The sequence below is a fragment of the Pseudomonas auratipiscis genome (genome assembly GCF_036324085.1).
Lineage (GTDB): Bacteria > Pseudomonadota > Gammaproteobacteria > Pseudomonadales > Pseudomonadaceae > Aquipseudomonas > Aquipseudomonas auratipiscis.
In genome coordinates, this window is the sequence record NZ_JAZDCU010000008.1 from 1 (window position 1) to 56,977 (window position 56,977).

At 58.5% G+C, this 56,977-nt stretch carries 50 protein-coding genes, 1 tRNA gene and 2 pseudogenes (1 of these 53 cut by a window edge); 25 read left to right on the forward strand and 28 right to left on the reverse strand.

The features are described from left to right. Nucleotides 1-126: 126 nt before the first annotated feature. Nucleotides 127-1,251, reverse strand: coding sequence for a methyltransferase (locus V0R60_RS12865; protein ID WP_330079828.1), 1,125 nt, complete (start codon nt 1,249-1,251; stop codon nt 127-129). A gap of 87 nt (nt 1,252-1,338) precedes the next feature. Further along, nucleotides 1,339-2,046, reverse strand: a complete 708-nt coding sequence (locus V0R60_RS12870; RefSeq protein WP_330079829.1) for an autoinducer binding domain-containing protein — start codon at nt 2,044-2,046, stop codon at nt 1,339-1,341. A 239-nt stretch (nt 2,047-2,285) separates the two neighbouring features. On the opposite strand from V0R60_RS12870, the gene V0R60_RS12875 reads away from it, so the two are divergent. After that, a complete protein-coding gene (locus V0R60_RS12875; RefSeq protein ID WP_330079830.1) occupies nt 2,286-3,062 on the forward strand; it encodes a ferredoxin--NADP reductase in 777 nt (258 codons plus the stop codon). A 49-nt stretch (nt 3,063-3,111) separates the two neighbouring features. Here the strand turns inward: V0R60_RS12875 and mscL are convergent, their stop codons facing one another. Next, nucleotides 3,112-3,525, reverse strand: a complete 414-nt coding sequence (mscL, locus tag V0R60_RS12880; RefSeq protein WP_136478234.1) for a large-conductance mechanosensitive channel protein MscL — start codon at nt 3,523-3,525, stop codon at nt 3,112-3,114. Nucleotides 3,526-3,701: 176 nt separating this feature from the next. Between mscL and radA the strand changes: the two genes are divergently transcribed. Further along, nucleotides 3,702-5,069 (forward strand): DNA repair protein RadA, encoded by a 1,368-nt coding sequence (gene radA, locus V0R60_RS12885; protein WP_330079907.1) that lies wholly within the window; start codon nt 3,702-3,704, stop codon nt 5,067-5,069. A gap of 71 nt (nt 5,070-5,140) precedes the next feature. On the opposite strand, the gene V0R60_RS12890 is transcribed toward radA, so the two are convergent. Both V0R60_RS12890 and V0R60_RS12895 read right to left on the reverse strand, forming a co-directional pair. Further along, entirely contained in the window at nt 5,141-6,661 is a 1,521-nt protein-coding gene (locus tag V0R60_RS12890) for a nucleobase:cation symporter-2 family protein (RefSeq protein ID WP_330079831.1), read from the reverse strand. A 260-nt stretch (nt 6,662-6,921) separates the two neighbouring features. Continuing rightward, the gene (locus V0R60_RS12895; RefSeq protein ID WP_136478231.1) at nt 6,922-7,287 is read right to left on the reverse strand and encodes a PilZ domain-containing protein; all 366 of its coding nucleotides are present in this window, start codon (nt 7,285-7,287) and stop codon (nt 6,922-6,924) included. Between the two features lie 182 nt (nt 7,288-7,469). On the opposite strand from V0R60_RS12895, the gene V0R60_RS12900 reads away from it, so the two are divergent. The 3 genes from V0R60_RS12900 (at nt 7,470) to yjiA (ending at nt 10,808) form a co-directional block, all read left to right on the forward strand. Next, nucleotides 7,470-9,536, forward strand: coding sequence for a carbon starvation CstA family protein (locus tag V0R60_RS12900; protein ID WP_136478230.1), 2,067 nt, complete (start codon nt 7,470-7,472; stop codon nt 9,534-9,536). An 18-nt stretch (nt 9,537-9,554) separates the two neighbouring features. Then, nucleotides 9,555-9,752, forward strand: a complete 198-nt coding sequence (locus V0R60_RS12905; protein WP_136478229.1) for a YbdD/YjiX family protein — start codon at nt 9,555-9,557, stop codon at nt 9,750-9,752. Between the two features lie 84 nt (nt 9,753-9,836). Next, nucleotides 9,837-10,808, forward strand: a complete 972-nt coding sequence (gene yjiA, locus V0R60_RS12910; RefSeq protein ID WP_330079832.1) for a GTPase — start codon at nt 9,837-9,839, stop codon at nt 10,806-10,808. Between the two features lie 65 nt (nt 10,809-10,873). Here yjiA and glyA read toward each other — a convergent pair whose 3' ends face one another. Together glyA and V0R60_RS12920 are read right to left on the reverse strand one after the other, a co-directional pair. Continuing rightward, the gene (glyA, locus tag V0R60_RS12915) at nt 10,874-12,127 is read right to left on the reverse strand and encodes a serine hydroxymethyltransferase (protein ID WP_136478227.1); all 1,254 of its coding nucleotides are present in this window, start codon (nt 12,125-12,127) and stop codon (nt 10,874-10,876) included. A gap of 132 nt (nt 12,128-12,259) precedes the next feature. Continuing rightward, nucleotides 12,260-16,087, reverse strand: coding sequence for a sensor domain-containing protein (locus V0R60_RS12920; protein WP_330079833.1), 3,828 nt, complete (start codon nt 16,085-16,087; stop codon nt 12,260-12,262). Between the two features lie 267 nt (nt 16,088-16,354). Here V0R60_RS12920 and ettA point away from each other — a divergent pair, with 267 nt between their 5' ends. Further along, entirely contained in the window at nt 16,355-18,019 is a 1,665-nt protein-coding gene (ettA, locus tag V0R60_RS12925) for an energy-dependent translational throttle protein EttA (protein ID WP_330079834.1), read from the forward strand. Nucleotides 18,020-18,274: 255 nt separating this feature from the next. Continuing rightward, a complete protein-coding gene (gene gdhA / locus V0R60_RS12930; RefSeq protein ID WP_136478225.1) occupies nt 18,275-19,612 on the forward strand; it encodes an NADP-specific glutamate dehydrogenase in 1,338 nt (445 codons plus the stop codon). Here the strand turns inward: gdhA and V0R60_RS12935 are convergent. The 4 genes from V0R60_RS12935 to V0R60_RS12950 form a co-directional block, all read right to left on the reverse strand. Beyond that, a complete protein-coding gene (locus V0R60_RS12935) occupies nt 19,609-20,106 on the reverse strand; it encodes a GreA/GreB family elongation factor (RefSeq protein ID WP_330079835.1) in 498 nt (165 codons plus the stop codon). The two genes, gdhA and V0R60_RS12935, sit on opposite strands and share 4 nt — an antisense overlap. Before the next feature lie 67 nt (nt 20,107-20,173). Next, nucleotides 20,174-20,530, reverse strand: coding sequence for a hypothetical protein (locus V0R60_RS12940; RefSeq protein ID WP_330079836.1), 357 nt, complete (start codon nt 20,528-20,530; stop codon nt 20,174-20,176). Between the two features lie 92 nt (nt 20,531-20,622). After that, the gene (locus V0R60_RS12945; RefSeq protein ID WP_330079837.1) at nt 20,623-22,476 is read right to left on the reverse strand and encodes a DUF7840 domain-containing protein; all 1,854 of its coding nucleotides are present in this window, start codon (nt 22,474-22,476) and stop codon (nt 20,623-20,625) included. A 76-nt stretch (nt 22,477-22,552) separates the two neighbouring features. After that, nucleotides 22,553-23,041 carry a DUF3015 domain-containing protein gene (locus V0R60_RS12950; protein ID WP_136478223.1) on the reverse strand — a complete coding sequence of 163 codons (489 nt, stop codon included), beginning with the start codon at nt 23,039-23,041 and terminating at the stop codon, nt 22,553-22,555. Between the two features lie 277 nt (nt 23,042-23,318). On the opposite strand from V0R60_RS12950, the gene V0R60_RS12955 reads away from it, so the two are divergent. The 5 genes from V0R60_RS12955 (at nt 23,319) to V0R60_RS12975 (ending at nt 28,029) form a co-directional block, all read left to right on the forward strand. Next, the gene (locus V0R60_RS12955; RefSeq protein ID WP_136478222.1) at nt 23,319-25,757 is read left to right on the forward strand and encodes a Lon protease family protein; all 2,439 of its coding nucleotides are present in this window, start codon (nt 23,319-23,321) and stop codon (nt 25,755-25,757) included. A gap of 160 nt (nt 25,758-25,917) precedes the next feature. Further along, nucleotides 25,918-26,259: a PA4575 family protein gene (locus V0R60_RS12960; RefSeq protein ID WP_136478221.1), complete on the forward strand. Its 342-nt coding sequence runs from the start codon at nt 25,918-25,920 to the stop codon at nt 26,257-26,259. A 123-nt stretch (nt 26,260-26,382) separates the two neighbouring features. Continuing rightward, complete coding sequence (locus tag V0R60_RS12965; protein ID WP_038614811.1) at nt 26,383-26,871, forward strand: TIGR00645 family protein; 489 nt, start codon at nt 26,383-26,385, stop codon at nt 26,869-26,871. Between the two features lie 148 nt (nt 26,872-27,019). After that, nucleotides 27,020-27,325: a DUF6482 family protein gene (locus tag V0R60_RS12970; RefSeq protein ID WP_136478220.1), complete on the forward strand. Its 306-nt coding sequence runs from the start codon at nt 27,020-27,022 to the stop codon at nt 27,323-27,325. A gap of 86 nt (nt 27,326-27,411) precedes the next feature. Continuing rightward, on the forward strand, nt 27,412-28,029 hold the full coding sequence (locus tag V0R60_RS12975) for an FKBP-type peptidyl-prolyl cis-trans isomerase (protein WP_136478219.1): 618 nt from the start codon (nt 27,412-27,414) through the stop codon (nt 28,027-28,029). Between the two features lie 73 nt (nt 28,030-28,102). Here V0R60_RS12975 and V0R60_RS12980 read toward each other — a convergent pair whose 3' ends face one another. The 3 genes from V0R60_RS12980 to V0R60_RS12990 form a co-directional block, all read right to left on the reverse strand. Continuing rightward, nucleotides 28,103-28,351 carry a PA4570 family protein gene (locus V0R60_RS12980; RefSeq protein ID WP_136478218.1) on the reverse strand — a complete coding sequence of 83 codons (249 nt, stop codon included), beginning with the start codon at nt 28,349-28,351 and terminating at the stop codon, nt 28,103-28,105. Nucleotides 28,352-28,483: 132 nt separating this feature from the next. Further along, nucleotides 28,484-28,825, reverse strand: coding sequence for a zinc ribbon domain-containing protein YjdM (locus tag V0R60_RS12985; RefSeq protein WP_136478217.1), 342 nt, complete (start codon nt 28,823-28,825; stop codon nt 28,484-28,486). Between the two features lie 134 nt (nt 28,826-28,959). After that, nucleotides 28,960-29,928 carry a polyprenyl synthetase family protein gene (locus tag V0R60_RS12990; RefSeq protein WP_136478216.1) on the reverse strand — a complete coding sequence of 323 codons (969 nt, stop codon included), beginning with the start codon at nt 29,926-29,928 and terminating at the stop codon, nt 28,960-28,962. 252 nt (nt 29,929-30,180) lie between these two features. On the opposite strand from V0R60_RS12990, the gene rplU reads away from it, so the two are divergent. The 5 genes from rplU (at nt 30,181) to V0R60_RS13015 (ending at nt 33,860) form a co-directional block, all read left to right on the forward strand. Continuing rightward, nucleotides 30,181-30,492 carry a 50S ribosomal protein L21 gene (gene rplU / locus V0R60_RS12995; protein WP_010225695.1) on the forward strand — a complete coding sequence of 104 codons (312 nt, stop codon included), beginning with the start codon at nt 30,181-30,183 and terminating at the stop codon, nt 30,490-30,492. A 33-nt stretch (nt 30,493-30,525) separates the two neighbouring features. Next, nucleotides 30,526-30,783: a 50S ribosomal protein L27 gene (gene rpmA / locus V0R60_RS13000; RefSeq protein ID WP_045187979.1), complete on the forward strand. Its 258-nt coding sequence runs from the start codon at nt 30,526-30,528 to the stop codon at nt 30,781-30,783. A gap of 193 nt (nt 30,784-30,976) precedes the next feature. Continuing rightward, nucleotides 30,977-32,200, forward strand: a complete 1,224-nt coding sequence (gene cgtA / locus V0R60_RS13005; protein ID WP_136478215.1) for an Obg family GTPase CgtA — start codon at nt 30,977-30,979, stop codon at nt 32,198-32,200. Nucleotides 32,201-32,275: 75 nt separating this feature from the next. Continuing rightward, nucleotides 32,276-33,394: a glutamate 5-kinase gene (gene proB / locus V0R60_RS13010; RefSeq protein WP_136478214.1), complete on the forward strand. Its 1,119-nt coding sequence runs from the start codon at nt 32,276-32,278 to the stop codon at nt 33,392-33,394. Nucleotides 33,395-33,401: 7 nt separating this feature from the next. Then, a complete protein-coding gene (locus V0R60_RS13015; RefSeq protein WP_330079908.1) occupies nt 33,402-33,860 on the forward strand; it encodes a CreA family protein in 459 nt (152 codons plus the stop codon). A 65-nt stretch (nt 33,861-33,925) separates the two neighbouring features. On the opposite strand, the gene mksF is transcribed toward V0R60_RS13015, so the two are convergent. The 3 genes from mksF to mksB are packed head-to-tail and all read right to left on the reverse strand — an operon-like array spanning nt 33,926 to nt 38,725. After that, nucleotides 33,926-36,760: an Mks condensin complex protein MksF gene (gene mksF / locus V0R60_RS13020; RefSeq protein WP_136478212.1), complete on the reverse strand. Its 2,835-nt coding sequence runs from the start codon at nt 36,758-36,760 to the stop codon at nt 33,926-33,928. Beyond that, complete coding sequence (gene mksE / locus V0R60_RS13025; protein WP_136478211.1) at nt 36,757-37,458, reverse strand: Mks condensin complex protein MksE; 702 nt, start codon at nt 37,456-37,458, stop codon at nt 36,757-36,759. The genes mksF and mksE overlap by 4 nt, the downstream gene beginning before the upstream one ends. Next, nucleotides 37,448-38,725, reverse strand: a complete 1,278-nt coding sequence (gene mksB, locus V0R60_RS13030; protein ID WP_136478210.1) for an Mks condensin complex protein MksB — start codon at nt 38,723-38,725, stop codon at nt 37,448-37,450. The genes mksE and mksB overlap by 11 nt, the downstream gene beginning before the upstream one ends. 179 nt (nt 38,726-38,904) lie before the next feature. On the opposite strand from mksB, the gene V0R60_RS13035 reads away from it, so the two are divergent. Next, complete coding sequence (locus tag V0R60_RS13035; RefSeq protein ID WP_330079838.1) at nt 38,905-39,696, forward strand: energy transducer TonB; 792 nt, start codon at nt 38,905-38,907, stop codon at nt 39,694-39,696. After that, nucleotides 39,689-40,141 (forward strand): ribosomal protein S18-alanine N-acetyltransferase, encoded by a 453-nt coding sequence (gene rimI, locus V0R60_RS13040; protein ID WP_136478208.1) that lies wholly within the window; start codon nt 39,689-39,691, stop codon nt 40,139-40,141. Before V0R60_RS13035 ends, rimI begins: the two co-directional genes overlap by 8 nt. Before the next feature lie 5 nt (nt 40,142-40,146). Here the strand turns inward: rimI and V0R60_RS13045 are convergent, their stop codons facing one another. Then, nucleotides 40,147-40,470 (reverse strand): serine kinase/phosphatase, encoded by a 324-nt coding sequence (locus V0R60_RS13045; RefSeq protein WP_136478207.1) that lies wholly within the window; start codon nt 40,468-40,470, stop codon nt 40,147-40,149. A gap of 118 nt (nt 40,471-40,588) precedes the next feature. On the opposite strand from V0R60_RS13045, the gene can reads away from it, so the two are divergent. Next, on the forward strand, nt 40,589-41,227 hold the full coding sequence (gene can / locus V0R60_RS13050) for a carbonate dehydratase (RefSeq protein ID WP_136478206.1): 639 nt from the start codon (nt 40,589-40,591) through the stop codon (nt 41,225-41,227). Nucleotides 41,228-41,294: 67 nt separating this feature from the next. Here can and V0R60_RS13055 read toward each other — a convergent pair whose 3' ends face one another. Then, nucleotides 41,295-42,434 carry a hypothetical protein gene (locus V0R60_RS13055; RefSeq protein WP_136478205.1) on the reverse strand — a complete coding sequence of 380 codons (1,140 nt, stop codon included), beginning with the start codon at nt 42,432-42,434 and terminating at the stop codon, nt 41,295-41,297. An 87-nt stretch (nt 42,435-42,521) separates the two neighbouring features. Here V0R60_RS13055 and V0R60_RS13060 point away from each other — a divergent pair, with 87 nt between their 5' ends. Further along, nucleotides 42,522-43,139, forward strand: coding sequence for a D-Ala-D-Ala carboxypeptidase family metallohydrolase (locus tag V0R60_RS13060; protein ID WP_136478204.1), 618 nt, complete (start codon nt 42,522-42,524; stop codon nt 43,137-43,139). On the opposite strand, the gene V0R60_RS13065 is transcribed toward V0R60_RS13060, so the two are convergent. Continuing rightward, the gene (locus V0R60_RS13065) at nt 43,127-44,005 is read right to left on the reverse strand and encodes a LysR substrate-binding domain-containing protein (protein WP_330079839.1); all 879 of its coding nucleotides are present in this window, start codon (nt 44,003-44,005) and stop codon (nt 43,127-43,129) included. The two genes, V0R60_RS13060 and V0R60_RS13065, sit on opposite strands and share 13 nt — an antisense overlap. A 123-nt stretch (nt 44,006-44,128) precedes the next feature. Between V0R60_RS13065 and V0R60_RS13070 the strand changes: the two genes are divergently transcribed. Beyond that, nucleotides 44,129-44,746 carry a LysE family translocator gene (locus V0R60_RS13070; RefSeq protein WP_136478202.1) on the forward strand — a complete coding sequence of 206 codons (618 nt, stop codon included), beginning with the start codon at nt 44,129-44,131 and terminating at the stop codon, nt 44,744-44,746. A 51-nt stretch (nt 44,747-44,797) separates the two neighbouring features. Continuing rightward, nucleotides 44,798-45,751, forward strand: coding sequence for a FecR family protein (locus V0R60_RS13075; protein ID WP_330079840.1), 954 nt, complete (start codon nt 44,798-44,800; stop codon nt 45,749-45,751). Nucleotides 45,752-45,761: 10 nt separating this feature from the next. Here the strand turns inward: V0R60_RS13075 and V0R60_RS13080 are convergent, their stop codons facing one another. The 7 genes and pseudogenes from V0R60_RS13080 to V0R60_RS13110 form a co-directional block, all read right to left on the reverse strand. Further along, the gene (locus V0R60_RS13080; protein ID WP_330079841.1) at nt 45,762-47,258 is read right to left on the reverse strand and encodes a surface lipoprotein assembly modifier; all 1,497 of its coding nucleotides are present in this window, start codon (nt 47,256-47,258) and stop codon (nt 45,762-45,764) included. A 93-nt stretch (nt 47,259-47,351) separates the two neighbouring features. After that, nucleotides 47,352-48,113, reverse strand: a complete 762-nt coding sequence (locus tag V0R60_RS13085; protein WP_330079842.1) for a Slam-dependent surface lipoprotein — start codon at nt 48,111-48,113, stop codon at nt 47,352-47,354. Nucleotides 48,114-48,200: 87 nt separating this feature from the next. Continuing rightward, the gene (locus V0R60_RS13090; protein WP_330079843.1) at nt 48,201-51,140 is read right to left on the reverse strand and encodes a TonB-dependent receptor domain-containing protein; all 2,940 of its coding nucleotides are present in this window, start codon (nt 51,138-51,140) and stop codon (nt 48,201-48,203) included. A 336-nt stretch (nt 51,141-51,476) separates the two neighbouring features. Further along, on the reverse strand, nt 51,477-52,457 hold the full coding sequence (locus tag V0R60_RS13095; protein ID WP_256658275.1) for a FecR family protein: 981 nt from the start codon (nt 52,455-52,457) through the stop codon (nt 51,477-51,479). Between the two features lie 43 nt (nt 52,458-52,500). After that, nucleotides 52,501-52,998: an RNA polymerase sigma factor gene (locus tag V0R60_RS13100; RefSeq protein ID WP_330079844.1), complete on the reverse strand. Its 498-nt coding sequence runs from the start codon at nt 52,996-52,998 to the stop codon at nt 52,501-52,503. A gap of 334 nt (nt 52,999-53,332) precedes the next feature. Beyond that, nucleotides 53,333-53,409, reverse strand: a tRNA-Met gene (locus V0R60_RS13105). Nucleotides 53,410-53,502: 93 nt separating this feature from the next. After that, nucleotides 53,503-55,109 (reverse strand): annotated as a pseudogene (locus V0R60_RS13110) (TonB-dependent siderophore receptor); the annotation flags it as partial. A gap of 91 nt (nt 55,110-55,200) precedes the next feature. On the opposite strand from V0R60_RS13110, the pseudogene V0R60_RS13115 reads away from it, so the two are divergent. Next, a pseudogene (locus tag V0R60_RS13115) lies at nt 55,201-55,473 on the forward strand (TonB-dependent receptor plug domain-containing protein); the annotation flags it as partial. Nucleotides 55,474-55,604: 131 nt separating this feature from the next. On the opposite strand, the gene V0R60_RS13120 reads toward V0R60_RS13115, so the two are convergent. After that, the gene (locus V0R60_RS13120; RefSeq protein WP_330079845.1) at nt 55,605-56,549 is read right to left on the reverse strand and encodes a FecR family protein; all 945 of its coding nucleotides are present in this window, start codon (nt 56,547-56,549) and stop codon (nt 55,605-55,607) included. A gap of 343 nt (nt 56,550-56,892) precedes the next feature. Here V0R60_RS13120 and V0R60_RS13125 point away from each other — a divergent pair, with 343 nt between their 5' ends. Then, nucleotides 56,893-56,977, forward strand: the beginning of a protein-coding gene (locus V0R60_RS13125; RefSeq protein ID WP_136478196.1) for an MFS transporter. Its footprint extends 1,133 nt past the window's final position; the window shows 85 of its 1,218 coding nt (coding positions 1-85); its start codon is at nt 56,893-56,895; its stop codon lies beyond the right edge, outside the window.

Here is a 56,977-nt window from a genome sequence, read left to right on the forward strand (position 1 = left end):
CAAACGGATATGTCCATCGCCATTCGAGCCACATTCCGGTGCTCACTCGCTAGCAGGCCCCGGTGCGTAGTTCCCGGAATTCCGTGAACAACCTTTTTTTGTCCGGGTGAAATTGTCTGCACTGACTTACTTGCGCGCTTTAAGCACCACGAACTTGGGGGTCGCTGCCACCTGTTCGACGCCACGGAACAAGCGCGCCAGTTTGCTGTGATAGCCCAGGTGGCGGTTGCCGACAATGTACAGCGCCCCCCCGACCACCAATGCTTCGCGCGCTTGCTGAAACATGCGCCAGGCGAGGAAGTCGCCGACTACCTGTTGTTGGTGGAAAGGCGGGTTGCACAGTACGACGTCCAATGACTGGGCTGGCTGACTGGCCAGGCCATCATCGGCGCGTATCACGACCTCACGCTTGCCCAGGGCCGCTTGCCAGTTTTCCAATGCTGATTGAGTGGCCATGTAGGACTCATCGACCAAGGTGTAATGTGCCTGCGGATTGTTCAGCGCACTGGCGATGGCTAACACACCATTGCCGCATCCAAGGTCGGCGACCCGGGCAGAGCCAAGATCATTGGGCAGGTGGGGCAGAAACGCCCGGGTACCGATGTCCAGGCCTTCGCGGCAGAACACATTGGCATGGTTGAGCAGGTGCAGGCGTGGTGTATCGAGTTGATAGCTCGATGGGTAGGGAGAGGTAAAAGGGCCCTTCGTCTGAGCGGTAGCGATCAACAGGCGGGCTTTTTTGCGTGCCAGCGAAGCCTGTACCGGACCGATGTACTTTTCCAGTAGGTCACCGGCAGCGCGAGGCAGGTGCTTGATCATTGCCCCGGCAATCACCTGCGCTCCCGGCGCCAGTTGCGCCTGCAGGCGAATCAGCTGCTCTTCGAGCAATGCCAGGGTCTTGGGGACGCGCACCAGCACTCGCTCGAACGGACCTTGCCAGTGGGTACTGGCGGGCGTGAACGGCACTGCGTCGAATGGCTGGCCGTTGCGCACCAGGTTTTTCTCCAGCGCCAGTCTGGCCAAGTACGAGTCACCACTGCTGGTCACCTGCGCATGGCGGCACAGGCTGATGGCCAAGGCACCAAAGCTGTCGTTGAGCACCAATACTCGCGCATTTGCAGCGGATGGCTGTTCGGCGAGATGTTCCAAAAGGTACTCATCGGCAGCATCGAAGGCTTGCAAAGGGTCATTGGCTTGCTCGGGCTGACGAAGCAGGTCGAGTTCGGCGAAAGGGCTGGTCAACAAGGGCATGGCGTAAGGCTCTGAGGCAAGATCACACCGCCAGTTCGGCGGAGCGTTACAGGGCCGTGATTCTACAGCGCTTTGCCGCGCAAGGGGTCAGTCCAGTAGACCGTCCACGCCAGCCTTCCCAATCGCGCCCGCTTTGTTGGTGCAGTCCATCTTGGTGATAAAGTTGCGGATATGGAAATGTACGGTGCTCTGGGAAAGGGTCAAAATGCAGGCGATGTCTCCCGCCGTCTTGCCGGCAGCTGACCATTTCAGCACTTCCAGTTCGCGGTCTGAGAGCTGGTAGGCTGGCGGATTCATTTTCAGCTGTCGAGCCAGCATCAGCTCGTGCATCAAGTTACACATCCAGAGGGTATGTCCGGCGTTGTTGTGGAACTCTTCCATGCTCACCGGCGTATGGCTGCGGGCTACGCTCAGAATGCTGTGGTTTTTGTGCACGTCGTGGTGGGATTGACTCCAACCGAAGCGTAAACCGTGACAGCAGCAGGCGTCGCGGAATTCAGGGGTCGACTGAAAAACCTCTTCGTGCCACAGAATGGGCAGCGCGGATGCTTGGCAATGGGCGAAAACCGGATCGATGTCAGCATAGGCGCACTGCCAGTACCGATCATTCCAGGCTTTAGGGTAATTGTTGAAGGTCTCGACGGGCGGGTGCAGGGCTTGGGAATGCCGGCATGCGGTAAATGAAAAATATTCCATATTCAGTGATTTCGCCAAGGCTGAAGTGAGCTCGAACCTTTTAATTTCATCTGTTTCGTTCAGCAGAATCTTTAGCTGCCGCTCCCTCCACTGGTTCATGGCGATAATCTCCCTAATTTTAGAACTTGATTCCGTTATCTGGAAGGAGTGTAGGAAATGTCTGGCTTGCGTGCTGCGGTTTTGACCTCTAGCGCCGAAAATTACGGGTGAGGTAAATTTCGGACTCCGGGGGGTTACAGGGGTTCAAAGGATTTTTGCAACGATGTCATTACAATCCGACGGTGTTTATCCTGCTAGGTTTGCGCGACACTGGGCGCATCTGTTTTTTGGAGTAAGCCATGACTGCCAGCGCTGAAAAGTTCACCCGACAGACGTTGCTCGACGTCCAGCCGCTGACCCCCAGCCTGTTCAGCCTGCGGACCAGTCGCGATCCGGGCTTTCGCTTTCGCTCCGGCCAGTTTGCCCGGCTGGGAGTCACCAAGGCGGACGGCAGTGTGGTCTGGCGTGCCTATTCGATGGTTTCGGCGCCGCATGACGAGCACCTGGATTTCTTCTCTATTGTCGTTCCGGGTGGTGAATTCACCAGCGAACTGAGTCGCCTGAAGGAGGGTGACAGTTTGCTCATCGATCGCCAGGCCTACGGTTTTCTCACCCTGGATCGTTTCGTCGATGGTCGTGACCTTTGGTTGCTGGCTACAGGGACCGGCATCGCGCCGTTCGTGTCGATTCTTCAGGACTTCGAAGCCTGGGAGCGTTTCGACTCGATCAAGCTGGTGTATTCGGTGCGGGAGGCGAAGGAGCTGGCCTATCAGGATTTGATCGCCGGCCTTGAGCAGCGCGATTACCTGGCCGAATACGCTGGTAAACTGCAATTCATTCCGGTGGTTACCCGAGAGCAGCATCCAGGTGCGTTGAACGATCGTATTACTACCCTGATCGAGAATGGCGAGCTTGAGCGTGCGGCAGGATTGGCACTTACGCCGGAGCATTCGCGGGTCATGCTCTGCGGTAATCCGCAGATGATCGATGACACTCGCCAGGCGCTCAAGCAGCGGGGCCTGCAACTGAGTTTGAGTCGCCGCCCCGGCCAAGTGGCGGTGGAGAACTATTGGTAAATCGACCACCAACAAAAAACGGCGCCTGGGGGCGCCGTTTTTTGTTGTGTCAGGGTTGGCGATTCTGGGTCTTGAGCAGGTCGCGGATCTCGGCCAGCAGCTCTTCTTCCTTGGTCGGTACTGGAGGCAGTGTTGGCGCCGCAGCTTCTTCGCGCTTGAGGCGGTTGATGGCCTTTACGCCCATGAAAATCGCAAACGCGACGATGACGAAATCAAGGACGGTCTGAATGAACTTGCCATAAGCCAGCACCACTGCGGGTATGTCACCCTCAGCAGCTTTTAGGGTGATGGCCAGGTCACTGAAATCCACCCCACCGATCAGCAGACCAATGGGTGGCATGACCACATCGCCTACAAAGGAGGAAACGATTTTGCCGAAGGCTGCGCCGATGATGATACCGACGGCCATGTCGACCACATTCCCTTTGACCGCGAAGGCCTTGAATTCACTGAGCACGCCCATGGTTTATTCCTTGTAACAGATGAGGTTGGTAAACGCAGTGTAAATCAGCTATCCGCTTCATGCGCCGCGCTGCTGCAACAGACTGCAGTTATATCGAATAGTTTTGTCGGTTTCTGAAGCGGTCCAGGTCACCCAGGTCGGCTATCATGGTCCCTTTTTTCCGAGGGCTGTCCCCCATGGCCAAGGCCAAGCGCATGTATGGCTGCACCGAGTGCGGCGCGACCTTTCCTAAATGGGCAGGGCAGTGCGGCGAGTGCGGTGCCTGGAACACTCTGATCGAGACCGTACTGGAGAGCGGCGCTGGCGCAGCGCCCAGTGGCCGTACCGGCTGGGCGGGGCAGCAAGCCCAGATCAAGACCCTGGCCGAAGTCAGTATCGAAGAAATTCCACGGTTCAGTACCGCCAGCGCAGAACTGGACCGTGTGCTGGGCGGTGGTTTGGTCGACGGTTCGGTGGTGCTGATCGGTGGTGATCCGGGTATCGGCAAGTCCACTATCCTCCTGCAAACCCTATGTGCCATTGCTACCCGTATGCCGGCACTGTACGTCACGGGGGAAGAGTCACAACAACAAGTCGCGATGCGAGCGCGGCGCCTGGGCTTGCCCCAGGACCAGTTGCGAGTGATGACCGAGACCTGCATCGAGACCATCATCGCCACTGCCCGATTGGAAAAGCCCAAGGTCATGGTGATCGACTCGATCCAGACCATCTTTACCGAACAGTTGCAGTCGGCACCCGGCGGTGTATCCCAGGTGCGCGAGAGTGCAGCCTTGTTGGTGCGTTACGCCAAGCAGAGTGGCACGGCCATCTTCCTCGTGGGTCACGTTACCAAGGAGGGTGCACTGGCTGGGCCGCGCGTACTGGAACACATGGTCGATACGGTGTTGTATTTCGAGGGCGAGTCCGATGGACGCCTGCGATTGTTGCGAGCGGTGAAAAACCGTTTCGGCGCAGTCAACGAACTGGGTGTATTCGGTATGACTGACCGTGGTTTGAAGGAGGTTTCCAACCCTTCGGCGATCTTCCTGACCCGAGCCCAGGAAGAGGTGCCCGGCAGCGTCGTGATGGCGACGTGGGAGGGCACTCGGCCAATGCTGGTGGAAGTCCAGGCACTGGTTGACGACAGCCACCTGTCCAACCCGCGGCGGGTCACCTTGGGTCTGGACCAGAATCGCCTGGCCATGCTCTTGGCGGTCCTGCACCGGCATGGTGGTATTCCCACCCATGATCAGGATGTCTTTCTCAACGTGGTCGGTGGGGTCAAGGTGCTGGAAACGGCATCCGATCTGGCGCTGATGGCGGCGATCATGTCCAGTTTGCGCAATCGTCCGCTGGACAACGGCCTGCTGGTTTTTGGTGAAGTGGGGCTGTCTGGGGAGGTACGCCCCGTGCCCAGTGGGCAGGAGCGCCTGAAGGAAGCGGCCAAGCATGGTTTCAAGCGCGCCATCGTACCCAAGGGCAATGCACCGAAGGAGTCACCACCAGGGTTGCAGGTAATTGCGGTAACCCGGCTGGAACAGGCGCTGGATGCGCTGTTCGAATAACGATCAGGTGCCAATAAAACCAAAGGGCCGGTGCATGTGCACCGGCCCTTTTATTTTTTCAGCCTGTCGGATCAATGCTCCGACACGGCCTCTCGTCGCGCTGGCGGCTCTCCATGCTCGCCTTCCCCCCTGACTGGAACTTCTATCCCATCAGCGTTGAACAGCTTGCCGTCCTCGAAGTAGTCACCGTCACGAAGGGCGGAGATATCCGAGTAGTGGATGGTGCGTTCATAGGCGGCAGCGAATACAGACTGCTGGTCGGAGTTGCCTGCGGTGAAGTGGTTGAACACCAGGTTCAGGACAATGGCCATGATCGCTGCCGAGCTGATGCCGGAGTGGAAGATGGTCTCGAACCAGTTAGGGAATTGTGCGTAGAAGTTGGGAGCAGCGATCGGGATCATGCCAAAGCCCAGCGAGGCTGCGACGATGATCAGGTTGACGTTGTTCTTGTAGCTGACTTTGGAGAGCGTACGGATACCGCTGGCTGCTACGGTGCCGAACAACACGATGCCGGCGCCACCGAGGACTGAAGTCGGTACGGCGGCAATCACCCGGCCCATGATGGGCAGCAGGCCCAGTACCACCAGGATCACTCCACCGGTTGCCACCACATATCGACTCTTCACACCGGTGACCGCCACCAGCCCGACGTTCTGAGCGAAGGCGCTTTGGGTGAACGAGCCGAATATCGGCGCCAGGATGCTCGATGCCATGTCGGCGCGCAGACCATTACCCAGGCGCTTGGAGTCGACCTTGGTGTCGATGATTTCACCGACAGCGAGGATGTCTGCCGAGGTTTCCACCAAGGTAACCATGATCACGATGCACATCGACAGGATGGCGGCGATGTGGAAGGTCGGCATGCCGAAGTGGAAAGGTGTTGGCATGGCGACCAGCGGGCCGTCCAGAACCTTGCTGAAATCGGCCATGCCCAGCGACCAGGCAATCAGGGTGCCGATGACCATGGCCAGCAGAATGGACAAGCGCGAGATGGTTGCGCTGCCCAGTTTGCTCAAGATCAGAACGATGGCGAAGGTCAGTGCTGCCAGGCCGATATTCGCCATGCTGCCGAAATCGGGAGCTTTGCTGTTGCCACCCATGACCCAGCGTGCTGCAACTGGCATCAGCGTCAGGCCGATGGTGGTGATGACGATACCGGTCACCAGTGGCGGAAAGTACTTGGTGATCCGCGAGAACACTGGTGTGATCAGAAACCCGATCAAGGATGCCGCCATGACAGCGCCAAGGACGCCAGGCAAGCCGCCGCCACCTTCACTGCTGAGGATCGCACCCATGGTCGCCACGCCTGCAAACGAAACCCCCTGCACCAATGGCAGTTGGCAGCCGAACCAGGGCAGACCCAGCGTTTGCAGCAGCGTTGCCAACCCACCCGCAAACAGCGATGCAGCGATCAGCAGGCCGATATCCGCCGGCGTCAGGCCCGCGGCCTGACCAAGGATCAGGGGTACCGCGACAATGCCGCCATACATCGTCAAAACGTGTTGCAGGCCGTACGCCAGGTTGGCACCTAGGCCCAGATTCTCGTCTTCGGGACGTGGGGCTGAAGACGTGCTAGGGGAGGACGTATTCATGGACGGGGTCTCTGATTTATTGTTGTGGCGCTACTGTAGACAAGTCCGGCATGGGAACGCCAGAACAATTGTATACAATTTTTAGATTTGCGTAGGAACAGTCTTACAGGCCATTTGGCTCGGTAAGTGAATGCAGTTATCGTTCCAACACCCGCACGCAGGCCTCGCAAGGCTGCGTGGGGACACAGGAAAGGGTTGGAAAGCTGTCCAAACGGACAGAAATGCCAAGAGCGGAAAACTAGGTAGCAGGCTAAAAGATTTTAAACTTCGATCAATTCCCGCAGCTCACGCATCATTTCTGTGCTGTCTGCCAGGTTGAGTTCCACAAGACGGTGCAAATGACTCATTGAATCGACATCGATATAGAGGCAAATAAAGCCCAACTGATGGCCCTCTTCATGGCGCAGTTCGACTTGCATCTGCAACGTCACCTCCGGGCTGAGCGTGACGATGGCCTCGAAATCCTGGGTCAGATCGGGAGCCCAGGGCTCTGGACACTTGATCAGCAAGCCTTTGAGAGACAAGTCGAGCAACTCGACCTCCCAACTTCGCTCTCCCTGGCGCAGAAGGGTTGGGGCATCGAAGGTGACACGCTGGAAACGTCGACGTTCTTCGTGGTCGCTCATGTTCAGTCACTCCGGGGTTCTTCCTGACTATAGCTCAACACTTGCCATGGTCCGCGCAAGGGCGCATAACGAGCATTGTTCAACCCGCGTTGAGGGCTCTAGACCAACGTGGGGGGTGGTCTTTCCTGACAGTATCGCTAGACTCGAAAGGCAGTCTTTTATCCACTAGCTGGAAGCAAACCATGAACAACAATAATAGCCTGCTACGCCACATTCCGTGGCTGGCGCTGGCAGTCATAGGAGCCTGTGCGCTGGGTGTGGTTGCCCTGCGTCGTGGCGAAGCCATCAACGCCTTGTGGATTGTCGTCGCTTCAGTGGCTATCTACCTGGTCGCGTACCGTTACTACAGTCTGTTTATCGCCACCAAGGTGATGCAGCTGGATCCGCGTCGGGCTACCCCCGCGGTGCTCAACAATGATGGTCTGGACTATGTGCCGACCAACAAGCACATCCTGTTTGGTCACCACTTTGCTGCCATCGCTGGTGCAGGCCCGTTGGTCGGCCCGGTGCTGGCTGCGCAGATGGGCTACCTGCCCGGTACGCTCTGGCTGATTGCCGGTGTGGTGCTGGCCGGTGCCGTGCAGGACTTCATGATCCTGTTCCTGTCGACCCGTCGCAACGGCCGCTCGCTGGGTGACATGGTCCGTGAAGAAATGGGGCGTATTCCCGGGACCATCGCGCTGTTTGGCTGCTTCCTGATCATGATCATCATCCTTGCGGTGCTGGCGCTGATCGTGGTCAAGGCCCTGGCCGAGAGCCCTTGGGGTATGTTCACGGTCATGGCGACCATTCCGATCGCAATGTTCATGGGCATCTACATGCGCTACATCCGCCCAGGTCGTATCGGGGAAATCTCGCTGATGGGCGTGGTGCTGTTGCTGCTGTCCATCTGGCTGGGGGGCCAGGTTGCCGCGGATCCGGTCTGGGGCCCGGCGTTCACCTTCACCGGTGTACAGATCACCTGGATGCTGGTTGGCTACGGCTTCGTTGCTGCGGTACTGCCGGTCTGGCTGGTACTGGCACCACGTGACTACCTGTCGACGTTCCTCAAGATCGGTACCATCGTCGGTCTGGCCATCGGTATTCTGATCATCGCACCTGAGCTGAAAATGCCGGCGCTGACCCAGTTCACCGACGGCACTGGCCCTGTCTGGAAGGGCACCCTGTTCCCATTCCTGTTCATCACCATCGCCTGTGGCGCGGTGTCGGGGTTCCATGCGCTGATCTCTTCGGGCACCACGCCCAAGCTGCTGGATAACGAAACCAACGCCCGTTACATCGGTTACGGCGGCATGCTCATGGAGTCTTTCGTGGCGATCATGGCCATGGTTGCCGCTTCGGTGATCGAGCCAGGCGTGTATTTCGCCATGAACAGCCCCGCCGCGGTCGTCGGCTCCGATGTGGTGTCGGTGGCTCAGACGGTGAGTAGCTGGGGCTTTGCGATCACACCTGATGCACTGGAAGCGGTCGCCAAGGATATTGGCGAGCACACCATTCTGGCGCGTGCCGGTGGTGCGCCGACGCTGGCGGTGGGGATCGCGCAGATCCTGCACCAGGTGCTGCCGGGTGAAAACACCATGGCTTTCTGGTACCACTTCGCGATCTTGTTTGAAGCGCTGTTCATTCTTACTGCAGTGGATGCCGGTACCCGAGCGGGTCGATTCATGCTCCAGGACCTGCTTGGCAGCTTCGTTCCAGCGCTCAAACGCACTGAATCCTGGGCTGCCAACCTGATCGCCACCGCAGGCTGTGTGGCGCTCTGGGGTTACCTGCTGTACCAGGGGGTCATCGATCCATTGGGCGGCATCAACACCCTTTGGCCACTGTTCGGCATCTCCAACCAGATGCTCGCCGGTATTGCGCTGATGCTGGGTACTGTGGTGCTGATCAAGATGAAGCGCCAGCGTTACATGTGGGTCACCTTGCTGCCGGCGGTGTGGCTGCTGATCTGCACCACGACTGCTGGCTTCATCAAGCTCTTCGATCCGAACCCGGCAGTCGGCTTCCTGGCGTTGGCCAACAAGTACAGCACTGCATTGGATGCAGGTCAGGTACTGGCACCGGCCAAGGACATCGGTCAGATGCAACACGTGATCTTCAACGCTTACACCAACGCGGCCCTGACCGGCCTGTTCCTGTTCGTGGTCTTCAGCATTCTGTTCTTTGCTCTCAAGGTCGGCATTGGCGCCCTGAACAAGAAAGAACGGACTGACAAAGAGTCCCCGTTTCAGGCACTGCCGGATGCGTAACTCAAGAGGAATGCAGTGATGTTCAACGATCTCGGTCGACTGGGTAAGTACCTGGGGCAGGCAGCCCGCCTGATGGTCGGTATGCCCGACTACGACAATTACGTCGAGCACATGCAGACCAAGCATCCGGACAAGCCGATGATGAGCTACGAGGAGTTCTTCCGCGAACGCCAAGAAGCCCGCTACGGCGGCAAGAGTGGGCCCAAGTGCTGTTGAACCACAGCTACTGACGGCGACACAACCTGTGGGAGCCCGGCTTGCCGAGCTCCCACAGTCATTTCAGCTCAGGAGATTTTCCGTTTGCATGCGCCCATTCCCGTAACAGTACTCAGCGGTTTTCTGGGGGCCGGCAAGACCACCTTGCTGCGCCATCTGCTCAAGGCTGAACATGGCCTGAAGATCGCGGTGATCGAAAACGAATTCAGTGATGCCGGTATCGACAGCCAACTGCTTGGCGATGAACCGGTGCAGGTCATGACGCTGGCCAATGGTTGCGTGTGTTGCAGTATTCACACTGACCTGACCAAAGCGCTGTTTCTGCTGCTTGAGCGACTGGATGCCGGCGATATTGCCTTCGATAGATTGGTAATCGAATGCACAGGCCTGGCTGATCCCGCGCCAGTAGCGCAGACCTTTTTCATTGAAGAGGAGCTACGCGACCGCTACATCCTCGACGGTATCATCACCTTGGTCGATGCGGCTCATGCCGAGCAGCATTTGACCCAGGCCATTGCGCAGGCACAGGTAGGCTTTGCCGACCGCTTGCTGGTGAGCAAGACCGATCTTGTCGAGCCGGCCACCTTTACGGCGTTAAGTGAACGCCTTGGCCGAATCAACCGGCGCGCGCCGATCCGGGTGGTCGAACATGGGCGCATCGATCTGGCCGAGCTGCTTGATGTACGCGGCTTCAATCTCAATGCTGACCTCGGTGGTGGCTTGAGCCTGCGGCCTGTTACCCAGGCGCTCACCCCTGATCGCATTTCCAGTCTGGTATTGCGTACTGAAAAGCCGCTGGACATCGACCGGCTCAGCGACTTCATGAATCAGTTGCTGGAAGATCATGGCAAACAGTTGTTGCGCTACAAAGGTGTGCTGAATATCGCCGGTGAAGATCGGCGCCTGGTGTTCCAAGGCGTGTTGAAACTTTATGGTTTCGACTGGGATACCGAATGGGCCGAAGGTGAGACAAGGGAAAGTGTGATGGTGTTTATCGCCGACGACCTGCCCGAAACAACGATCCGTGAAGGGTTTGAAGCCTTGAGCAGGCCTTGAGAAATTACTGAGCAATAACCAATAAAAAGCCCGGCTCAAGAGCCGGGCTTCTCAGTCAACTGCGATCAGTTGCCGTATACCGGCAGCTTCTTGCAGATGGCCTTGACCTTCTCGCGCACGGCGTCGATCACCGCTTCGTTGTTCAGGTCGGCCAGGATGTCGCAAATCCAGCCAGCCAGTTCCTTGCACTCTGCTTCCTTGAAGCCGCGAGTGGTCACGGCCGGGGTGCCGAAGCGCAGGCCGGAAGTGACGAACGGGGAGCGTGGGTCGTTTGGCACCGAGTTCTTGTTGACGGTGATGAAGGCGCGACCCAGAGCGGCGTCGGCGTCTTTACCGGAGATTTCCTGCTTGATCAGCGAGAGCAGGAACAGGTGGTTTTCAGTACCACCGGAAACCACGTCGAAACCGCGCTCGATGAATACACCGGCCATGGCTTGGGCGTTTTTCACGACCTGCTGCTGGTACGCCTTGAACTCAGGCTGCAGGGCTTCTTTGAAGCAGATAGCCTTGGCGGCGATGACGTGCTCCAGCGGGCCGCCTTGGGCGCCCGGGAATACGGCAGAGTTCAACTTCTTCTCGATATCGGCGTTGGCGCGAGCCAGGATCAGGCCGCCACGTGGACCGCGCAGGGTCTTGTGGGTAGTGGTGGTGACCACATCGGCGAAAGGAACTGGGTTCGGGTACACGCCTGCAGCGACCAGACCGGCAACGTGAGCCATGTCGACGAACAGGTAGGCACCGACTTTATCGGCGATTTCGCGGAAACGTGGGAAGTCCAGGATCTGCGAATAGGCCGAGAAGCCGGCAACGATCATTTTTGGCTTGTGTTCAACAGCCAGGCGCTCTACTTCGTCGTAGTCGATCAGGCCATTGGCGTCGATGCCGTACTGGACAGCGTTGTACAGTTTGCCCGAGGAGCTGACGTTGGCGCCGTGGGTCAGGTGACCACCGTGAGCCAGGCTCATGCCCAGAATGGTGTCACCGGCAGACAGCAGTGCCAGGTAGACGGCAGCGTTGGCTTGCGAGCCTGCGTGAGGCTGGACGTTGGCGTAGTCGGCGCCGAACAGTTCCTTGGCGCGGTCGATAGCCAGTTGCTCAACGACGTCGACGTATTCGCAACCACCGTAGTAGCGCTTGCCAGGGTAGCCTTCGGCGTATTTGTTGGTCAGAACCGAGCCTTGGGCTTCCATGACAGCCGGGCTGGTGTAGTTTTCCGAAGCAATCAGCTCGATGTGCTCTTCCTGGCGCTGAGCTTCTTGCTCCATAGCGGCAAAAAGATCGGCGTCGTACTTGGCAATGGTCAAATCACGGCTGAACATGGCGGTCCTCAAGGATCGTGCTGAAATAGGCAGGCATTCTACCTCATCAGCTTTTGTCTGGCATATGAAAGGGCATCATGTCGCAGACAAATGGGGCTCATGACTGACAAGCTGCGTGCATGGGACTGACGCTTACTCGAACATGAACAGGGTCTCGTTGCTGAACTGCGCTTCGAACTGGTTGGCCGGCATCGGCCGTCCGAACAGATAACCCTGTACTTCGTCGCAATCGTGTTCGCGCAAAAACTCCAATTGCTCATGGGTTTCGACGCCTTCGGCGATTACTGCCAGGTTCAGGCTGTGGGCCATGGCGATGATGGCTCGGGCGATCTGCGCATCCTGTTCACCTTCGGGCAAGCCGTCGACGAAGGTGCGGTCGATCTTCAGCACATCGATGGGGAACTGTTTTAGGTAGTTCAGTGACGAGTAGCCGGTACCGAAGTCGTCGACCGCGATGCTCAGGCCAAGCTTCTTCAGACTGTCGAGAATCATCATGGCCTCGTGGACCTCGCGCATCAGAATACTTTCGGTCAGTTCCAGCTCCAGGCATGCCGGTGGCAGGCCGGTATCCTTGAGAATGGTGGCGATGCGCTCGCCCAGTTGACCGTCGGAGAACTGCCGCGCCGAGATGTTTACAGACACCTTCGGCACCCGCAGCTTGGCCTGATGCCAGGCCTTGAGCTGGCGACAGGCTTCCTTGAGCACCCAATCGCCCACATCGACGACAAGCCCCAGTTCTTCGATAACCGGGATGAAGTCCCCGGGCGGGACCAGCCCACGTCGTGGATGGCGCCAGCGCAGCAGGGCTTCGGCGCCGGTCAGGCGCTTGCCGTCACCGCTGAACTGCGGTTGGTAGTAGAGCGTGAATTCGTTTTGTTCCAGGGCATGGCGCAAGTCGCTTTCCAGCTCCAGGCGTTCCAGAGCACTGGCGTTCATGTCGGCCTGGTAGAACTGGAAGTTGTTCTTGCCACGCTCCTTGGCGTGGTACATGGCGGTGTCGGCGTTTTTCATCAGTTGGCTGAGTTCGCTACCGTCCTGAGGACTCAGGGCGATGCCGATACTGGCAGTGACAAAGAACTCGCGATTTTCCAGCACGAACGGTCGTACCAGGCTGCCCAGAATTTGTTCGGCAACGTTGATGGCGCGGTTAAGGGCCATTTCTCGCGACGCTCGGGGTTGCAGCAGCAAGGTGAATTCATCGCCGCCCATGCGTGCCACAGTGTCATCATCATCGACACAATCGAGCAGGCGCTCTGCCATGTCCTTGAGCATACGGTCGCCGGCGGCGTGACCGAGGGAGTCGTTGATCGGCTTGAAACGATCAAGGTCAAGGAACATCAACACTACCCAGGCCTTCTGCCGCTCGGCCTGTTGCAGGGCCGTGTGCAAGCGGTCCTGGAACAAGGTGCGGTTAGGCAGGTGGGTCAAGGCGTCGTAATAGGCCAGGCGATGGATGCGTTGCTCACTGGCTTTGCGTTCGCTGATGTCGGTGAAGAAGCATACATAGCTGGCCAGGTCGCCCTCGTCGTCGAGAACCGCAGTAATGCCGACCCAGGCCGGGTAGTGCTCGCCACTGCGCCGTTTGAGCCACACTTCACCTTCCCAGGTGCCGCGTTGGTTGAGCTGCTTGAGCACGTAGCGCAGGTGCGCTTCCTGGTGTTCGTCAACGGTCAGCATGCTTGGCAGTTGGTCGAGCACGTCAGCCACGGCATGCCCGCTGACCCGGCTGAAGGCCTCGTTGGCCTGGACAATATAACCGGCTGGGTCAGTGATCAGGATGGCCGAGGTCGAGTGTTCGAATACTGTAGCGGCCATGCGCAGGTCTTTTTCGGCCCGACGCTGCTGGCTTATGTCCCGGCCGACACCGAGGATACCTTCGAAACGTTGTTGGTCGTCCCAAACCAGCACCAGACGCAGCTCTATGGGAATCTTGCGACCGTCTGCACGCAGGCAGTCGAACAGGAACAACTGGTTCGGCAGTTGGGTGCGCAATTGCTCCAGTTGTTCAGGATCGTTCAAGGCCCGGTTGAGGCGCTCGATCAGATTGTAGATACCGGTCAATTGAGTCGGATTGGCGATGGTCGAATGCCAGCCGTTGTCGAAGATCCATTCCACCTCATAGCCCAGCACGTTCTGTACCGAGGGGCTGACGTAGTTGAGCTCCAACTGGTTGTTGGTAGAGAAAATGACGTCGCTGATGCTCTCGGCGAGCATGCGATAGCGCTGTTCGCTGTCGCGCAGCGATTCGCTGGCTTCGATCTGATCGGTGATGTCCTTGCCCACGCCGATGATGCGGGTAACCACGCCATTGTGATCGCGGGTCAAGGCTTGCTCGCGAATGTCATAGCGCCGCCAGCGCTGATCCTGGTGGCGGAAACGCAATTGGCAATGCAGTTGTTCGACACCGCTGGAGTCGAGCAACTGCTGGCGAATCTGCTGATAACACGTGGCATCTTCCGGATGCAGGAGAATTTCCCAGAAGCGTTCGCCCATCTGCGTAAGCTGGACACGGTCGTAACCCAAGGTGTGGCCCAGATTACGGTTGCTGAAGATCATTTGCTTGCTCTGGACATCCTGCACATACAACTGGTCGGGTACGGTGCGTACCACGTCAGACCAGAAGCTTTCACGCTCAAGCAAGGAGAGCTCGACCTGTTTACGACTGGTGATGTCACTGATGCTGAGGATCACCGCCTGATAGTCGCGCTGCTGCTCGGGGAACTTCACCATCAACCACAGATGCAAGTCCTGGCCGTCAGCAATCGGCAAGCGTACTTCCAGTTCCAGCTGTCGCTGGTTGTCCAGCACCGCCTCGAGCAGTTGCAGGCCAATACCGTCGATACCGGCGTCATTTCCTTCCACCAGGCACTGCCAGGCCCCGTTGCAGCAGTTTACCCCGAGCAATTGCAGGGCCACCTGGTTGACCTCGGTGACCTTCAGTTCCTGCAGCAAGGCGCGGCGGAGCGAGCGATCGTATGCCAGGCGCTGTTGTAGGGCCTGGCGATTGCGCAGGCGATGACGCTCCAGCAGGCTGGGCAGGCCGGAAAGGTCGAGCACGCAAAGGGCGACGCCGGTCCCTTCGAAAATATCGTGATAGCGACGGCGGCTTTCCTGTAGCAGGCGCTGCCGGCGTCGCATGTTGACCAGGGCAAGCAAGGGAATAAGCGCGCAGAACAAGCCCAGCACGCATTTGCCGATCAACGCCGGGAGAAGTTGTTGGCGGGCCAATCCTGCATCGAACAGCCCGCGCAACTGCCAGGTGCTGTTATCCAGAAAGGCCAGCATCACGCTTTGCAGCGGTTCGTCGCTGCCCGGGGCGGGATGGTGGCGATTGATGATTTCGCCGGTACGGCTGTTTTCCAGGAGCCACAGCGGGTGGTTGGGGCGATCAAGATGCGCGGTCAGCACGCTGTAGTACGCCGATCCCAGGCGCAAGAACCAATGACCCGGTGAGTCGCCGGGTTGGCGCAGCAATAAATAGACTTGGCTATTGTCCGCCGAGTTGCTGAAGTAAAAGTCATGGCCTTGGCTCAGGCGCAGAAGCTCCTGCAGCGTAGGCAGATCTGGCGTGCTGCCTAGGCTGTCGGTCAGCACCTGCTCGTTTGCGTCGATCCAGACCACACTTTGCAAGGCCGGCAACTGTGCACGCAGGTGCGCGAGCACATGCGGCATTTGAGTCGGCTCTGGCGACGAATGGTAAGGCTGCAGAATGTTCTTTGCGACCTGGGCCTTGAGTTGCATGTTCAAGGTCATGTGGTCGGCCAGCTCGGCATTGGCATCGAGGCTGTGTTGATACTCGTCGGCCTGGGTATGACGATACTGGTCGACCAGTTGCCAGAGCAGCAATCCGAGCAGCAGCAGGACCAGTAGGGCCAACGCGCTTTTCAGCGAGCCACGCAATGGAGAGCCGGACGCGCTGGACGGCTTGCGCAGGGATTTCGGCTGAGAGAGATTGGTCAAGCGATGATCCTGCGGTATGGCTGGATGGCAGGTTTAGAGTTGCTGGCTGGCAAGGGCCGCGGTCCTGGCGGCTACTCTGGTCGAGCACTATAAGCCCGGCACCCACGGACCGACTAGCATGCCCGCAAACGTGGCAAAGTGCCAGCTCTGTTCGTCGATGGTTTGCCCAACAAGGCGCATTACGGTAGCTTTGGCCCTTTCCGGGAAGTCGCGGCTTCCATCATCTGTTTCGCATTCATTTTTTCGTCTCTGACGCTAGGTTTTTCCATGGCTCAATACGTCTACACCATGCATCGGCTGGGCAAAGTTGTCCCGCCGAAGCGGGAAATTTTGAAGAATATCTCCCTGTCGTTTTTCCCCGGCGCCAAAATCGGCGTATTGGGCCTGAACGGCTCGGGTAAATCCACCCTGTTGAAGATCATGGCCGGGGTCGATAAAGAGTTCGACGGCGAAGCCCGTCCGATGCCTGACCTCAATATCGGCTATCTGCCACAGGAACCACAACTGGATCCGACCAAAACCGTTCGTGAAGTGGTCGAGGAAGCGGTCAGCGTCATCAAGGACGCCCAGGCGCGCCTGGACGAAGTCTACGCAGCCTACGCCGAGCCGGATGCCGACTTCGATAAGCTGGCCGCCGAGCAGGCCAAGCTGGAAGCCATTCTACAGGCCAGCGATGGCCACAACCTTGAGCGCCAACTGGAAGTCGCAGCCGATGCACTGCGTCTGCCGGCCTGGGACGCCAAGGTCGAGCACCTGTCCGGTGGTGAAAAACGTCGTGTGGCTCTTTGCCGCCTGCTGCTGTCTGCCCCCGACATGCTCCTGCTCGACGAACCCACCAACCACCTGGATGCCGACTCCGTTGCTTGGCTGGAGCACTTCCTGCACGACTTCCCGGGCACCGTGGTAGCGATTACCCACGACCGTTACTTCCTCGACAACGTTGCCGGCTGGATCCTCGAGCTTGACCGTGGCGCCGGTATTCCATACGAAGGCAACTACTCCGGCTGGCTTGAAGCCAAGTCGGATCGTCTGGCTCAGGAATCCAAGCAGCAGTCGGCTCACGAAAAGGCCATGAAGGAAGAGCTTGAGTGGGTGCGCAAAGGCGCCAAGGCTCGTCAGTCCAAGTCCAAGGCCCGTCTGCAACGCTTCGAAGAAATGCAATCGCAGGAATTCCAGAAGCGCAGTGAAACCAACGAGATCTACATTCCGGCCGGTCCGCGCCTGGGTGACAAGGTCATCGAGTTCAAGAACGTCACCAAAGGTTATGGCGATCGCGTCCTGATCGACAACCTGTCGTTCAGCATGCCTAAAGGCGCCATCGTTGGCGTAATCGGCGGTAACGGTGCTGGTAAATCGACCCTGTTCCGCATGCTCATGGGCAAGGAGCAGCCGGATTCGGGCACCATCGAAATCGGTGAAACCGTGCAACTGGCCTGTGTTGACCAGAGCCGCGAAGACCTGGACGGCAGCAAGACTGTGTTCCAGCAAATCTCCGACGGTTCCGATCAGCTGCGTATCGGTACCTACGAGATTCCGTCGCGCACCTATGTGGGTCGCTTCAACTTCAAAGGTGGCGATCAGCAGAAGTTCGTCAAGGACCTCTCCGGTGGTGAGCGTGGTCGCCTGCATTTGGCCCTGACGCTGAAAGAGGGCGGCAACGTCCTGCTGCTCGACGAACCGTCCAACGACCTTGACGTGGAAACCCTGCGTTCGCTCGAAGAAGCCCTGTTGGACTTCCCTGGCGCCGCCATTGTGATCTCTCACGATCGCTGGTTCCTTGACCGCGTGGCCACTCACATCCTGGCTTACGAAGATGATTCGCAAGCGGTGTTCTTCGAAGGCAACTACACCGAGTACGAAGCCGATCGTAAGAAGCGCCTGGGCGAAGCTGCTGCCCAGCCGCATCGGGTACGGCACAAAAAACTGGCATAAACCTGCGGGTTTTGCACTGAAACGGGGCCTTCGGGCCCCGTTTTGTTTTCTCAGGAAAAGCGCACTGTCCCCACGTGCAGGGCTTCCCGTGGCCGCGGGCTTGCCCGACGATATGCGCGCGAACATGTATACACTTATACAAATGCACCATTTAATTTCGAAAAAACGACATAACGCCCTGTTGCGGTGCGACTGGTTCTTGGTAAAGTCTGGAAAAAACCAATAAGTCCAATCTCTATCTGGTGAAGTGTCTAAATGATCGAATCCGTCGAAGACTTCCTTGCGCGCCTGAAACAGCGCGACCCGGCCCAACCTGAATTCCACCAAGCAGTGGAAGAAGTATTGCGCAGCCTCTGGCCTTTCCTTGAAGCCAATCCGCATTACCTTCAGGCAGGTATCCTTGAGCGTATGGTCGAACCGGAGCGTGCAATTCTGTTCCGCGTGTCATGGGTCGACGATTCCGGCAAGGTCCACGTCAACCGCGGCTACCGCATCCAGATGAGCAGTGCCATCGGTCCGTACAAGGGCGGCCTGCGTTTCCACCGCTCAGTAAACCTGGGCGTACTCAAGTTCCTGGCATTCGAACAGGTATTCAAGAATTCCCTGACCTCGTTGCCCATGGGCGGCGGCAAGGGTGGTTCGGACTTCGATCCGAAGGGCAAGAGCGACGCCGAAGTCATGCGCTTCTGCCAAGCCTTCATGAGCGAACTGTACCGTCACATCGGCGCAGACCTGGACGTGCCTGCCGGTGACATCGGTGTCGGTGCCCGCGAGATCGGCTACATGTTCGGTCAGTACAAGCGCCTGGCCAACCAGTTCACTTCAGTGCTGACCGGCAAGGGCATGACCTACGGTGGCAGCCTGATTCGTCCCGAAGCCACCGGCTATGGCTGCGTGTACTTCGCCGAAGAAATGCTCAAGCGCCAAGACCTGCGTATCGACGGTCGCCGTGTGGCCATCTCCGGTTCCGGTAACGTTGCCCAGTACGCTGCGCGCAAAGTCATGGACCTGGGTGGCAAAGTCATTTCGCTGTCCGACTCCGAAGGCACCCTGTACTGCGAAGCGGGCATGACCGACGAGCAGTGGGACGCAGTGATGGAGCTGAAAAACGTCAAGCGTGGCCGTATCAGCGAACTTGCCGAGCGTTTCGGTCTGGAATTTCTCAAGGGTCAAACCCCATGGAGTCTGACTTGCGACATCGCTCTGCCATGTGCAACCCAGAACGAGCTCAATGGTGAAGACGCCCGTACTCTGCTGCGCAATGGCTGCATCTGTGTGGCCGAAGGCGCGAACATGCCGACCACCCTCGACGCTGTGGATATCTTCATCGACGCCGGCATTCTCTTCGCCCCAGGCAAGGCGTCCAACGCTGGCGGTGTGGCTGTGAGCGGTCTGGAAATGTCGCAGAACGCCATGCGCCTGTTGTGGACCGCTGGTGAGGTAGACAGCAAGCTGCACAACATCATGCAGTCGATCCACCACGCCTGTGTTCACTACGGTGAGGAAAATGGCCGGATCAACTACGTGAAAGGCGCCAACATCGCCGGCTTCGTTAAAATTGCCGACGCCATGCTGGCCCAGGGTGTGGTTTAAACCTCTGGTGTAACGGCGACGATCTCGATCGACAGATCCCCTGCGGGTCGTCGCCACACCACTTCATCGCCGAGGGCAGCACCCAACAGGGCGCGGCCCAGCGGTGAACCCCAGTTGATCAGGTCGTTGGCCGCATCGGCCTGATCTTCACCGACCAGTTGCACCTGGTGCTCCTGGTTTTGTTCATCAATGAATGTCACCCGGCTGCCGATCTGTACCTTGCTTGTGGAAGTAGCCTTGGGCACCACTTGCGCGCTCTGCACGCGAACGTTGAAATAGCGCAGGTCGCGCTCGGTGTCGGCCAGGCGTTGTTTGTCTGAGTGCTCGCCTTGAGACTGCAACTCAGCGCGCAAGGTATTGAGTGCACTTACCCGCTGCTGCAACTGGACAAGCCCTTGAGCGGTGACATAGTTGGATTGTTCGCTGATCCTGCGCTCTACCGGCTGGTCCGCCTGAGCGGCGGCCTGGTCTTCGTTGACGAATGCTCGGCTCATGATGTCCTCCTTTCTAGAGGAGACCATGCTGACAGATCATCCGTTGCATCGATTGCGTACAAGCGACCTATTTGCGTCGATAGGCGCGGGCTGCATCGCGGTCTTTCTCTTCCTGCCACTGTTCGTTGCGTTCATCCCAATGGCTGGCGCGGTAGCTCTGCAAGTCCTGGTTTTCCTGCATTGAATGGCATTGGCGGAACCCATCATCCCAACCGCTTTCATACTGCCGGCTGTGCAGGTAGCGGGGTACATTCTTGCGAAAATCCCCAGCCATTACGCCAGCGGCCTGGCGGCCGCTGCTGCAGCCGTCCTGAAAACCGTCAGCGTAGGCGGGCGGATAACCTTGATTGATCAATTGCTCGTGGGTTGTCTGGCAACCGCCGAGCACCACCGCCATTCCCATTATTGCGCCGTACCGCCACATATTCAGATTCTCCACGTGCCTGGAAAAGTCTAGGGCGTGGCTTGTCGGCGCGCTGTCAAAAGGATGTGATCAAGGTGTTGGGTGATCGAGGCCTAGTAGTAGTACCACTTCAATTCCAGCATCAGCTCGTTCTGCGCCGTCGCCAACTGACTGAATTCGCGCTTGGCGCTGAGACGCAAGCCCAGGTCGCGGGACAGCTCCCATTGCTGGTTCAGGCTCAAACTGCGGCGTACCTCGCCATTGGTGAAATAATCGCCTTTGCCTTCAAGGCTCAACGTGCCCAACGGGTTGCGCCATAGCAGGCCGGTGTTGAAGCCTGCTGCCGGAGAAATGAATTCGGCAAAGTCGTTATTGTGCTCAACCCTCACCGTACCCAGGGCAAATCCAAGCAACTCGTCAGCCAGCTGCCAGGTGCCCCCTGCGCCGCCATTGACGTGGCTGACCAGCACTTCATCCTCATGCTTGCCCAGTACGCGCTCAAGACCGCCGGTAACCTGCCACGACCACGGCTGCAGCAGGGTGTTGCGCGGCGTCATCGAGCGGATAGTGGCAAGGTCCAGGCGTTGGACCTGCCAGTCGTTGCCTTCGTACTGGCGTACCTTTAGTTGCAGAATTTCGATCTGTGCGCCGAGTGGGAAGCTATACGCGTTGTCGTTGAGGTCGTGATACGCCATGCGCAGACCGTATTCGGCAAAGGCGCGGTCTTCGCGAGTGCCTGCACCCAACTGCCAGGTGCGAGACTGATGGCCATCTTCGGGCAGGCCTGGACGTTCGATGTCCAGTTCTGGCGCCGGGTTGCGGTTGATCGCCCGCAACAATTCGAAACTGCGCTGGGTTCGCGCAGGGTCACGTTCCTGACCGTTGGCCCGATAGCGTTCCAGGCGGTAGGCGGCATCTTGTATCAAGGCCTGGCGCTCGCGGGGCAGGGCGGTGAACGCGGGGCTCTGCAACAGCGTGGTATCGGTGCTTACTGCCAACACTTGCTGTTGTTCGCTGGCGTCCAGAGGCTTGGCCCGCTCGAGCAGTTCGCGCTCGCGTGAGGGCCGATAATCTATTCGCTCCACCAGGCCGGACTGTTTGACCGCCTTGACTGTGTCGGTGGGTATTGCAGTGAGCGGGAACTGTGAAGTCAGGTCCAGGCTGGGGCGGGCCACCTGGAGCAGTTCCAGCAGGCGATAGGAGCAGTTTTCGTCGAAGAAGAAGTAGTCGAACTGGATCTGCTTGAGCTCCCAGATATGTTCGACCATACGTCCGGTTTCTTCCGGGGTAAGGTTGAGCCGGTACTCCCACAGGTCGCGGTTCTCCAGGCTGCGGTATTCGGAGAGCTTTTCCTGATAGGGCACCAGGGCGAACAACCCCGGATAACCGCCCATCAGGCCTTTCCAGGCATAAAGAATACTGTTGTCGTTGCCTTCAATGTAGGCACCGAAGTTGACCGCATAGCTGAGCAGGGCCGTCTCGTTACTCTGCACGTCGGCCTGGTCGATACGCAGCAGCGTGTGACCGAACATCGAGGACGGGCTGTTGAGATAGGCCGCCGGAAAGATCATTACCGCGCTATGTGGCGACACATCCTTGTACCACTGCGTGTACTCCTTGCAGTCGGGTGCAGGCAGGTCGGTGAGTTGCAGTTGCTCACGCAGCCACCGCGTGCGCGCCGGAAATACGCATTGTGCGTGCTTGTCGCCAAGGTTTGCCGGGGCATACAGCGCCGCAACCGTGGCCCGCAACTCCTGGTCGGGATGGTGCGCACCGTCCTCGGCAAGGAAGAAGCGCCGGTCATCGACATAGCTGCGCCATCCGCCGAGCTTGGCTGTTTCGTAGTGGCCCAAAGATATCCAGTAACGATCGGCAGCCAATTGTGAAAGGCGTGAGTCATCGATCGAGGGCGCAGCATGCAGCGGGGCGCAGGCACAGAGCGCCAGGTAGGCAAGGCGTTTGAGCATGTCGGGCAACTAAGTCTGAATGATGCCGATAGAGGCAGGAAACAACCCGCCCCGGTTAGGGGCGGGTGGGCCGAGCTTAAGCCTGGGTAGCGTATTTGGCCAGGCGTGGATCGCTTTTCAGAATGGCCAGTGTGTTGGTGTGGACATCTTCGGCGGTCACATCTGCAGTCTTGAAGATTTCCTGGAAGTGTTGATGGGTGACAGTGGCAAAGTGCGCACGGTCTTCTGGGGCTACGCCGAGTACCACGGCGTAGGTTGTCAGGGCTTCACCCTGGCCCTTGGCCATGTCTTCGGAGAGCTCGTTCATCATCCCGTTCATGGCGAACCAGGATTTACCGCCATAGGTCAGCGCTGCATTGGTCGAGCAGCCATTGGTGCCCGAGGTCATGCCGAACGTGGCGTTGCCAGAGGTGCCGTTGGTGGTGGATGCGAGGAAGTGGGCCGGTGTGCCTCGTTGGCCCTCGAACAGCATGTTGCCCCAGCCGCAGTCAGGTCCGCCAGGGGCCTGGGCCATGGCGTTGAGAGAGACCGCGGTGAACAGAGTACCCAGAAGAATCCGTTTCATAGCTTTGTTCTCTTTCTAGTCGTAGATACCAAAGGTCAGGGTTGTCTGGCATATCTGTCAGCAGAGTGCCAGGGGCGGGTCGGTTATTTACCCAGCCGCGCAGTAATGGAGTTTAGGCACGATCTAAGGGTTCCGTGATTTATTGCGAAAAATTGCTGAGGAAGTTGACGCCACGCGGGTTTTCACCCCTGCGACATATTGTTCCGATGAGCCTTGCAAGGCGCGGGCAGGCAGCGCCAGAATGCTTTCATCTGCCCCGCCGAAGTAAGGAAGCCCGATGCCCGATCCTGTTGCTGCGAGCCTGCGTCTTGCGCCAGAAGCCTTGACCCGGCCGTTTTCCGCCGAACAGTTCGCCTTTTCCACCACCAATGATCTGGAGCCTTTTCGCGGTGTGCTTGGCCAGGAACGTGCTGTCGAAGCCTTGCAGTTCGGCGTCGCCATGCCTCGTCCTGGGTACAACGTATTTGTCATGGGTGAGCCCGGTACCGGGCGATTCTCGTTCGTCAAACGTTACCTCAAGGCCGAAGGCAAGCGCTTGCAGACGCCCTCGGATTGGGTCTACGTCAACAATTTCGATGACCCTCGTGAACCCCGGGCCCTGGAACTGCCGCCAGGCAGCGCAGGATCGTTCATTTGTGACATTGGCGGTTTGATCGACAATTTGCTGGCAACCTTTCCGGCTGTGTTTGAGCATCCGTCCTACCAGCAGAAGAAAAGCGCCATCGACCGCGCTTTCAACCAGCGATACGACCGCGCGCTGGATGTGATCGAGCGCGCGTCGCTGGAGAAAGACGTAGCCCTGTACCGTGACAGCAGCAACGTTGCCTTTACGCCGATGGCCGATGGCAAGGCGCTGGATGAAGCGGAGTTTGCGCAGTTGCCAGAGGCCCTGCGCGAGCGCTTTCACGACGATATCGCTGATCTGGAGGAGCGCCTCAACGAAGAACTCGCCAGCCTGCCGCAGTGGAAGCGTGAGTCGAACAATCAGCTGCGTCAGCTGAACGAAGAAACCATTACCCTGGCGCTGCAGCCGTTGTTGGCGCCGCTGTCGGAAAAGTACGCGGAGAATGCGGCCGTCTGCGCTTACCTGCAGGCCGTGCAGGTGTATCTGTTGCGTACAGTGGTCGAGCAACTGGTCGATGACAGCAAGACCGACGCCCAGGCGCGCAAGCTCCTGGAAGAGCAATATGCCCCGAGTCTGGTGGTTGGCCATCACGTCAGTGGTGGTGCGCCGGTAGTGTTCGAGCCGCACCCGACCTATGACAATCTGTTTGGCCGGATCGAATACAGCACCGACCAGGGCGCCCTCTACACCACCTATCGTCAGTTGCGTCCCGGCGCCTTGCATCGGGCCAACGGTGGGTTCCTGATTCTTGAAGCCGAGAAGATGCTTGGCGAGCCCTTTGTCTGGGACGCCCTGAAGCGAGCCCTGCAGTCGCGCAAGCTGAAAATGGAGTCGCCGTTGGGTGAGTACGGCCGTTTGGCTACCGTCACCCTCAATCCGCAAATGTTGCCGCTGAACATCAAGGTCGTGATCATCGGTTCGCGCCAGCTCTATTACGCCCTGCAAGACCACGACCCGGACTTCCAGGAGATGTTCCGGGTGCTGGTGGACTTCGATGAAGACATTCCAATGGTCGATGAAAGCCTGGAGCAGTTCGCTCAGTTGCTCAAGACCCGCACCAGCGAAGAGGGCATGGCGCCGCTCACCGGGGATGCCGTGGCGCGTCTGGCGACCTACAGCGCGCGCCTGGCCGAAAATCAGGGGCGCCTGTCAGCGCGTATTGGCGACTTGTTCCAGTTGGTCAGTGAGGCAGACTTCATTCGCCACCTGGCCAGCGACGATATGACCGATGTCGGTCATATCGAGCGGGCGCTGAAGGCCAAGGCTACCCGTACCGGTCGGGTGTCGGCGCGAATTCTCGACGACATGCTGGCCGGCATCATCCTCATCGATACCGAAGGGGCCGCTGTAGGCAAATGCAACGGTCTTACCGTGCTGGAGGTCGGGGATTCGGCCTTTGGTGTGCCGGCGCGCATTTCCGCTACGGTCTATCCAGGTGGCAGCGGAATTGTCGATATCGAACGCGAGGTCAACCTTGGCCAACCGATTCACTCCAAAGGAGTAATGATCCTCACCGGGTATCTGGGAAGCCGTTATGCCCAGGAATTCCCGCTGGCGATTTCGGCAAGTATTGCCCTGGAGCAGTCCTACGGATATGTGGACGGTGACAGTGCATCGCTGGGTGAAGCCTGCACTCTGATTTCAGCCCTGTCGAAGACGCCACTCAAGCAGTGCTTCGCGATCACCGGTTCGATCAACCAGTTCGGCGAAGTACAGGCGGTCGGTGGGGTCAACGAGAAAATCGAAGGCTTCTTCCGGCTCTGTGAAGCACGAGGACTGACGGGCGAGCAGGGGGCGATCATCCCGCGCGCCAACGTTGCCACGCTGATGCTGGATGAGCGGGTTCTGCAGGCCGTACGTGCTGGCATGTTCCATGTCTACGCGGTAAGCCAGGCCGACGAAGCCTTGAGCCTGCTGGTAGGCGAGCCTGCTGGCGAGCCGAATGCCGAGGGCGAATTCCCTGAAGGCAGTGTCAACGCCCGTGTAGTCGAACGCCTGCGAGTGATTGCCGAGATGATCAGCGAGGAAGACCTCAAGGAGGCCGAGAAAGAGCAGGCCGAACTGGCCTTGGCCCAGGTCAAATCGTCCTGAGTCAAATTATCGGCGCTCCAGCGGCTGTGACCGCTGGGCGCCGGTTTTTTCACGCGAAAGCAAATCTCTTCTATTCTTCACATTAAGGACTGTAGTCACTACAGGAATGAAACAGCCCTGTGCGCAGGGTTGAACAGGGGTTTTACCGAGGATCGACGCCATGCCGCGCAGCCTCAGCCTTACTCGTCAATGCCTGGGCCTGGTGACTCGCATTGAATGCAGTATTCGTCCGCTGGCCGGCGACAACGGCATGTGGACCCTTCTTTTCGCCGCTGGGATGGCGGGCGAACAACCTTCTGCGATCAAGGCTCAAGGGCCGTTTCATGGGCCTTTCGTGGCTGAGTCGGTACTCGATGCTATCGTCGACAGCTTGACCCTTCACGGTTATCAGCTGGCGGATGATCCGCAGATCTGGTGCGTGCATCTGCAAGCCCAGCTTCGCCGGATCAATGGCGAGCGCGTCCACCACGTCGGTGACTTCCAGTTCCATCCGGAAACCTGAAGCGTTCCTCCGGACCCGCCAATCTCGCCCGGTACTGCCTGTGTCAGCGTGCCACGGGCTTTTTCTGTCATGGCTGGCTGTTTATACTCCTGTTCGCTTTTAATGCCACCTGACGAGTTATCAATGGAACGTATTATCGAAAATGCGATGTATGCCTCGCGCTGGCTGCTCGCTCCGATCTATTTTGGTCTGTCGTTGGGCCTGCTGGCGCTAGCACTGAAGTTCTTCCAGGAGATCTTCCATGTATTGCCCAATATCTTTTCCCTGGCTGAAGCCGACCTCATCCTGGTGATCCTGTCCTTGATCGACATGGCGCTGGTGGGCGGGCTGCTGGTGATGGTGATGATTTCCGGCTACGAGAACTTTGTCTCGCAACTGGACATTGATGAGGACAAGGAAAAGCTCAATTGGCTGGGCAAGATGGACTCATCTTCGTTGAAGATGAAGGTTGCAGCGTCGATCGTGGCAATTTCCTCGATCCATCTGTTGCGGGTGTTCATGGATGCACGCAACATCGAGACCGAATACTTGATGTGGTATGTGATCATCCACATGACTTTCGTAGTGTCGGCATTCGCCATGGGCTATCTGGACAAGCTGACCAAGCACTGATCGCTCTGCCAGGCGTATTACCTGACCGCCCGTCCGTTGCAAAACGGACGGGCGGTTGTGTTTTTGCCTTGTGCTTTGACGCGTGCTGTACAAAAAATGAACCGTCACTCGAAGTGCCTGCTCCACGTTCCAGTAGCGAGGTATCGCAATGAACCTTCAACAACTGAACACTGAGGCCAAGGCCGGTCATGTGGAAGAGCTCAACCTGATTGCCATCGAAGGCGGCGACTTCATTCTTGAGGCCCGTGTCAAAGGCCATGCCCACCCCCTTTCCGATACGCAGGGGCAGCGTCTGAAAGTGCATTCGGTGGTCGATGCGCAACGTCTGCTCAATGGTTTGCCTGCCGTGCCTGTGCACCTTGTCCATTGGTCGATGGATGACGAGATGTGCGGAGGAAGCAGTGCCGGCGATGGCGATATGAAAATACCGATGCCGCGACGTTCCGCCTGGTAGCTGAACTGCTTTGCCGCAGTGTGCTAGGCTGCTCGCCCTTTTCATAAAGGGCGCGGTTGTCGTGCGCCCTGCAGCGGAGCAAGCAAATGTCCGAAATCAACCTGTCTACCGACGAAACGCGCGTCAGCTACGGCATCGGCCGTCAGTTGGGTGGCCAACTGCGCGACAACCCGCCACCGGGCGTTAACCTGGACGCCATCCTGGCCGGCCTGACCGACGCATTCAACGGCAAAGACAGCCGCGTCAGTGAAGAAGACCTGTCGGCCAGCTTCAAGGTCATCCGTGAAGTGATGCAAGCTGAAGCTGCTGCCAAGGCCGAAGCGGCTGCGGGTGAAGGCAAAGCGTTCCTGGCCGAGAACGCCAAGCGTGATGGCATCACCACCCTGGCTTCGGGTCTGCAGTTCGAAGTGCTGACCGCAGGCGAAGGCGCCAAGCCAAGCCGCGACGACAGCGTTCGCACTCACTACCACGGCACCCTGATCGACGGCACCGTCTTCGACAGCTCCTACGAACGTGGCCAGCCAGCAGAATTCCCGGTTGGCGGCGTGATCGCAGGCTGGACCGAAGCGCTGCAACTGATGAATGCCGGCAGCAAGTGGCGCCTGTACGTTCCGAGCGAGCTGGCTTACGGCGCTCAGGGCGTTGGCAGCATTCCGCCGCACAGCGTACTGGTATTCGACGTCGAGCTGCTGGACGTCCTGTAACACCTATCGCGGGGCTAGCTCACTCCCACAGGGTTGTAACTGCTGTGGGCGCGGGCTCGCCCCCCGATGCTGTTCAGTTCCACTCGGTTCCACCGCCAGGGCGCAACGCCCGTGCGTAGCAGAACAGGAACAGGTTCCTCACCAGTTCCTTGAGCACTATCGGCTCACTTGAGTTCAAGCCATTGATATCCAGGTCTCCCTGATCGCGCAGTTCGTCCAGTGCTTCTTGTTCGAGCACGGCACAGACTTCGCCGGTTTCCCGGTGCAGGATACGAAGGTAAGGGTGCGGCCGGTCAAGCCAGGCGTCTATCAGATAAGTCATGGCTATTCTCCTTGGAAGCGTCCAATGAGAATAATTCTTATTATCAAAATAGCAAGGGTCTATTGGTAAAAAAGCGCCCAATGGTGCAGCAAGTTGTTTCGAGGCCGGGCGCCAGCCTCGAAACCGGCAGGGTCAGACCTTGCGGACGAACTCGGACTTCAGCTTCATCGGGCCGATGCCGTCGATCTTGCAATCGATGTCGTGGTCGCCGTCGCACAGGCGGATGTTCTTGACCTTGGTGCCGACCTTGACCACCAGTGAGGTACCTTTGACTTTCAAGTCCTTGATCACGGTGATGGTATCGCCGTCCTGAAGAACGTTGCCAACCGAATCCTTCTTGACCGCTTCATCGCTGGCTGCCTCGGTTTCACCAGCGGCGGACCACTCGTGTGCACACTCGGGGCAGATCAGTTGGACGCCATCTTCGTAGGTGTATTCGGAGTTGCATTTAGGGCAGGGTGGCAAAGTGCTCACTAGGGTTCCTCAAGACGTACAGGTACAAAACCTACATTATATAGGGTTTTGTTGGCCAGCGGGCGAATGCAATCGCGGGGCAAGCCCGCTCCCGCAGTGGGAACGGGGTTGCCCCGCGATTGGGGAGGTGCGGATCAGTGGGTACGGGCGACTGCGAATTCGCTCAGTTCCACCAGGGCGTCGCGGTATTCGCTGGCTGGCAGCACTTCCAGGCAGGTGATGGCACGGGCTACATAGTCGCGGGCCAATTGCGCGGTGTAATCCAGCGAGCCAGAGGCTTCCACCGCTGCACGGATGCTCTCGAGGTCTTCGATGCCGCCTTTCTGGATGGCCTGGCGTACCAGGGCCGCCTGTTCGGGGGTGCCTTCACGCATGGTGTAGATCAGTGGCAAGGTTGGCTTGCCTTCGGCCAGATCGTCGCCGACGTTCTTGCCCAGGGTCTGTGCATCGCCCTTGTAGTCGAGCAGGTCGTCGACTAGTTGGAATGCGACACCGAGGTGATCACCGAAGGTGCGCAAGGCCTCGCTCTGCTCAGGCGTCGCCTGGGCCAGGGCAGCGGCGCTGTGGGTCGACGCTTCGAACAACATCGCGGTCTTGCCGCGAATGACGTCCATGTAGACCTCTTCGGTGGTGCTGGCGTCGCGTACCTTCGATAGCTGCAGGACTTCGCCTTCGGCGATCACGCGAGTAGCCTTGGAGAGGATCTGCATGACCGGCATCGAGCCCAGTTCGACCATCATTTCGAACGAGCGCGAATAGAGGAAGTCACCCACCAGCACACTGGGTGCGTTGCCCCACAGGGCGTTGGCCGTGGAACGGCCGCGGCGCATGCCGGACATGTCGACGACGTCGTCATGCAGTAAAGTGGCGGTGTGCAGGAATTCGATGGTGGCGGCCAGCAGGCGCACGTCGTCGCCTTCGCGACCAAGGGCTTTGCCACACAGCAGCACCAGCAACGGGCGCAAGCGCTTGCCACCAGCTGAAGTGATGTAGTCGCCGATTTTCGATACCAGCGGTACACGCGAAGTCAGCTGTTTCTTGATAATCTCGTCAACGGCGCTGAAGTCATCCGCTACCGCACGGTAGAAAGCTTGGGGTTGCATCGGCCACAGGTGCTCCATAAAGGTTGCGCGGCATGCTAGGTCGCGGGTCCCGGCCTGTCAAGGCGCGGTCCGGGCACACCGGGGGCAGGACTTGCAAGGGATGCACGCCTTGCGTACAATCGCGCACCCTGAACTTCCTGGGCAGCACCTGCCTTACGCAATTGCACTGGGCCGTTCCAGCCCTATGCAGCCATGCCAGCCAATACTCTTACTATAAAGAGCTGGGTGAGCAGGATTATCGGAGAAATACCCATGTACGCAGTAATTGTTACCGGTGGCAAGCAGTACAAAGTCGCCGAAGGTGAATACCTGAAAATCGAAAAACTGGAAATCGCCACTGGCGAATCCGTTACCTTCGACCGCGTTCTGTTGGTTGCCAATGGCGACGACGTGAACATCGGCGCTCCAGTCGTTGCTGGTGCCAAGGTTGTTGCTGAAGTGATCTCGCAAGGTCGTCACGACAAAGTGCGCATCATCAAGTTCCGCCGCCGTAAGCACCACATGAAGCGTATGGGCCACCGCCAGTGGTTCACCGAAATCAAGATCACCGGTATTTCGGCTTAATCGCCTAAATCCCCATTTCTGGAGAATTGAACCATGGCACACAAAAAAGCTGGTGGTAGTACCCGTAACGGTCGCGACTCAGAAGCCAAACGCCTTGGCGTGAAGATGTATGGCGGCCAGGCTATCGTTCCTGGCAACATCATCGTGCGTCAGCGCGGCACCCAATTCCACGCTGGCTACGGCGTTGGCATGGGTAAGGATCACACCCTGTTCGCCAAGATCGAGGGTAAGATCAAGTTTGAAGTTAAAGGCGCCTTCGGTCGTCGTTACGTGAGCATCGTCGCGGCCTGATCGCGTTGACGCTGGAAAAGCCCTGTCTCGCGACGGGGCTTTTTCGTTTGTGGGGTGAGTCTCTTGCAAAGCTGTTTGTATGGGCTGCCGGCGCTGGTGTTTCGGTCGTTGACGGGGGCCGCCGCGCTCACTTTTGCAAGAGCCTTATGTCTTTGTGTCACTCAGCTCGTCAAGCTGACGAGAGGCGGTTTTTATGAAGTTTGTTGACGAAGTATCGATCCGGGTCAAAGCCGGTGATGGCGGTAACGGTTGCATGAGCTTCCGCCGCGAGAAATTCATTGAAAATGGTGGTCCCAACGGCGGTGATGGTGGCGACGGCGGTTCGGTATTCATGGTCGCCGACGAAAACCTCAATACCCTGGTTGACTACCGTTATACCCGTCACTTTGAGGCCCAGCGTGGCTCCAACGGTGGCAGCACCGACTGCACCGGCAAGAAAGGTGACGACCTGATTTTGCGTGTGCCAGTCGGCACGACCGTAATCGACTCCGCTACCCAGGAAGTCATCGGCGACCTGGTCAAGCCAGGTCAGAAGCTGATGGTGGTTCAGGGCGGCTGGCACGGTCTGGGCAACACCCGTTTCAAATCCAGTACCAACCGTGCGCCACGCCAGACCACTCCAGGTAAACCGGGTGAGCAGCGTGACCTGAAACTGGAAATGAAAGTGCTCGCCGACGTCGGTCTGCTGGGCTTGCCGAATGCCGGCAAGAGCACCTTTATCCGTTCGGTCTCGGCGGCCAAGCCGAAAGTCGCCGATTACCCATTCACCACCCTGGTGCCAAACCTGGGTGTGGTCAGTGTCGACCGTTGGAAGAGCTTCGTAATTGCCGACATTCCCGGCTTGATCGAAGGCGCGTCCGATGGTGCAGGCCTGGGCATTCGTTTCCTCAAGCACCTGGCGCGTACTCGCCTGCTGCTGCATCTCGTTGACCTGGCCCCGCTGGATGAAAGCAGCAGCGCTGATGCCGCCGAAGTCATCGTCAACGAGCTGACCCGCTTCAGCCCGTCGCTGGCCGAGCGTGACCGTTGGTTGGTGCTGAACAAGACCGACATGCTGATGGATGACGAGCGCGACGAGCGCGTCAAGGAAGTGGTCGAGCGTTTGCAGTGGGAAGGCCCGGTCTACGTGATCTCGGCAATCTCCAAGCAAGGCACCGAACAGCTCAGCCGCGACATCATGCGCTACCTCGAAGATCGCGCCGACCGTCTGGCCAACGATCCGGCCTATGCCGACGAGCTGGCTGAGCTCGATCAGCGTATCGAAGACGAAGCCCGTGCCCAGTTGCAGGCGCTCGACGATGCTCGCGCCTTGCGCCGTAGCGGCGTCAAGAGCGTGCACGACATCGGCGACGACGATGACGACGATTGGGATGATGACGACGAAGACGGTCCGGAAATCATTTACGTGCGCGACTGATTCGTTGCAGTACACTAAACGCCGCTCTCTGGAGCGGCGTTTTAGTATCTAAAGATCTATATAGGTTGGAAGAAGATGCGGAGCAAGGTGACGGGTGCGCAGCGCTGGGTGGTGAAAATCGGCAGTGCGCTGTTGACCGCCGATGGCAAGGGTCTGGATCGTGCGGCCATGGGTGTCTGGGTCGAGCAGATGGTGGCGTTGCATGAGGCGGGTGTTGAGCTGGTACTGGTGTCGTCCGGGGCGGTTGCCGCCGGGATGAGCCGCCTGGGCTGGGCCAAACGACCGAGCGCCATGAATGAGCTGCAGGCCGCAGCTTCGATTGGCCAGATGGGGCTGGTGCAGGCCTGGGAGTCGAGTTTTGCCGAGCATGGCCGGCATACCGCGCAGATCCTCCTGACCCACGACGACCTCTCGGATCGCAAGCGTTACCTCAACGCCCGCAGCACGTTACGCACGCTCGTGGAGCTGGGCGTAGTGCCGGTGATCAACGAAAACGACACGGTGGTCACCGACGAGATTCGGTTTGGCGACAACGACACCTTGGCCGCGCTGGTGGCCAACCTGGTCGAAGCTGACCTGTTGGTGATTCTCACCGACCGTGACGGTATGTTTGATGCCGACCCGCGGAACAACCCCGACGCGCAACTGATCTACGAAGCCCGTGCCGACGATCCGAGCCTGGATGCCGTAGCCGGTGGCACCGGTGGTGCGTTGGGACGTGGCGGCATGCAGACCAAACTGCGCGCTGCTCGCCTGGCTGCCCGCTCCGGTGCCCATACCATCATCGTTGGCGGTCGTCTGGAGCGCGTGCTCGACCGTCTCAAGGCCGGCGAACGCCTTGGCACGCTGCTGTCACCTGAGCGTGGCATGCTTGCAGCGCGCAAGCAGTGGCTGGCCGGCCACCTGCAGACTCGTGGCACCCTGGTGCTCGACGACGGAGCAGTCAAAGCCCTGCGCCAGGCCAACAAGAGCCTGCTGCCGGTAGGGGTCAAAACGGTGCAAGGCAGCTTCCGCCGTGGTGAAATGGTCGTGTGCGTCGGGCCTGACGGTCTGGAAGTGGCTCGCGGCCTGGCTAACTACAGTGCGCTGGAAGCACAAAAAATCATCGGACAGTCATCTGAAGCCATCGAAGGTTTGTTGGGCTACATTGCCGAGCCGGAGCTGGTGCACCGCGACAACCTGATTCTGGTCTGAGGAAACAATCGTGTTCAAGGGAATTGTGGCAGCCGCGCTGCTGGCATTGCCGGTGCTGGCATCGGCCGAAGAAATTGGCCAGGTGTCGACCGTGTTCAAGTTTGTCGGACCCAACGACCGTATCGTCGTTGAAGCGTTCGACGATCCGAAAGTGGATGGCGTGACCTGCTACCTGTCGCGGGCCAAGACCGGTGGCGTGAAAGGTGGCTTGGGTTTAGCTGAAGACCGAGCCGAAGCGTCGATTGCGTGCCGCCAGGTTGGGCCGATTCGCTTCAAGGAGCAGCTCAAGGACGGTGACGAAGTGTTCAAGGAGCGCACTTCGCTGGTGTTCAAGACGATGCAGGTTGTGCGCTTTCTCGACAAGAAGCGCAACACTCTGGTCTATCTGGTGTACTCGGACCGCCTGATCGAAGGCAGCCCACAGAACGCCGTCACCGCGATTCCTATCCTGCCTTGGGCCCAGTAACATCGGGCTCAACGCATCGCCGGGCAAACCCGCTCCCACGGGGCGGGCTTACCCGGCGATCGACCTTACGCTGAGGCCTCTTCCTCTTCTTCGTTGCGCACCACTGCCTTTTCCACGTCGCGGCGGCTGATGTATTTCCAGTCCGCTTCGTCGATGTAGATCCCGTTCGGTCCGCTACCGCCTTCCAGGTCGATGGCAACATGTGCCGACACCTGTGGCTTCACGCTCGCCAGAATCGGCACGAAGCCCAACTGCAGACTGGTTTCCAGCAAGGCCGCCTGGTTGCGTTCGTCGATGTCGGCCGCTTCGTCGAGGTAGTAGGGCAGGCGTACGCGGCCAGCCAGGTCGCGGTCCATCAGGTGCAGCAACAAATACATGTTGGTCAGCGCCTTGATGGTCATGGTGGTGCCGTTGGATGCCGCACCGTCGATGTCGGTGTGGATCACTGGCTGACCACCGACCTTGGTGATTTCAAAGGCCAGTTCGAACAGATCCTTCAAGCCCAGCTGGTTGTGGTTTGCCGCCACCAGTCGCGCCAGGTACTCCTTGGCCTCTTCGTTCTTGTTGTCCTGCTCGGCGCTCGCGTTGAGGTCGAACACCGACAGCGTCTCGCCTTCTTCGTACTGCCCGGCGCTGTGGATAATCTGGTCGATGTGCTTGAGTGCTTCCTTGTTCGGGGCCAGAACAATGCGGAAGCTCTGCAGGTTGGAAACCTGACGTTTGTTGATCTCGCGGTTGAACAAAGCCAGCTGGTGTTCAAGGCTGTCATAGTCGCTACGGATGTTGCGCAAGGTCCGGGCGATATCGGTCACCGCTGCACGGCGCGCCTTGCCCAGGGTCAGGGCTTCTTCGGTGCGGTGCGAGTAGGCGTTGATCAGCAGTTGCAGGCGGCGTTCCATGTCGTCTTCGCTGTCGAACTTGGCCACGCCCTTGAGGCGAACCTGGGCGTACAGCGCTTCGATCTGGCCATCGACGCGCAGCAAACCTTGCCAGCTGTCCTGGTAGTCGTTGAGCAGGGGCAGCAGGTTGTCCATGGAATCGTCTACCGGCTCCATGAACGGCGTACCGAATGGCAACTCGGCGGGCAGCAATTGGCGACGGCGCAAGGCGTCGTCCAGGGTGCGCTGCTTGGCTTCCATGTCGGCGATCTGCCGGCCAACCAGCTGCAGCTTGGCCGACAATTGCTGGACTCGCTCGGTGAAGGCGTCGCTGGAGCGTTTCAATTCATCCTGGGCTGCTTCCATCTGCGCCAGTTGTTCGAGCTTGTCGTCTTCTTCTGCGGCCAGCGTCTGGCTGCGACGGAAGTCTTCCAGGGCCTTTTGCGCATCCAGTACTTGCTGGTAGAGGGCTTCGGTCTGGGTTTTGCTGGCGGCGCGATCCGCGCTGACGGCTTGTTGGGTCTTGAGTTGTTTGAACTCTTTTTCCAGACGCTCTTTTTGGTCGCGTAGCGCGGCGCGATCGGCCAGGGCCTGCAGGGCAGGGGGCTCGATATGCGACAGGTCGATGGACAGGCCAGGCACTTCGAAGCGTTCGCCTTTGAATCCGTCCAGCACCGCTTCCAGGGATTTGACCCAGACGTCGCTGTCATCCAGCTCGATGCCTCGTTCGCCCAGCGGCAGGCTGAACAGTGCGCCGTTGAACAGGCGCATCAGGCGCTCGACATCCTGTTGGGAGAATTCTTCGCGCAGACGGGCATAGCTGTTGTTGTCGGCATGGTCGAGCTGCTGCTTGACCGACTTGAGGCGTTTCTCCAGCTCACGCAGACGCTCTTCGAGGTCTTCGGCGCTGAACTGACGCGACTGGGCCAGGGCGCCGGCCAGTTCGTCGTGGGCGTCCTTGGCGGCCAGCAGTTGCTGCTCCAGCACTTTGACGTCGTCGACCAGGGCAAAGCGGTGCTTGAGTACCGACAGCTCGCCGAGCCAGCGCTGCACGCCAGTGATCTCGCGCTCCAGGCGCATCAGCTCCTGGGTACCGCCACGCTGGTCGTTCTGCAGGCTGTCCTGTTCGTTCTTGTAGTGCTCGGCTTGAATGACCAGTTCTTCCTTGCGTGCACTGGCGTAGTCCTGCCAGGTGCCAAGCAGCGAGTCGAGCAGCGGCGACAGGCGATGCAGCTTGCCGCGCAGAATGTCTCGCTGGGCCACGCCGTTGGCCAGGGCTTCGACCAGCGGACCGGCGGCGACCAGCGAGTTGTAATCCTGCTCCATCCGGCGCACATCGCGGAAGGCTTCTTCGCAAGCGGCAATGTAGTCGACGCTGCCCGAGCGCAAGCTGTGCTCGAAGGCATCGAGGAACAGCTGCTTGAGCTTGGCGGCAGTGATTTCACGCATGTGCAGCAGGTTGATGAACAGGGCGCGGAACGTCTTCAGGCTTTGCTCGCTGGTGGAGCGCAGCGGGATCAGGGTGAGATCCAGCGGGATAGTGGTATGGCCACCGACCAGTAGTCGACGCAGTTCGTCAGGCTTGAGCTCGTAGGCCTTGAGGCCATTGCGCTCAAGGTTGTTGAACAGTTCTTTCTGGCGCAGGCAGGTGTCGTTCTTCTGGTAATGAGCCAGGTCCAGCTCACCGGCATAGGCAAAGAACTGATGGCCGAAACCGCCGCCCGGGCCGCGCCCCACCACGCCGATCACGTGAGGGCCGTGGGGCAGGTTGACCTCGCAGAGGATGTAGCTGGTGTCGCTGGCGAAGTAGAAGCGGCGTGACTGCTCGAGGCTGTACTTGCCAAAGCTCATGTCGGACATGCGTGCCAGGATCGGGAACTGCAGGGCGTTGATCGAGGCACTCTTGCCCAGGTTGTTGGCACCGTAGACCGACAGCGGGTGTTCCAGGGGGAACAGGCCGAGGCTGTAACCGGCGGTGTTGAGCAATGCGAAGCGGCGAATGCCGTAGCGTTCCTGGCTCATGCGTCAATCTCCTGTTGCTCTTCGGCGATGGCTCGGGCCAAGGCGTCTTCTTCGCTTTCTTCGAACGGGCTGAGGTCGAGTGGATCGTCGGTCTTGTTGAGCTCTTCTGCGCTCTCTTCCTCGACCAACACCGGTGTTGGCAGTGGCAAGTTGCTGTGCAGGCTGGCGGCAAGGTCTCGGTCCTGCTGGACCGACAGGCAGACGTCAAGAAAGCGGTGCATCGGTGGCAGGAAGCGGTAGATGCCGTTTTCTTCATGGGCAAAACCCAGCTGGGTCATGCGTCGCATGATTTTTTCTTCCAGCTCGTCCGGTGTCTGTACTTCAGCCTGGATAAACAGGTCGCGGTATTTCTCCAGCATCGACGGCAACTCATCACGGCCAAGGCTGCCACCGTCGAGCACCGACATCGGATCGCGGCCCTGGTCGGCCAGATGCTCGACCAGGATGAAGGTGAACAGCGACAGGCGCTGGGCGGTTTTGTTTACCTGGGCGGCGGCCAGGTCCGGGACGAAGTAGTAGAAACCGCGGGTATCACATACCAGTTCGAAGCCAAGGGCCTTGAACAGACCGCGGTACTGGTCCTGGAAGTTCGACAGTTGGGCGTACAGCTCCGGGTCGCGGCGGCTGATATGAAAGCCCTTGAACAACTCGCGGAAGATCGGTGCGAGCTGAGGCAATTCGGAAAGATCAAGATGCATTGGCAGGGCTCGCAGTAGGCTCAGGCGATGGTTCGCGGCTCGATGTCAGGGCGAACGAGCGCAGGCTGACCAGGTGTTCGCGGGTGGTGTATTCACAGCGCTCCAGGCGTTCGCGGCTAAAGCGCTTTTCCCGGGACAGGCGTGAGAACCAGTACAGCAGCTCGTCGGTGGCGCCTTCGGGCTCCTGCTCCAGCAACCAGACCATCAGGTCGGGCAGTGGCAGGGCGCTTTCGCAGCGCTCGAGCATTTCCTTGACGGTGCGTGGTGCTCGCGGTGTTTCGCCCTTGCGGGTTTTATGCGCTTTCGGGAATTGCGCAGGCTTGGGTTCGAAGCGGGCCAGGGCGTAAACATAGGCTTCGACCTGGCTGGCGCTGCCGAGAAACGTGCTTTGTGGTCGCGTGAACATCGGCATGGCCGCTTGCGGTACCGCGTCCAGGCCCTTGCGCCGGATGACCGAGAGCGCCAGGGCTGCGCCACGGGTTACGGCGTTGTGACGGCGCGCTTCTTCACGCAGCGGCAACAGCAGTTCGCGAGCATGGCGCAAGGTCAACTGGGCGCTGGTCTGCATCTCGAGGATGCGCGCATGGGTGCGCAGGAGCATGTCGTCGTCGACCAGGTGCCCCAGGCGTGCCTGTTCGCCAAGCAGGCGCAGCAAAACGGTCTCGACCTTGCGTACACCCTGTTCGAATGCGCCATCGGCGTTGACCAGCTGGATCATCGGCTCGACGTATTCGTCCCAGGTGGCCAGGACTTCGGCATATCGCTGGCGCAGTGGGATCTGGCGGTCGCTGGTCTTAGCGCGTTCGGCCACGGCGACCAGGGCCTGCTCGTCGTTGTCGAGCTTTTTCAAAACGTCGCGCACACGCATGTCCAGCAGGCGCAGTTGGCGTGCCAGATCGTTACCGTCGCGAATCTCGAAGGCGTCCTGGATGTGGCCAGCGAGACGTTCCAGGTGGCGCAGGTAGGCTTCGATTTCCAGGCACAGGCCCAGGCGGTGCTCACGGCGCAGGTAAGCGAGGAAGTCGTGGATCTGGGCGTTGAGCTCGAAACGGTTGGGGCTTTTCGCCACGGGCACCAGAATATCCAGGCGGATCCACACGTCGAGCAGGCTGGTAATGTCCTGGGGCGTGCTCTCCAACTGCTGGTTGGCCAGTTGTTGGCGCAGTTCGCCGAGGCTCAGGGTGCCCCCGTCGAAGCGCTCGCACAACGGCTCGAGCAGGGCCCAGTGTTCGGCTAGGGCGCGCAGGACGCGCTTGGGTTCGATCATTGGCGGGTCGACTCGTTGCCAAATAAAAGCGCCGATTGTACTGCATCACGTGCCTGTCGATTCACCCCCTGATCGCTAGAAGCTGCTGTCGGGCGGTTTTCTGCCGATCAACAGCGGCACCGGAGCGCGAACAACGGTAGAATATCGGCCCTGACTTATCCACAGATGGCCGATCCTTCTTGTTAATCGAGTCCCGCCGCCGCGCTTATCTCAATGCCATGCAAGTGGTGCATTGGCTGCCGCGTACCGAACTGCCGTTCGCCGCCCCTTCGCGCCCGGAGCTGTTGCTGCCGCTGTTGCCTGAGGCCGTACCCGAGTTCGATGAGGCACCGGCACAGCCGGTACGGGTGGCGGTCAGTACGCCGGTTGCGCGCAGCGGCGAGCGACCGAAAATCGAGATTCCCCGCCCTGGCACCGCCGCCAAGGCAGCCAGTAAGCCAGCAGAGAAAGCCGAGCCTGCGGCCGAGATCACCAAGCCGAAGCCAGTTGCACCGCCGCGTTTTTCCCTGCAGTTGCTGCGTGCCGGCAATTGCCTGCTGCTGGTGGAACTGGCTACGGGCGAGGCGTTCCAGAGCCGTGACCCTTCCTACCTGTTGCTCAAGGACATGCTGCGTGCCGCCGGACTGCCTGATAGCCCGCAGATCATTGGCGAGCCGGTGCGCTGGCCGTTGCTGGTGCGCGGCAATCTCGACCAGGGCCCGCAAGCGGCGACCGATTTTGTCCAGGGCTTCATCCAGGCCCGGCTTGAAGAGACGCCCTGTGCCTGTTTGTGGCTGATTGGCCTGCCCGCCGTGCGTTTTGCCGGCGAGGCGGACGCCGAAGCTTATTATCGCGAGTTGCCGATAGAAGGGCTGGGCACTGCCTGGGCCTTGCCCGGCCTCGAATTGTTGATGGACGAGCCGCAGCGCAAGGCGCACGTCTGGCAAGCCATGCGCCGGCTTATGGCGCGCTGGAAACCAAGTGATGAGTGACACAATCAGCTTCCGCCGGATGACCGAGGCGGACCTGGACGCTGTACTGAAGATTGAATATGCGGCCTTCAGCCACCCCTGGACCCGCGGGATTTTCCTCGACGGGCTCAAATCCTATGAAATCTGGCTGATGTTCGAAGGCGAGCAGCAGGTGGGTCATGGCGTAATCAATGTGATTATCGACGAGGCGCACCTGCTCAACATCACCGTCAAGCCGGAAAGCCAAGGCCGTGGCCTGGGCTTACGCTTGCTTGAAGAGCTGATGAAGCGCGCCTACGAGATGAACGGCCGTGAGTGCTTCCTGGAAGTGCGCGCCAGCAACCAGTCGGCGTATCGCCTGTACGAGCGCTACGGCTTTAATGAAATCGGCCGACGTCGTGACTATTATCCGGTTGCTGGCGGTCGGGAAGATGCCCTGGTAATGGCCTGCACCCTGATCGATTGAAAGGCTCAGCGCTCTGGCTTGCCGTCCAGTGGGTCGCGACGAGCCAGTTCGGCCTCATCAAGGCCGTTGCCGCCACCAATTTCGCCTTCATCGACCACGCTCAGGTCCCAATCGGCCGGATGATTTGCGCCTGGCTCCGAAGGGGAGCGGGCTCCATCCTCGGGAATCAGTGTTTCAGGTTCGAGGTCGTCGTCGGTTGGATCGAAACCGCTGTCGACGTTGGGAGTATTCTCATCAAAGTGCAGCTCTTGCATCGAGCCCATGCGGTCTTCGTCGTCGTCGATCGGGGCTGGTTCGGGAGCGTGTGGCGGACGATGGGGTTGAGTCATGGTCAGTCTCCTGCGGGTGGCTGTAATGGGTGGACCCGACGGCTGCCGGAAGATTCCAAAGCGTGACCCGAACGGGCTTGCGCCAGTCACAAATGGGCACCAACCACGAGGCTTGACCATGCACGATCTACAAGAACTGATTGATAACAACGAGCGCTGGGCCGATGCGATCAAGCAGCAGGATCCGGATTTCTTTGCCAAGCTTGCGCGTCAGCAGACCCCTGAATACCTCTGGATCGGCTGCTCGGATGCGCGGGTTCCGGCAAACGAGATCGTCGGCATGTTGCCAGGCGACCTGTTCGTTCATCGCAACGTAGCCAACGTGGTACTGCACACCGACTTGAATTGTCTGTCGGTGATCCAGTACGCAGTGGACGTGCTCAAGGTGAAACACATTCTGGTCACCGGGCACTACGGTTGCGGCGGTGTCCGGGCGTCGATGCAGGATCGTCAGTTGGGCCTGATCGATGGCTGGCTGCGCTCGATTCGAGACCTGTACTACGAAAAGCGCGGTGAGTTGGCGCAATTGCCCACCGAAGAAGAACGTGTTGACCGCCTGTGCGAGCTGAATGTGATCCAGCAGGTGGCTAACGTCGGACACACCACCATCGTTCAGAATGCTTGGCACCGTGGGCAGAGCCTGTCGATTCATGGCTGTATCTACGGTATCAAGGACGGACGCTGGAAGAGTCTGAATGCAACCATCAGTGGCCTGGACCAATTGCCGCCACAGTATCGGTTGCGTCCACAGGACTGAGTGAGATCGTGTCGAGGGCAAACCCACAGGGCAATCGAGAGCCTGTGGGTCTGTCCCACGACGATGCTCACGCCTTCTTCAGTTCGCGCAGGGTCCGGGTTATCGATCCGCTGTTGCACTTGGCGCTTGCCTGATCCCGGGTCATCTTGGCCACCGTGCGGAAGTACAATTCGCATGTCTGCTTCTTCGCCGTCACTTGCCACTTCTGCGTGCATGCGTTCAGCGTCGCCTGGGCATCTGCGTGCGGGTTGCGGCCCATGCCCGCCTGCCAGCAGGCGGCGCTCAAATCCTGGCCCATCATTTTCAAGCCCGCACGATCAGCTTTATCTTGATCGCCATCGTGGTTTTTCTTATCAGCGGCATACCAGATTGCGCTGGGGTGGTTGGCGCCGAGCACCGGCACCTGTTGACCGCTCTGAGGGCTGATGCTTACCAGCCCCAATACGGTGAGCGCTGGTCCGTATTGTTGCTCGATCCAACTTCGCACCGGCGCACCGAACGCGACCATCGGCAGGGCAGTGCCATGGGCATCGCGGGTGAGCTCTTTGACCATGCGCAACTGGTAATCCTTGAAGTACTCATACACACCTTCCAGATCCTTGCCGGCGCTGGCGGGCGCGGCGATCGGAGCGATGTCGATGATGGTCTGGTAGGCCGGTGTCTGTTCGGCAGCAATGCCGTTGTAGGTCAATAGCGTCGCCCAGCGATCGGTGGTGTTGGAGCGCAGATAGTCTTGAGCCTGAGTCAGTGAGTAGTCCGGCGGGAAGTGCAACAACTCGATGCTGCGACGGTTATCCAGGGCCATGCCCAGCGGCAGGAACAGGTTCCAGTTGTAGGCCCACTTGCCGTCGTTGTTCAGGCGACTGGCGCCTTGGAAGGCCAACTCGCCAGCGTCGAGCAAAGCCGCCAGGGGTGTGCTGTAACTAGCGGGAACGCCCTGAATGTCAGCATACAGATTGTGGTTGTCACGGCTGACCCGCACCGTGGCAGCGGTATAGCCATCGCGCTGAACACTCATGGTCAGGTAATGCTCGACTGTCTGTTCCAGGCTCCAGTCGCGGAAACAGATGACATTGCAGTTGTTGGGGTAAGCGAAAAGCCGCGTTACTCGCTCGGTGCTGCCCAGGTCAAGTTGGGCATCGGCCAGCGCAGTCGCGCTGCATGCCAGGGCTGCCAGGCCTAGGCCCCATCGAACTGTCGTGTACATGCTTAACTCCTTGTCAGTAGCTCCTCAGAGTGGGAGTGGGCGCCATACTGGAGGCGTTTCGCGGGGATTGGGAAGGAGAAGATGCCAATGGTGGGGTGGCGCAGGGCTGGGATTCATGCAGGGCTTTTGCTGACGTTGCTGTGCGGCACCCAGGCAAACGCCGATCAGAGGGATGTGTATATGTTTGCCCAATGGGCAGGCGATCATGAAACCCGGGCGTTCCGGCAAATGCTGGTGGATGCGCGCTTGTATGGTGTCGTGCCTATCTATCAGTTGCTGCGCAGTGCCAGTGACTGGCGCTTGTGCTCGGCAGAGCCTTTCGCGGTGGCGCCCGCCGCGCAGTGGCCAGCGGTGCGTTCGACGCTGCAGTTGCTCAAAACGCTGGCGGATCAAGGCGTGCTGCGGCGCTATGAAGTGGTCTCCACGTACCGCGCGCCGCGGCTCAATCGCTGTGCCGGTGGCGCCTTCGACAGTGCCCATATGCGTGCGTTTGCAGTGGATGTATTGCTGCCAGCGGGGACCGACCCCAGACCGCTATGCACGTTCTGGCAGACCCAGGGCAAAGCCTGGAACATGGGACTGGGTCGTTACCCTTCGGGGCGCATTCATATCGATACCGCTGGCTTTCGCACCTGGGGTGGGGACTTAAGTGCCCATTCTTCCTTCTGTACTTTGCCCGCTGGCGCTACGTCTCATAGCAAATGAGCCAGGCAAGTGGCGGCTTGTGCACTGATCCATTGGGTGAAGCGCAGGCACTTTTCGTCGTTGGCCATGCTGGGAGGGCACAGCAGGTAGTACGCCGATTGATCGCGAACAAAGCCGTACGGAGCACACAGTTGGCCGCTGGCGATTTCGTCCGCCACCATCAGGAATGACGCCATGGCCACACCCAGTCCGGCCATGGCGGCCTGTATGCACAGGTAGAAATGCTCGTAATCGGCGCGGCGGGTGTCCTTGGCTGATGCGCCGGTCAATTCCAGCCAGGTGTTCCAGGCACCGGGGCGTGAGGCGCTGTGGAGCAAGCGCAGACCATCCAGGCCATGGCCCGGAACAATCTGGTTGGCGCTGCTAACCGGCCCCACCCGTTCATCGCAGATCTTCACAGCGTGAAGGCTGGCTTCCCAGCGAAAATCGTCGCGCCGTAACGCCAGGTCGACACCGCTTCGCGAAAAATCGACAGGGCCGCCGGCAGCCACCAGATGCAAGTGGATGTCCGGGTGGGCGGCATGAAAGTCCGGCAGGCGGGGAATCAGCCATTTCATCGCGATGGTCGGCTCGCAGGACAGTACCAATACGTCCTCACGAGCTTGTTGTTGGAGGCGGTAGACCGCGCCTTGCAACTGTTCGAAGACCGACAGCGTGGTGCCATGCAGGGCACGACCGGCAGGGGTGAGAAACACGGCGCGGTTTCGGCGCTCGAACAGCGTCACCCCCAGTGACTCTTCCAGCAAACGTACCTGACGGCTCACTGCGCCATGGGTGACGTTAAGTATTTCGGCTGCGCGGACGAAGCTTTCGGTCTGCGCAGCGACGTCGAAGTAACGAAAGGCCGAAAGTGCGGGCAGTTTCATATCGGTGAGAAAAACTAGCGGATTTACTGCACTATAAATCGCTTTTTGCCCAGCACGAAGCTTTCGATAATGGCCATCCATAACTTTATCTGTGTGATTGCCTGACCGATCGAGGAGCTTTTCGTGAATGAACTCATCGCCGTTGCCTTGTTCACCATCCTGGCGGTGATCAGCCCGGGCGCGGACTTTGCCATGGTCACACGCAGCAGTTACGCCTTTGGCAGGCGTGCCGGTTTGTCGGCGGCACTGGGCATCGCGCTGGGGGTGCAGGTGCATGTGATGTACACGATCCTCGGCATTGCCCTGATCATCAGTCAGACCCCTTCGTTGTTCCTGGCGATGAAGGTGCTGGGGGCGGGCTATTTGATCTACCTCGGTTACAAATCGCTGACCAATCGCACATGCATTTCCCTCGATGGCGACCCGGCTTCCAACCAGCTTGGGGTAGGCACAGCCTTGCGTTCAGGGTTTCTGACCAATGCCCTGAATCCCAAGACCATGTTGTTCGTCGTCAGTGCCTACACTCAAGTTGTACAACCGGGTAGCTCTCTTGCAACCAGTCTTGGTTATGGTCTGTTCATGTCCGTCGCTCACTGGCTGTGGTTCAGTCTGGTTGCGGTATTTTTCTCTTCGCCGTCCTTGCGTCGGATCATGCTCGATCGGCAATTGCTGGTCGATCGAGTCATTGGCGTGGCCTTGATTGGCCTTGGATTGGCGGTGGTTCTGGCCAACGCGCGGTGACGCGCAGACAGCGGCCGTGTTGCAGTGTCATGCCGCCAGCGACAAACGCTCATGAACAAGTCACCTTCTGTGAAAGCGCTGCAAGAGGCAGCCGAATGGCTGGTGCGCCTGGACGGTGAGGTCGATACGGTCGAGCGCAATGCTTTTCGTGACTGGCTCAACGCTGATCCAGAGCACCTGGCGGCCATCGAACGACTGGAGGGAAGTCTGACCGCGTTGCATGAGTTGTCCCGCGAACCTGCACGGGTGGCTCTGGACGGCATCGTCCGACGGCGCACCCTGCGTCAGCCAATCAAGGCGCTGGCTCTGGCAGCGTTACTACTGTTGCCGGTCGGCTTGGCGATACAACAGTTTCCGCCGTCCTACTTGCTGGCGGACATCCGTACCAACAATGGCGAGTGGCACTCACAACAACTACCCGATGGCAGCCTTATCAGCCTTGATGGCAACACTGCCGTGGATCTACAGTTCGATGCTCAACGCCGTACTGTGCGCCTGGTGCAAGGGGAAGTACGGATGGATGTGGTCAAGGATGCCACGCGGCCTTTCCTGGTATTGACCGAGCATGGCAGCGTCAGTGTCATGGGCACTCGGTTTGTCGTCGAGCAGCTTGGTGATGCCACCCGTGTAGCGATGATCGATTCCACCGCGCATGTCGAAAGCGATGGCAAGCGCTTGGTTGTCCACGGTGGGCAGGAAGTGCACTTCAACGCTACAGGGTTGGGCGCACCGCAGAGCATTGATCCCGCCGCGCTGGAACAGGCTTGGCTGCAGCATCAACTGCTGGTTCACGAGCAACCCTTGAGTCAGGTGCTCGAACGCTTGGCGCGCAATCATCATGGTTATTTGCTGTATGACGCCGAGGCACTTGAAGTGCTGCAGGTCACGGCAGTACTACCTGCCGACGACAGTCAGCGGGCATTGCGCTTGCTGGCGCGTAGCCTGCCAATCAGGCTTGAATACTACACACCATGGATCACCCGCGTTGCGCTGGAACGGCCGTAGGCGAAACCAGCTAGAACTGCTTTTCCAGTTTGAAACTTATGCTGTTTTTGTCGTACGCATACAGCCAGTCGATGTTGCTGTCTACCTTGTTGTACTTGACTGTCAGGCTGGGAACGATGTCGTGCACTGCCAGGCGTGGAGCACGCAGAATAAAGGTGTAGCTCTGTTCATCGTCGTTGCGACGCGCATCGAGTATGGCGCTGTAAGCATCGTATTGGCGCTTGCGGTAGGAGGCGAACAACACTGCATTGACGCCAACACCAAAGTCCTTGGCGACACCAAGGCGCAAACCTTTTTGCAAATAGGCGGCAGTACGGTCCTGGCTGTTGCGGTCGCTGATGTCCAAGCCGCCGAAAAGCGTCCACTGCCGGGGCAAAGCCTGCCACAGGGTGGCGTACACCGAGCTGATATCACCATCCAGATTAGTGTTGATATCGTGTTTGTAGACCATGTCCTTGTATTCGCCTTCGAGCTTGAACATGCGTGTGGGTGATAGTGTATGCATCCATTCGCCGCGCAAACCCCAGGCGCTGTACATGGCGTTGTCGCCAATTGTGTTGAACTCGAACGAGGGGCCCAACGAGTACTGATTGCGAGCGTCGTGATAGCTGTAACCGGCGTTGTTGATCAGTGTGCCCTCGTTATATTTACTCTCCTTATCGTAGGCCTGGCCGTACAGCAGCGAACGCACGAACAGGCCATGGTGTCCGCGGATGGCCACGCGTTTGTTCAGTGTGGCCTCGTAATCTGCACCTTGCGCAGATACCGCTTTAGGTAGTGAGCGCTTGATCAAATAGGTGCCTTCCGCGGTATCCATGCGGTAGGTCACCGTGCTTTCGGAGGATTGGTTGAGGTTGTCGCTCCAGATTGGACCTATGGCGAGCGACCCTTGCCAGTCTTCGCGGTGATCCAGAGCCTGGAGAAAGCTGTCGACAGTCTTGCCCAAGCCCATGGCCTGCGCATCCGCAGGGCTGAGACTGCTGCTGATCTGCTCGAATACCGCACTGGAGTCGCGGTCCTTGCGGTTTTCGAACAGCACGCGCGCCAACTCCAGGCGCCCTGGAAGGAAGTCGGCCTGCATACCCAATAGTTGGCGGTAGTAGTGCTCAGCCTTTTCCAGGTCGCCGTCGGCGCGGGCCAAGGCACCATTGGCATAAGCGGTGAGCATCGGGTCGTGGCCGGGCAGGGTGGTGTAGCGCTTGAGGTAGTCCTTGGCGTGCAGCCATTGCTGGCGTTCGATTGACAGATAAACGGCGCGTCCCAATTCATCCAGGTTGTTGCCGACACTGTAGTTCTGGCCATTGATGTTCAATAGCGGCGCGGCGGTGTCGTTAGGTAGTTCGTCCTTTAGAAACTCGCGTTCCTGTTGGTTGGCGCGGTACTCGATGGACTGGTTCAGGCGCAGACTGGTGTCCTGGTCGGCAGCGAAGCCCGCTGTGGTGAACATCAACAGGAAAAATGAAATAAGGTGCGGCGTGAGGGATCGCATGCAATAGGGCTGGGGCATTTCCAGGCTCTCAGAGTCACTTCAGCGCACCAAAAGCCAGGACCTGAACGCCAGGCACTGGCTTATGGTGCTACTACAGGTTCAACCCACTACTTACTTGCGAACGCCACCGAATGCAGTGTCATAGTTGCGATCGGTGAACTTGGCGATACCGGCCAGCGACGCGGTGGCGCCTGCGCCGAAGAAGCTACCTTGGGTGGTGCCTTTGGAGAGCTGGGCGTTGGTGGTTGGGTTCAGTGCTTGTGCTGCGCCGCTGAAGCTGGCATCAGCGGTGTTGATATTGGCTGCCAGGGAAACCTTCAGCGCGCTATTGCTCAACGCACCGGTCAAGGTTGGCGAGGCCGTGCCGAACGACGCGGTCAGGTCACCGGACAACAGGTTGGCGCCGGAGTAGTTGTTGATGCCCTGTACCGCGTAGGTCACGCTGGCCGTGGGCAATACGCGACCCGCCGTGTCACCGGAGTAGTAAACAGCACGGGTCGGATCGTTGTGGACACCGTTCTGCGACCACTCGCCGTAGTACACCTGCTGGCTCGCTACTTGTTTGAAGTCAAAATTACCCAAGGCCGAGTGGGAGGTAGGCATCATTGCCGGCGTAATGCTGGTCACCCCATTGGCATCGGTCGCGACCATACCTTTAAGGCCGCTGAAGGCAACCTTCGCGCCGTTGTAAAAGGCTTTGACACCCACGGCCGGAGCGCCGTTGGCGCTAGGGTGATTCGGCGTGCCTGTACCTTGAGTTCCGTCAACGATGATTGCGTTGTCGTAACTTTGTGCGGACGAAGTCGCTGCCTGAGCAACGCCGGTCAGGCCAAAAAGTGCAACTGCCAGTACGGTGTAGTTGAAAGATTTCATTTCATAATCCATTAAGTAATTTGAGTTAATTCAACACGTCAAGCACTTGCCAGGTAGCGCGTTAGCCACCCGTTTGATACCTCCGATTTAGAAAGTTGCGGTCAGTCCAAGTTTTAGGGTTCTGCCGGGCGCGGGCATCGCCGAGCGGGTCAGTGGGTCGATGTAGTAGAGGTTGCTTAAGTTAGTGCCGGTCAACTCTATTGAAGCGTCATCAGTCAGCTTGTAGTTTATGTAGGCGTCATAGGTGACAATCTTGTCCCATGACATGGGTGTATTCAGGTAATAACTAATCATGGCACTTTGACCGTAGTTATCATAAAATTTGCTTTCATGTTGACGGTAATAGATGGCTCGCCCGCCAACTTCCAGCTTACGATCGAAGAATCTTGCACCTAGGCCCAGATTGGCTGACCATTCAGGCATTGCCATGCTCACCAGATAACCGCCGACAAAACCGTCATCTACGCAATTTGAGGTGCTGCCCGTTGCGTCGAGCGAGATAGCCGAGCTCTCATCACAGACTTTATTTTTTAATACATGGCCGATGCTCAAATCGGTGAAGATGCGTCCGTTATCGTAGCGACCCTGCAGCTCAAGGCCTGCAGTGGTCTGCTTCTCAAGGTTGGAGAAGCGCATCTGGGGGCTGCGCTCAATCACATTCTTGGTGGTGTTGTGGTAATAGCTGAGCTTGATGTCGGCAATTTCGCTGCCGCCGAGGCCAGACAGGTTGTGGATATAGGCGGCTTCGTAATTATGCGCATGCTCTGGCTCTAGTCCCCATGGGTTCATTGAGGAAGAGAAACCGATAGTACTTTCAAACATGCTCGGGTAACGCAAGGCTTCGCTGTAACGTAGATAGACCCGGCCATTTTCAGAGGTGTAGAACGTGGCAGAGAGTGTCGGTGTCCAGCCATGATCCCTTTGATGCTTGGCGCTTACATCTTTTTCATAGTTGACGGGGTTGCCGTCTGCATCTATTTCGCCGTACCCATATTCGTAATTGCTGCATGAAATAATTTTTTCCCGGGGGTCCTGGAAGTTAACGCAGGGGTTGTTGCTGCGAGAATATTTACCTTTACCATTGTGCGCCCAGTCCGCTAGATGTTGGGTTTCCTGAAGGCGTGGGGTTTGCTCTCTGGTTATTCTTATATCCTCTTGGCGTTGTTCCTCCGTCATACCGAACATGTCCCAGAAGGGTTTGGAGCTTTCAATTATTTTGGCGATTTTTGCTTCCCATTCAGCTTCTGTCAGGAGCTTTTGTGTGGTGTAAGCAACTTGCTGGCCGGTTTGCACATTTGCCTTGGTAATGCCATTACGCTCTTGGCTCTCCTTCAGATAATCATCAAAAGCCCAATAAGAGGAATAGCGCATCCCGGCATTGAAACGAGCAAAGGTCACTGGGCGCCAATCGAAATTGAAATTGTATTCCTGCTCTTCCCTGCGCCCAGCCCGCGGGTACATACGCAGTGTGGTGCTGATCGCCGTATCGTAGTAGTCGTCGTTAGAGCTGAGCTTTTCGTGCTGGTAACTACCGCCGAGGGTCAGATCGAGGCTATCGAGCAGTTTGAACGTGTTGCTGGCGGTCAGGCCGACACGGTCATGTTTGGCGTTTGCCACTGCGGTGTTTCTGAAGGCTGGATCAGCCATGGTGGTCTGATTGGGAACGCCACCGCTGCTGTAAGTGTCGCTGCGGGTATTGGTGGCCCAAAGGTTGGAGTAAAAATCCACCCACGGATTACCCTCAGGCTTTAGTTTGTACTCCAGGTTGTAGGCTTTGCTTTGCACATGGCTAAGTGGCCATTGTGGCACCCCATGTGTCGTTGCGTCATATAGGCTGCCGGGAGTAAAGAACGAGATCCGCGATGGTAGGATTTCGCCGTACAGCGAATCAGTGTCGCGGTAGCCGAACTCCAGAGACTGGCCTACATCGATTTTGAGTTTTGCTTTGCCCAGCCACGATTCCATCTTGCTGGAGGTGTTGGGCACCTCATCGCCTGGTTTGTAGATGTTCGCAAGGTTGGGAATGTAGTCCCAGCGGCCGTTGACCTGCTTTCCAGTGGAGTAGAAATCGCTCTTGTTCTTGCCCGCGTAATGGTTGCCTTTTTCCCGGTAGGCGTAGGCGGTCAGCAGCTCGAATTTTTCCTGTCGCGTTGCCAGGGCAAGGCGATAGGCATAGTCGTCGCTGGACAGCAGCCCGTTACTGCTGCTGGTCCGCGGCTGTTTGTACAGCGATGGGTCGAAATAGGAACTGATCGGGAAGTACTTGTAGTCAGGGCCGGGCATCTGCCCGGTCATCAGCGTCGGCAGCTTGGGCGAAACCGAGTTGTTGCTGCCCTCGATTTTGAATTCGCCGCCGAACTCACGACCCTCCTTGAGCACGTCATCGACGTTGAGGGTGCTGGCCACTACTGCGCCACCGACACCGCTATAAACATTGCGCTCAAGGTTTGGCCCTTTGATGACCTTGATACTACCAATCAGGTTGGGATCGATGTAGTTGCGATTGCTGGCGCCCATATAGCCGCGATAAACCGTCAATGCCTGTTCAGTACCATCGATGGTCAGCGGTACCCGCCCTGGTCCCTGGATGCCTCGGATGTTCGGGTCCAGTGCGCCGCTGTTGCGAGCGTCGCCGCTGTAGACATTGAGCATGCCCTTGAACAGGTCGGCAGGGGCGGCGCCCTTGTAGCGTTCGATCTGTTCCTTGCCGGCATAGACCGAGGAAATATCCTGGTCGTAGATATCGTTGTAACCCTTCTCGTCGCGTGACTCCTGGTACTCCATGCCATGTACGTAGGTGGGGTGCAGGTCGTCTTTGGTAGCCGCTGAAGCTGCAGCCGTTTGCACTTGAATGACCGGTCGATCCGGCTCCCCGGCAACGCTGTAGGTTACATTTTGATTGGCCAGTAATTGCTGCAGGGCAGCGTCCAGTGACAGTCGACCCTGGACCGGGTTGCCATAAGCACCGGCAAAGTTGCTGCTGCCAATGTAAAGCTCGGCGCCGGATTGACGGGCCAGCAGTACCAATGCTTCGTCCAGTGCCATTGAGGGCACGTTGAAGGTATGGACAGCGGCCTGGGGCATGGTGTGTGCTGCAGGCTCGGTGGGGTTGGCCAGCACTGGACGGAGTATTGCTGCCTCGGCGATCAGTGCCAATACGGCGAGCTGTACGCCCAGCGCCAGAGGTGTGCGCGTGGATGACTTGCGCTTGTTGTTGTTCTCTTACGTTTGCAAAACCGGCCTCACTAAAAGCAAATAAGATTTATTTACGTGTAGTAAGAACGGGCCAGCATTGGAAATGCGATAGATCGTTAAGGTCTATATATTTTGTTTTTTATTCATTAGTTGAATTATTTGCTGGCTTCAGTAGATCAGCGTCAACCCTGGAAACTCGATAATGCGGGCATGGGCTTGTGTTGCCAGGCGCTGGAGGGCGTCGTCGAGGTTATCCAGGCGCATTACCGCGCTGATCTGGACATCGCGCAACGCCTCGCCCTTGACCATGACCAGACCGGTTCGATAACGGTTGATGCGCGAGACCGCGTTGGCCAGGGATTCGCGTTGAAACACCAAGCGACCTTCTTGCCAACTTGCCAGCTCTTGCGGGGAGATCGACAAAGGAGTCAGGCCTTGCAAGGGACTGAACGTCAGGCTATTGCCTTCGTCGAGCCAGGTCGAACCGGCCACATCGTTGATCTCGCGCTGGACCAGATTGACCTCCACCCGGTGTTGCAACACTCCTACCCAGCCTTCGCGATTGTCCCCCACACCTACCAGGTACCGAGTACCGCGAGCCGTGATATCTGCGCCAGGCGTACTGACCGTAAAGGGTCGCTGCTCTTGTTCGTTCATAGGAGCAGGCGTGAACACGGCTTCGCCCTGGCTCAGGTGTACGACGCGACGCTGATCGCCATAGGCAATGTTCAGAATACTGTGGCTACCCAGCTCTACCTGGCTGCCATCTGCCAAGGTGATCTGGCGTACTTCACCGAAGCCGGTGTGGTAGTCGCTGCTTATGGCCTGGAGCCAGAAGGGTGGCGCCAGCAGCATCCAGCAGCCAAGTGCTAATGCCGTCACGGTGCTACCGGTTACCAGTGGCATTTGCAGCCAGCTGCGGCGCGGTGGGCGTTGGGGTTTTACGTAGCCGCGATACTGTTTGAGCTGGGCGCTGGCCTGCCAGGCGCGATCAACTCGCTGCGCGGCAGCAGCGTGCAAAGGGTCTGCAGCCAGCCAGCGGCGATAGGCCTTCAACTCTCGGGATGAAAGCTGGCCTTGGCGATGGCGCACCACCCAATCGGCAGCTTCGTGCTCTATCGGGTCGATACTCTGGGGGGAAGCTTTCACGGTTTAGTCTGGTTACCTTCTTGCTTTTTATAATCCACAAGGCCTAATTCTCTGGCCCTGGATCAAGCGCCCTGCCGATTTTGGCCAGAGCCATCGCCATGTGTTTTTGTACAGAGCTTGTAGATATCCGTAAATAGCGCGCGGTCTCTTTGTGCGTCATGCCCTCGACACGAAGGAGCAGGAACACGTCGCGGGTACGTGATGGCATACGCTCAAGCAGACTTTCCAGTTGCTCCAGTTCCAGGGTATCGATGGCTTGTTCTTCCGGGCGACTGGTTTCGTCGACCAGCGTGTCAAAGAACGCTGCTGGATCGTTGTCGAAGCGCTTGTCGCCGTAGCGTCGATAATGATCAATCATCAGATTGTGCGCGACCCGGAACAGATAGGACGGTGCGCGAAGAACACTCTCCAGATTCTCCAACTGAGCAAGACGCAGAAACGTCTCCTGCACCAGATCGGAGGCCAGGCTCGGTGTGCATTTCTTTCGCAAGAGATAGCGGTGCAGGGCAGACGAATGTTGAGTGAACAATTTTTCCAGCACGGCAGCGCTTTCCTTTGCTCGGGCAGAACCGGGAGAGCGCAGAGTATAATGACAATCTTTCTCATTAAGCCAGTATTGGTTCAGGGCGCGCTATGTTGTCTCAGGCGTCTCGATGTTTTGGAAAGCCACTGCTGTGCGCCCTGCGTGGTCATGTATGTCCATCGTGAGCAGATTCCCATTCACCATGGAGCTACCCTTGGGTTCGATTTTCATCAAGGGGCAGGGAAAGGACAGAGTGGGGGCAGAGGCGTAGAGCCAGAAACAAGAAAGCCCGCACTAGGCGGGCTTCTTGAGGTGATTCACAGACTGCTGTAGACATCTATGAATCGGTACTTGGTGGCTACACAGGGACTTGAACCCCGGACCCCAGCATTATGAATGCTATGCTCTAACCAACTGAGCTATGTAGCCAAGTGGCGCGCATTATTCGCTTGAAACGATGTTGTGTCAACACATCTTTTCAAAAAATTTTACGCACGATCAACCGCTTAGCCGATCATCGGTTCAGAAGTCGTATTTGAACGTGGTCATCAGGTTACGTGGTGCGCCGTAATTTCCGTATGACGAGGCCATGGAGTAGTACTCTCGGTCGAAGGCGTTGTTCAGATTGACGCTGGCACTGAGGTTCTCGCTGATGTCGTAGCGTGCCATCAGGTTGACCAGTGCGTAGCTGCTCTGGGTAAAGTTGTGCAGGTCCAGACCGACTTTGCTTTGCCAGTTGACCCCACCGCCCACGGTGACCTTGTCCAGTACGCCAGGCAGGCGGTAGCTGGTGAACGTCTTGAAGCTGTGACGCGGCATCAGGGTGGCGATGCGTTCATCCTGGTTGTCGGTGGTCAGGGTATAGGTGTACCCCGCCCATGCCTGCCAGCCATCGGCCAGCTCGCCGTTGAGCTCCAGCTCCAGGCCCTTGGAGGTGGTGTCCTGCTTGGCCTCATAGACATCGTCGTGTTGCCAGATTGCCAGGTTGTCCTGTTCCAGCTTGAACGGCGCCATGCTCGAGTTCAGCTTGCCGTCGAAATGACTGCCCTTGACGCCGACTTCGTAACCCACGCCTTCCATGGGGTCGAGTGGCTGATTGTTTTCGTCGCGTACCCAGGAACTTTGCGGGTTGAAGATCTTGGTATAGCTGGCATACAACGCCCAGGTTTCGTCCAGGTCATAGACCACACCGGCGTAGGGGATGAATACACCGCTTTCCTTACGATTGACCTCGGTGCTGGCGGTGCCGTATGGGCGGTCTTCGCTGTCACGCTTCCAATCGATTACTCGGCTGCCGAGAATCAGGTTGAGGTCGTCGGTCAGGTGCAGGCGCGAGGTCAGGTAGGCCGCGTATTGAGTTTCCTCCATGGAGGACTTGCCGCTGATGGTGAAGTCCGGTTTGGGCTGTTTGCCGTCCCAGTCGAAAATATTGTCGATTGCCGCGCCAGGGGTAGCGTTGTAGTCGTAGCGCCATCCGCCCCAACTTGGGACGTTTTCGTTGTACCTGGACAACGTCACGCCGCCGATCAACTCGTGCTCGCGGTCGAACAGGCTGAACGGACCGGTGACGTACAGGTCGAGGTTGTCCTGACGCGGGTGCCGGAGAAACGCACCGGCAATTGGCTCAGGCCGCTGCCGTCAGGGTGCAGGTCACCCATGAGAAAGCCGAACACTTCGTCGAACTTGTTCTCGGAATGGCTGTATTCGATCTTGCCGCTCCAGCCGTTGCCAAGTTGCTGTTCCAGTGAGGTGAAGAAGCTGGTCTGTTCATGGTCGTTGTATGACCAGGTCGGTGCGTTGTTGATCGCACGCTTGAGGTTGGAGCGCTCACCTGTACTGAAGCGTGTGGGTAAACCGGTACGCGAAGGTGAGTCGACATCGGTGCGCAGATAGCTAAAGCCAAGGGTCAGCAGCGTGTCTTCGCTCAGGTCGAATTCGCTGATGCCATAAAGCAACTGACTCTCCATTTTGTAACGGTCTATCCAAGCGCCTTCGGTCTTGTAGTCAGCGACCAGGCGACCGCGAATGTTGCCTGTCTCGGTCAGCGGCCCGGAAACATCTGACGCGCGTGTGATGCTGGCCTGGCCTTCGGCAGTCGGGCGTTTGCGAATAAGGTTGATGGTCGCAGCCCAGGCGCTGGAAGCACTCACCGCAGGCAGCAACGCTCGTTTTAGCCAGCCCAACGCCGACAGCTTCGTCGTCGATTTGCCGATGGAATTGAGCGGTGCATTGCAGCTGGATGCCATGAGTATTTCCGGTAAGGCGCCCGGTTCCACCACCGAAGGCACCGGGCTCTACACCACTTACTCCTCAAGCAGCTCGACACGCCTGAACCTGACGCCCCAGGAAACCCCGCAATCGCTAACGGTGATGACCCGCCAGCGCCTCGATGACCAACGTCTTACCAACCTCAGCGATGCCCTCGAGGCGGCCCCGGGGATCATCGTCACCCGTGACGGCCTGGGCGCCGGCGCGGGTAAGCGGCTAGCGCGTGAAAGCGAAATCGCGTGGGTACTGCATGTGTCCTCCCCCAGAGAATACAAATGTTAATGCTTCTTATGTGGAGGTCTGACGCAGCAGAATCAGGAATTACCGAGTGCGCGGAAAAATATTCTTCGCCCAGATCAGCGAACGATGATCCATTGCCCTGCAAGGTTGTCGATGTGCAGGTTCTGGTTACTGGCAAGGGCATCGAGGGCAGCCCCGGCCTGGTCAAGGTTGAAACTGCCACTGACCAGACGCCGACCAACCTGCTCGTCGATGTAGAGCAGGCGGCTGCCCTGATAATCGGCAAGTTGCTGCAGCACATCGCGCAAAGGGACTTCGCGTACCCGCAACTGTCCACTGCGCCAAGCCAGCAAGCGCTCGGCATCGACATTTTCGACCTGATCCAGGCGGCTGCCGCTCAGGGTCAAGCGCTGGCCAGGAGCAAGCATGCGCTTGTCGCCACTACCGCTGCTGACTTCGACCTTGCCCTTGAGCAGCACCACCTCATCATGATCGTGGCCACGGCTCACCGAAAAACGCGTGCCCAGCACCTGAACCTGTGCCTCGTCGACGTCCACCACAAAGGGACGGCCATCGTGGGTTACATCAATGAACATCTGCCCCTGGACCAAGCGAATCTTGCGCACGGGCCCACGCAGGTCGATATCCACGGCGCTTGCACTGCCAAGTGTCAGCTTGGAGCCGTCGGCCAACTGAATCTGCCGACGCTCGCCGGGAGCGGTGGCCACATCACTGTTCAAGCGTTGCAGCAGAGGAAGTTGCAGCATGACCAGTCCGCTGATCAGCAAGATGCTCGCTGCTACCGCCCAGCCGCCCCAGGAGCGAGGGGCGCTGCGCCGTTCGATCTTGTGCAGGCGGCGGGCTGGCATTTCCAATTGCTGCCAGAACAACTCGACTTCGGCAAATACCCGGGCGTTTTCCGGCGTCAGACGCCAGCGCTCGAACGCTTGCATTTGCTCATCGTCGAGGTCATCGGCGCGCAGCCTGGTGAACCAGTCGAGTGCCTGTTGTTCACGGTCGCCAGTTTCGGTCGGTTCAGCTGAATTTGGCGCTGTGTTCATGGCTGTTCAGTCTTGCGTGAAGTATTCAGGGCGGCCGCTGCGCAATGGCTCAGGGCTTTGTTCAAATGACGCTCCACGGCGCGAGGATCGAGGCCCAGTCGCGCGGCGATGTCCGTTCGCTGCGATGCTGCTGATAAAGCAGCGTTAGGCTGCGATTGTCCGGATCGTTGGACATGGCGTGCGGATTGCTCTGAGAGGCAGGAGCGGTGGGTGATGAAGAAAATGCTAACGTTATTGAGAATTATTAACAAGTGCGTAGATGTAACGCTCGTCGAAAATAATAGTGCGCTTGCTAACGAATTCTGGATAATTGGATCCCAACCACCGGATGGAAGACTTTGTCATGGCTGTCAGCAGCGCCTCGTCCCCTACACCCGTAAGCGCCCCGGCTGCCCAGAGCAGCCCGCTGGTAATGCGGATCATCGCCG

What these genes read in the sequence shown, in the direction of transcription:
- proB (WP_136478214.1), top strand. Translation starts at nt 32,276, where the DNA reads ATGCGGAGCAAGGTGACGGGTGCGCAGCGCTGGGTGGTGAAAATCGGC.
- V0R60_RS12875 (WP_330079830.1), top strand. Translation starts at nt 2,286, where the DNA reads ATGACTGCCAGCGCTGAAAAGTTCACCCGACAGACGTTGCTCGACGTC.
- V0R60_RS12905 (WP_136478229.1), top strand. Translation starts at nt 9,555, where the DNA reads ATGTTCAACGATCTCGGTCGACTGGGTAAGTACCTGGGGCAGGCAGCC.
- V0R60_RS12950 (WP_136478223.1), bottom strand. Translation starts at nt 23,041, where the DNA reads ATGAAACGGATTCTTCTGGGTACTCTGTTCACCGCGGTCTCTCTCAAC.
- V0R60_RS12980 (WP_136478218.1), bottom strand. Translation starts at nt 28,351, where the DNA reads ATGACTTATCTGATAGACGCCTGGCTTGACCGGCCGCACCCTTACCTT.
- rplU (WP_010225695.1), top strand. Translation starts at nt 30,181, where the DNA reads ATGTACGCAGTAATTGTTACCGGTGGCAAGCAGTACAAAGTCGCCGAA.
- V0R60_RS12865 (WP_330079828.1), bottom strand. Translation starts at nt 1,251, where the DNA reads ATGCCCTTGTTGACCAGCCCTTTCGCCGAACTCGACCTGCTTCGTCAG.
- V0R60_RS13085 (WP_330079842.1), bottom strand. Translation starts at nt 48,113, where the DNA reads ATGAAATCTTTCAACTACACCGTACTGGCAGTTGCACTTTTTGGCCTG.
- rimI (WP_136478208.1), top strand. Translation starts at nt 39,689, where the DNA reads ATGAGTGACACAATCAGCTTCCGCCGGATGACCGAGGCGGACCTGGAC.
- mksF (WP_136478212.1), bottom strand. Translation starts at nt 36,760, where the DNA reads ATGAGCCAGGAACGCTACGGCATTCGCCGCTTCGCATTGCTCAACACC.
- glyA (WP_136478227.1), bottom strand. Translation starts at nt 12,127, where the DNA reads ATGTTCAGCCGTGATTTGACCATTGCCAAGTACGACGCCGATCTTTTT.
- radA (WP_330079907.1), top strand. Translation starts at nt 3,702, where the DNA reads ATGGCCAAGGCCAAGCGCATGTATGGCTGCACCGAGTGCGGCGCGACC.
- V0R60_RS12945 (WP_330079837.1), bottom strand. Translation starts at nt 22,476, where the DNA reads ATGCTCAAACGCCTTGCCTACCTGGCGCTCTGTGCCTGCGCCCCGCTG.
- V0R60_RS12890 (WP_330079831.1), bottom strand. Translation starts at nt 6,661, where the DNA reads ATGAATACGTCCTCCCCTAGCACGTCTTCAGCCCCACGTCCCGAAGAC.
- mksE (WP_136478211.1), bottom strand. Translation starts at nt 37,458, where the DNA reads ATGCATCTTGATCTTTCCGAATTGCCTCAGCTCGCACCGATCTTCCGC.
- V0R60_RS12900 (WP_136478230.1), top strand. Translation starts at nt 7,470, where the DNA reads ATGAACAACAATAATAGCCTGCTACGCCACATTCCGTGGCTGGCGCTG.
- V0R60_RS12965 (WP_038614811.1), top strand. Translation starts at nt 26,383, where the DNA reads ATGGAACGTATTATCGAAAATGCGATGTATGCCTCGCGCTGGCTGCTC.
- gdhA (WP_136478225.1), top strand. Translation starts at nt 18,275, where the DNA reads ATGATCGAATCCGTCGAAGACTTCCTTGCGCGCCTGAAACAGCGCGAC.
- mksB (WP_136478210.1), bottom strand. Translation starts at nt 38,725, where the DNA reads ATGATCGAACCCAAGCGCGTCCTGCGCGCCCTAGCCGAACACTGGGCC.
- V0R60_RS12960 (WP_136478221.1), top strand. Translation starts at nt 25,918, where the DNA reads ATGCCGCGCAGCCTCAGCCTTACTCGTCAATGCCTGGGCCTGGTGACT.
- V0R60_RS13065 (WP_330079839.1), bottom strand. Translation starts at nt 44,005, where the DNA reads ATGAAACTGCCCGCACTTTCGGCCTTTCGTTACTTCGACGTCGCTGCG.
- V0R60_RS12870 (WP_330079829.1), bottom strand. Translation starts at nt 2,046, where the DNA reads ATGAACCAGTGGAGGGAGCGGCAGCTAAAGATTCTGCTGAACGAAACA.
- V0R60_RS12975 (WP_136478219.1), top strand. Translation starts at nt 27,412, where the DNA reads ATGTCCGAAATCAACCTGTCTACCGACGAAACGCGCGTCAGCTACGGC.
- mscL (WP_136478234.1), bottom strand. Translation starts at nt 3,525, where the DNA reads ATGGGCGTGCTCAGTGAATTCAAGGCCTTCGCGGTCAAAGGGAATGTG.
- V0R60_RS13055 (WP_136478205.1), bottom strand. Translation starts at nt 42,434, where the DNA reads ATGTACACGACAGTTCGATGGGGCCTAGGCCTGGCAGCCCTGGCATGC.
- can (WP_136478206.1), top strand. Translation starts at nt 40,589, where the DNA reads ATGCACGATCTACAAGAACTGATTGATAACAACGAGCGCTGGGCCGAT.
- ettA (WP_330079834.1), top strand. Translation starts at nt 16,355, where the DNA reads ATGGCTCAATACGTCTACACCATGCATCGGCTGGGCAAAGTTGTCCCG.
- V0R60_RS13060 (WP_136478204.1), top strand. Translation starts at nt 42,522, where the DNA reads ATGGTGGGGTGGCGCAGGGCTGGGATTCATGCAGGGCTTTTGCTGACG.
- cgtA (WP_136478215.1), top strand. Translation starts at nt 30,977, where the DNA reads ATGAAGTTTGTTGACGAAGTATCGATCCGGGTCAAAGCCGGTGATGGC.
- V0R60_RS12940 (WP_330079836.1), bottom strand. Translation starts at nt 20,530, where the DNA reads ATGTGGCGGTACGGCGCAATAATGGGAATGGCGGTGGTGCTCGGCGGT.
- V0R60_RS13045 (WP_136478207.1), bottom strand. Translation starts at nt 40,470, where the DNA reads ATGACTCAACCCCATCGTCCGCCACACGCTCCCGAACCAGCCCCGATC.
- V0R60_RS13080 (WP_330079841.1), bottom strand. Translation starts at nt 47,258, where the DNA reads ATGCCCCAGCCCTATTGCATGCGATCCCTCACGCCGCACCTTATTTCA.
- V0R60_RS12990 (WP_136478216.1), bottom strand. Translation starts at nt 29,928, where the DNA reads ATGCAACCCCAAGCTTTCTACCGTGCGGTAGCGGATGACTTCAGCGCC.
- V0R60_RS13120 (WP_330079845.1), bottom strand. Translation starts at nt 56,549, where the DNA reads ATGAACACAGCGCCAAATTCAGCTGAACCGACCGAAACTGGCGACCGT.
- V0R60_RS12895 (WP_136478231.1), bottom strand. Translation starts at nt 7,287, where the DNA reads ATGAGCGACCACGAAGAACGTCGACGTTTCCAGCGTGTCACCTTCGAT.
- rpmA (WP_045187979.1), top strand. Translation starts at nt 30,526, where the DNA reads ATGGCACACAAAAAAGCTGGTGGTAGTACCCGTAACGGTCGCGACTCA.
- V0R60_RS12955 (WP_136478222.1), top strand. Translation starts at nt 23,319, where the DNA reads ATGCCCGATCCTGTTGCTGCGAGCCTGCGTCTTGCGCCAGAAGCCTTG.
- V0R60_RS12970 (WP_136478220.1), top strand. Translation starts at nt 27,020, where the DNA reads ATGAACCTTCAACAACTGAACACTGAGGCCAAGGCCGGTCATGTGGAA.
- V0R60_RS13075 (WP_330079840.1), top strand. Translation starts at nt 44,798, where the DNA reads ATGAACAAGTCACCTTCTGTGAAAGCGCTGCAAGAGGCAGCCGAATGG.
- V0R60_RS12935 (WP_330079835.1), bottom strand. Translation starts at nt 20,106, where the DNA reads ATGAGCCGAGCATTCGTCAACGAAGACCAGGCCGCCGCTCAGGCGGAC.